57 protein-coding genes and 1 pseudogene (2 of these 58 cut by a window edge) are annotated in these 55,956 nt (G+C 65.9%); 32 read left to right on the top strand and 26 right to left on the bottom strand.

The annotated features are described in order from the left end of the window. The 3 genes from ACQPW1_RS26950 to lanKC all read right to left on the bottom strand — a co-directional run. Positions 1-1,155, bottom strand: the 5' portion of a protein-coding gene (locus tag ACQPW1_RS26950) for an MFS transporter (protein ID WP_433654351.1). The gene continues 114 nt to the left of window position 1, outside the view; the window shows 1,155 of its 1,269 coding nt (coding positions 1-1,155); its start codon is at positions 1,153-1,155; its stop codon lies off the left edge, out of view. Between the two features lie 200 nt (positions 1,156-1,355). Then, on the bottom strand, positions 1,356-1,484 hold the full coding sequence (locus ACQPW1_RS26945; protein ID WP_281427676.1) for a hypothetical protein: 129 nt from the start codon (positions 1,482-1,484) through the stop codon (positions 1,356-1,358). A 213-nt stretch (positions 1,485-1,697) separates the two neighbouring features. Then, a complete protein-coding gene (gene lanKC, locus ACQPW1_RS26940) occupies positions 1,698-4,295 on the bottom strand; it encodes a class III lanthionine synthetase LanKC (RefSeq protein WP_433654350.1) in 2,598 nt (865 codons plus the stop codon). 176 nt (positions 4,296-4,471) lie between these two features. Here lanKC and ACQPW1_RS26935 point away from each other — a divergent pair, with 176 nt between their 5' ends. The 3 genes from ACQPW1_RS26935 (at position 4,472) to ACQPW1_RS26925 (ending at position 6,934) form a co-directional block, all read left to right on the top strand. Further along, the gene (locus ACQPW1_RS26935; protein WP_433654349.1) at positions 4,472-4,933 is read left to right on the top strand and encodes a hypothetical protein; all 462 of its coding nucleotides are present in this window, start codon (positions 4,472-4,474) and stop codon (positions 4,931-4,933) included. A 94-nt stretch (positions 4,934-5,027) separates the two neighbouring features. Continuing rightward, positions 5,028-6,287 carry a sensor histidine kinase gene (locus tag ACQPW1_RS26930; protein WP_433654347.1) on the top strand — a complete coding sequence of 420 codons (1,260 nt, stop codon included), beginning with the start codon at positions 5,028-5,030 and terminating at the stop codon, positions 6,285-6,287. Next, on the top strand, positions 6,284-6,934 hold the full coding sequence (locus tag ACQPW1_RS26925; protein ID WP_433654345.1) for a response regulator: 651 nt from the start codon (positions 6,284-6,286) through the stop codon (positions 6,932-6,934). The genes ACQPW1_RS26930 and ACQPW1_RS26925 overlap by 4 nt, the downstream gene beginning before the upstream one ends. 101 nt (positions 6,935-7,035) lie before the next feature. Here ACQPW1_RS26925 and galE read toward each other — a convergent pair whose 3' ends face one another. From galE to ACQPW1_RS26900, 5 genes are read right to left on the bottom strand one after another with little or no spacing between them, the layout of a single operon-like run. Beyond that, positions 7,036-8,010: a UDP-glucose 4-epimerase GalE gene (gene galE, locus ACQPW1_RS26920; RefSeq protein ID WP_433654344.1), complete on the bottom strand. Its 975-nt coding sequence runs from the start codon at positions 8,008-8,010 to the stop codon at positions 7,036-7,038. Then, the gene (locus ACQPW1_RS26915; RefSeq protein ID WP_433654343.1) at positions 8,011-9,039 is read right to left on the bottom strand and encodes a hypothetical protein; all 1,029 of its coding nucleotides are present in this window, start codon (positions 9,037-9,039) and stop codon (positions 8,011-8,013) included. 1 nt (position 9,040) lies between these two features. Beyond that, positions 9,041-9,247 (bottom strand): hypothetical protein, encoded by a 207-nt coding sequence (locus ACQPW1_RS26910; RefSeq protein WP_433665591.1) that lies wholly within the window; start codon positions 9,245-9,247, stop codon positions 9,041-9,043. Next, a complete protein-coding gene (locus tag ACQPW1_RS26905; protein ID WP_433665344.1) occupies positions 9,181-9,396 on the bottom strand; it encodes a hypothetical protein in 216 nt (71 codons plus the stop codon). The genes ACQPW1_RS26910 and ACQPW1_RS26905 overlap by 67 nt, the downstream gene beginning before the upstream one ends. Next, complete coding sequence (locus ACQPW1_RS26900; protein ID WP_433654342.1) at positions 9,354-10,307, bottom strand: phosphomethylpyrimidine synthase ThiC; 954 nt, start codon at positions 10,305-10,307, stop codon at positions 9,354-9,356. Before ACQPW1_RS26900 ends, ACQPW1_RS26905 begins: the two co-directional genes overlap by 43 nt. A 408-nt stretch (positions 10,308-10,715) precedes the next feature. On the opposite strand from ACQPW1_RS26900, the gene ACQPW1_RS26895 reads away from it, so the two are divergent. After that, positions 10,716-12,029 (top strand): hypothetical protein, encoded by a 1,314-nt coding sequence (locus ACQPW1_RS26895; protein ID WP_433654341.1) that lies wholly within the window; start codon positions 10,716-10,718, stop codon positions 12,027-12,029. Between the two features lie 73 nt (positions 12,030-12,102). Further along, positions 12,103-12,399, top strand: a complete 297-nt coding sequence (locus ACQPW1_RS26890) for an MTH1187 family thiamine-binding protein (RefSeq protein ID WP_433654339.1) — start codon at positions 12,103-12,105, stop codon at positions 12,397-12,399. A 43-nt stretch (positions 12,400-12,442) separates the two neighbouring features. Here ACQPW1_RS26890 and ACQPW1_RS26885 read toward each other — a convergent pair whose 3' ends face one another. From ACQPW1_RS26885 to ACQPW1_RS26850, 8 genes are all read right to left on the bottom strand, one after another. Further along, on the bottom strand, positions 12,443-13,162 hold the full coding sequence (locus ACQPW1_RS26885; protein ID WP_433654337.1) for an aspartate/glutamate racemase family protein: 720 nt from the start codon (positions 13,160-13,162) through the stop codon (positions 12,443-12,445). 10 nt (positions 13,163-13,172) lie between these two features. Beyond that, complete coding sequence (locus ACQPW1_RS26880; RefSeq protein WP_433654336.1) at positions 13,173-14,480, bottom strand: NAD(P)/FAD-dependent oxidoreductase; 1,308 nt, start codon at positions 14,478-14,480, stop codon at positions 13,173-13,175. Between the two features lie 33 nt (positions 14,481-14,513). Further along, the gene (locus ACQPW1_RS26875; protein WP_433654334.1) at positions 14,514-15,389 is read right to left on the bottom strand and encodes a family 3 encapsulin nanocompartment shell protein; all 876 of its coding nucleotides are present in this window, start codon (positions 15,387-15,389) and stop codon (positions 14,514-14,516) included. A 43-nt stretch (positions 15,390-15,432) separates the two neighbouring features. Next, positions 15,433-16,266: an SDR family NAD(P)-dependent oxidoreductase gene (locus ACQPW1_RS26870; RefSeq protein ID WP_433654332.1), complete on the bottom strand. Its 834-nt coding sequence runs from the start codon at positions 16,264-16,266 to the stop codon at positions 15,433-15,435. Positions 16,267-16,270: 4 nt separating this feature from the next. Further along, positions 16,271-17,227 (bottom strand): sulfotransferase, encoded by a 957-nt coding sequence (locus ACQPW1_RS26865; protein WP_433654331.1) that lies wholly within the window; start codon positions 17,225-17,227, stop codon positions 16,271-16,273. Then, positions 17,224-18,393, bottom strand: coding sequence for an MFS transporter (locus ACQPW1_RS26860; RefSeq protein ID WP_433654330.1), 1,170 nt, complete (start codon positions 18,391-18,393; stop codon positions 17,224-17,226). Before ACQPW1_RS26860 ends, ACQPW1_RS26865 begins: the two co-directional genes overlap by 4 nt. Continuing rightward, on the bottom strand, positions 18,390-19,733 hold the full coding sequence (locus ACQPW1_RS26855) for a DegT/DnrJ/EryC1/StrS family aminotransferase (RefSeq protein ID WP_433654328.1): 1,344 nt from the start codon (positions 19,731-19,733) through the stop codon (positions 18,390-18,392). Before ACQPW1_RS26855 ends, ACQPW1_RS26860 begins: the two co-directional genes overlap by 4 nt. Positions 19,734-20,072: 339 nt before the next feature. Next, the gene (locus ACQPW1_RS26850) at positions 20,073-21,176 is read right to left on the bottom strand and encodes an IS630 family transposase (protein WP_433654327.1); all 1,104 of its coding nucleotides are present in this window, start codon (positions 21,174-21,176) and stop codon (positions 20,073-20,075) included. A gap of 224 nt (positions 21,177-21,400) precedes the next feature. Between ACQPW1_RS26850 and tnpC the strand changes: the two genes are divergently transcribed. From tnpC to ACQPW1_RS26835, 3 genes and pseudogenes are all read left to right on the top strand, one after another. Beyond that, positions 21,401-22,792 carry an IS66 family transposase gene (gene tnpC, locus ACQPW1_RS26845; protein WP_433654325.1) on the top strand — a complete coding sequence of 464 codons (1,392 nt, stop codon included), beginning with the start codon at positions 21,401-21,403 and terminating at the stop codon, positions 22,790-22,792. Between the two features lie 598 nt (positions 22,793-23,390). Next, positions 23,391-24,488: pseudogene (locus tag ACQPW1_RS26840) on the top strand (DUF6119 family protein); the annotation flags it as partial. A 49-nt stretch (positions 24,489-24,537) separates the two neighbouring features. Then, positions 24,538-24,951 carry a DUF6119 family protein gene (locus tag ACQPW1_RS26835; protein WP_433654324.1) on the top strand — a complete coding sequence of 138 codons (414 nt, stop codon included), beginning with the start codon at positions 24,538-24,540 and terminating at the stop codon, positions 24,949-24,951. Between the two features lie 43 nt (positions 24,952-24,994). On the opposite strand, the gene ACQPW1_RS26830 is transcribed toward ACQPW1_RS26835, so the two are convergent. Continuing rightward, entirely contained in the window at positions 24,995-25,477 is a 483-nt protein-coding gene (locus ACQPW1_RS26830; protein ID WP_433654323.1) for a MarR family winged helix-turn-helix transcriptional regulator, read from the bottom strand. Positions 25,478-25,578: 101 nt separating this feature from the next. Between ACQPW1_RS26830 and ACQPW1_RS26825 the strand changes: the two genes are divergently transcribed. The 4 genes from ACQPW1_RS26825 to ACQPW1_RS26810 all read left to right on the top strand — a co-directional run bounded on the left by ACQPW1_RS26825 (position 25,579) and on the right by ACQPW1_RS26810 (position 29,341). Next, entirely contained in the window at positions 25,579-26,337 is a 759-nt protein-coding gene (locus ACQPW1_RS26825; RefSeq protein ID WP_433665343.1) for a dioxygenase family protein, read from the top strand. Positions 26,338-26,371: 34 nt separating this feature from the next. Then, positions 26,372-26,932 (top strand): DoxX family protein, encoded by a 561-nt coding sequence (locus ACQPW1_RS26820; RefSeq protein WP_433654322.1) that lies wholly within the window; start codon positions 26,372-26,374, stop codon positions 26,930-26,932. A 187-nt stretch (positions 26,933-27,119) separates the two neighbouring features. Next, on the top strand, positions 27,120-28,439 hold the full coding sequence (secY, locus tag ACQPW1_RS26815) for a preprotein translocase subunit SecY (protein ID WP_433654321.1): 1,320 nt from the start codon (positions 27,120-27,122) through the stop codon (positions 28,437-28,439). Positions 28,440-28,480: 41 nt separating this feature from the next. Next, positions 28,481-29,341: a response regulator gene (locus ACQPW1_RS26810; protein WP_433654320.1), complete on the top strand. Its 861-nt coding sequence runs from the start codon at positions 28,481-28,483 to the stop codon at positions 29,339-29,341. 4 nt (positions 29,342-29,345) lie between these two features. Here the strand turns inward: ACQPW1_RS26810 and ACQPW1_RS26805 are convergent, their stop codons facing one another. Then, positions 29,346-30,785, bottom strand: coding sequence for a short-chain fatty acid transporter (locus ACQPW1_RS26805; protein ID WP_433654318.1), 1,440 nt, complete (start codon positions 30,783-30,785; stop codon positions 29,346-29,348). Between the two features lie 381 nt (positions 30,786-31,166). Here ACQPW1_RS26805 and ACQPW1_RS26800 point away from each other — a divergent pair, with 381 nt between their 5' ends. From ACQPW1_RS26800 to ACQPW1_RS26790, 3 genes are all read left to right on the top strand, one after another. Next, positions 31,167-32,345, top strand: coding sequence for a glycoside hydrolase family 76 protein (locus tag ACQPW1_RS26800; RefSeq protein ID WP_433654316.1), 1,179 nt, complete (start codon positions 31,167-31,169; stop codon positions 32,343-32,345). A gap of 31 nt (positions 32,346-32,376) precedes the next feature. Further along, positions 32,377-33,249, top strand: coding sequence for a LysR substrate-binding domain-containing protein (locus ACQPW1_RS26795; RefSeq protein WP_433654314.1), 873 nt, complete (start codon positions 32,377-32,379; stop codon positions 33,247-33,249). A gap of 103 nt (positions 33,250-33,352) precedes the next feature. After that, positions 33,353-33,535 (top strand): 2-hydroxymuconate tautomerase family protein, encoded by a 183-nt coding sequence (locus ACQPW1_RS26790; protein WP_040738949.1) that lies wholly within the window; start codon positions 33,353-33,355, stop codon positions 33,533-33,535. Between the two features lie 63 nt (positions 33,536-33,598). Here the strand turns inward: ACQPW1_RS26790 and ACQPW1_RS26785 are convergent, their stop codons facing one another. Further along, positions 33,599-34,201: a hypothetical protein gene (locus ACQPW1_RS26785; RefSeq protein WP_433654312.1), complete on the bottom strand. Its 603-nt coding sequence runs from the start codon at positions 34,199-34,201 to the stop codon at positions 33,599-33,601. Between the two features lie 165 nt (positions 34,202-34,366). Here ACQPW1_RS26785 and ACQPW1_RS26780 point away from each other — a divergent pair, with 165 nt between their 5' ends. After that, entirely contained in the window at positions 34,367-35,602 is a 1,236-nt protein-coding gene (locus tag ACQPW1_RS26780; protein ID WP_433654311.1) for a sensor histidine kinase, read from the top strand. Beyond that, on the top strand, positions 35,592-36,296 hold the full coding sequence (locus ACQPW1_RS26775; protein WP_433654310.1) for a response regulator: 705 nt from the start codon (positions 35,592-35,594) through the stop codon (positions 36,294-36,296). The genes ACQPW1_RS26780 and ACQPW1_RS26775 overlap by 11 nt, the downstream gene beginning before the upstream one ends. Here the strand turns inward: ACQPW1_RS26775 and ACQPW1_RS26770 are convergent, their stop codons facing one another. After that, the gene (locus ACQPW1_RS26770; protein ID WP_433654309.1) at positions 36,297-36,947 is read right to left on the bottom strand and encodes a hypothetical protein; all 651 of its coding nucleotides are present in this window, start codon (positions 36,945-36,947) and stop codon (positions 36,297-36,299) included. 19 nt (positions 36,948-36,966) lie between these two features. On the opposite strand from ACQPW1_RS26770, the gene ACQPW1_RS26765 reads away from it, so the two are divergent. The 8 genes from ACQPW1_RS26765 to ACQPW1_RS26730 all read left to right on the top strand — a co-directional run bounded on the left by ACQPW1_RS26765 (position 36,967) and on the right by ACQPW1_RS26730 (position 42,330). Further along, positions 36,967-37,200 (top strand): hypothetical protein, encoded by a 234-nt coding sequence (locus ACQPW1_RS26765; RefSeq protein ID WP_433654308.1) that lies wholly within the window; start codon positions 36,967-36,969, stop codon positions 37,198-37,200. A gap of 141 nt (positions 37,201-37,341) precedes the next feature. Continuing rightward, the gene (locus ACQPW1_RS26760; protein ID WP_433654307.1) at positions 37,342-38,355 is read left to right on the top strand and encodes an NAD(P)-dependent alcohol dehydrogenase; all 1,014 of its coding nucleotides are present in this window, start codon (positions 37,342-37,344) and stop codon (positions 38,353-38,355) included. 40 nt (positions 38,356-38,395) lie between these two features. Continuing rightward, positions 38,396-39,652: a GMC family oxidoreductase gene (locus ACQPW1_RS26755; protein ID WP_433654306.1), complete on the top strand. Its 1,257-nt coding sequence runs from the start codon at positions 38,396-38,398 to the stop codon at positions 39,650-39,652. 51 nt (positions 39,653-39,703) lie between these two features. Continuing rightward, positions 39,704-40,120, top strand: coding sequence for an aldehyde dehydrogenase family protein (locus tag ACQPW1_RS26750; protein ID WP_433654305.1), 417 nt, complete (start codon positions 39,704-39,706; stop codon positions 40,118-40,120). After that, entirely contained in the window at positions 40,117-40,311 is a 195-nt protein-coding gene (locus tag ACQPW1_RS26745; RefSeq protein ID WP_433654304.1) for a hypothetical protein, read from the top strand. Before ACQPW1_RS26750 ends, ACQPW1_RS26745 begins: the two co-directional genes overlap by 4 nt. A 345-nt stretch (positions 40,312-40,656) precedes the next feature. Further along, positions 40,657-40,935, top strand: a complete 279-nt coding sequence (locus tag ACQPW1_RS26740) for a hypothetical protein (RefSeq protein ID WP_433654303.1) — start codon at positions 40,657-40,659, stop codon at positions 40,933-40,935. Next, complete coding sequence (locus ACQPW1_RS26735; RefSeq protein ID WP_433654302.1) at positions 40,932-41,612, top strand: hypothetical protein; 681 nt, start codon at positions 40,932-40,934, stop codon at positions 41,610-41,612. The genes ACQPW1_RS26740 and ACQPW1_RS26735 overlap by 4 nt, the downstream gene beginning before the upstream one ends. After that, complete coding sequence (locus ACQPW1_RS26730; protein ID WP_433654301.1) at positions 41,500-42,330, top strand: NAD(P)/FAD-dependent oxidoreductase; 831 nt, start codon at positions 41,500-41,502, stop codon at positions 42,328-42,330. Before ACQPW1_RS26735 ends, ACQPW1_RS26730 begins: the two co-directional genes overlap by 113 nt. Here the strand turns inward: ACQPW1_RS26730 and ACQPW1_RS26725 are convergent. Further along, on the bottom strand, positions 42,294-42,500 hold the full coding sequence (locus tag ACQPW1_RS26725; RefSeq protein WP_433654300.1) for a DUF5988 family protein: 207 nt from the start codon (positions 42,498-42,500) through the stop codon (positions 42,294-42,296). The genes ACQPW1_RS26730 and ACQPW1_RS26725 overlap by 37 nt on opposite strands. Positions 42,501-42,917: 417 nt before the next feature. Between ACQPW1_RS26725 and ACQPW1_RS26720 the strand changes: the two genes are divergently transcribed. The 4 genes from ACQPW1_RS26720 to ACQPW1_RS26705 all read left to right on the top strand — a co-directional run bounded on the left by ACQPW1_RS26720 (position 42,918) and on the right by ACQPW1_RS26705 (position 47,044). Then, positions 42,918-43,733 carry an IclR family transcriptional regulator gene (locus tag ACQPW1_RS26720; protein WP_433654299.1) on the top strand — a complete coding sequence of 272 codons (816 nt, stop codon included), beginning with the start codon at positions 42,918-42,920 and terminating at the stop codon, positions 43,731-43,733. A 7-nt stretch (positions 43,734-43,740) separates the two neighbouring features. After that, positions 43,741-44,508, top strand: coding sequence for an SDR family NAD(P)-dependent oxidoreductase (locus tag ACQPW1_RS26715; protein WP_433654297.1), 768 nt, complete (start codon positions 43,741-43,743; stop codon positions 44,506-44,508). Between the two features lie 267 nt (positions 44,509-44,775). Then, on the top strand, positions 44,776-45,849 hold the full coding sequence (locus ACQPW1_RS26710; protein WP_433654296.1) for a fatty acid desaturase family protein: 1,074 nt from the start codon (positions 44,776-44,778) through the stop codon (positions 45,847-45,849). Positions 45,850-46,138: 289 nt separating this feature from the next. Then, a complete protein-coding gene (locus ACQPW1_RS26705) occupies positions 46,139-47,044 on the top strand; it encodes a cutinase family protein (RefSeq protein ID WP_433654294.1) in 906 nt (301 codons plus the stop codon). 42 nt (positions 47,045-47,086) lie between these two features. On the opposite strand, the gene ACQPW1_RS26700 is transcribed toward ACQPW1_RS26705, so the two are convergent. The 4 genes from ACQPW1_RS26700 to ACQPW1_RS26685 all read right to left on the bottom strand — a co-directional run bounded on the left by ACQPW1_RS26700 (position 47,087) and on the right by ACQPW1_RS26685 (position 52,033). After that, on the bottom strand, positions 47,087-47,836 hold the full coding sequence (locus tag ACQPW1_RS26700) for a copper homeostasis protein CutC (RefSeq protein WP_433654293.1): 750 nt from the start codon (positions 47,834-47,836) through the stop codon (positions 47,087-47,089). A 140-nt stretch (positions 47,837-47,976) separates the two neighbouring features. Continuing rightward, positions 47,977-49,122 carry a GGDEF domain-containing protein gene (locus tag ACQPW1_RS26695; protein ID WP_433654292.1) on the bottom strand — a complete coding sequence of 382 codons (1,146 nt, stop codon included), beginning with the start codon at positions 49,120-49,122 and terminating at the stop codon, positions 47,977-47,979. A 132-nt stretch (positions 49,123-49,254) separates the two neighbouring features. Next, positions 49,255-50,715, bottom strand: a complete 1,461-nt coding sequence (locus ACQPW1_RS26690) for an FAD-dependent oxidoreductase (protein WP_433654291.1) — start codon at positions 50,713-50,715, stop codon at positions 49,255-49,257. A 130-nt stretch (positions 50,716-50,845) separates the two neighbouring features. Continuing rightward, on the bottom strand, positions 50,846-52,033 hold the full coding sequence (locus ACQPW1_RS26685; protein WP_433654290.1) for an aminotransferase class V-fold PLP-dependent enzyme: 1,188 nt from the start codon (positions 52,031-52,033) through the stop codon (positions 50,846-50,848). Positions 52,034-52,273: 240 nt separating this feature from the next. Here ACQPW1_RS26685 and ACQPW1_RS26680 point away from each other — a divergent pair, with 240 nt between their 5' ends. Beyond that, positions 52,274-53,197: a hypothetical protein gene (locus ACQPW1_RS26680; RefSeq protein ID WP_433654288.1), complete on the top strand. Its 924-nt coding sequence runs from the start codon at positions 52,274-52,276 to the stop codon at positions 53,195-53,197. On the opposite strand, the gene ACQPW1_RS26675 is transcribed toward ACQPW1_RS26680, so the two are convergent. Next, positions 53,194-54,090, bottom strand: coding sequence for a LysR family transcriptional regulator (locus ACQPW1_RS26675; protein ID WP_433654287.1), 897 nt, complete (start codon positions 54,088-54,090; stop codon positions 53,194-53,196). The genes ACQPW1_RS26680 and ACQPW1_RS26675 overlap by 4 nt on opposite strands. A gap of 75 nt (positions 54,091-54,165) precedes the next feature. Between ACQPW1_RS26675 and ACQPW1_RS26670 the strand changes: the two genes are divergently transcribed. Beyond that, on the top strand, positions 54,166-55,695 hold the full coding sequence (locus ACQPW1_RS26670) for an MFS transporter (protein ID WP_433654286.1): 1,530 nt from the start codon (positions 54,166-54,168) through the stop codon (positions 55,693-55,695). A 111-nt stretch (positions 55,696-55,806) separates the two neighbouring features. Beyond that, on the top strand, positions 55,807-55,956 hold the 5' portion of the coding sequence (locus ACQPW1_RS26665) for a TetR/AcrR family transcriptional regulator (RefSeq protein ID WP_433654284.1). It continues 516 nt past the right edge of the window; only the first 150 of its 666 coding nucleotides appear in the window; it begins with the start codon at positions 55,807-55,809; the stop codon falls past the right edge of the window.

Genomic DNA, 55,956 nt, shown 5'->3' with positions numbered 1-55,956 from the left:
GATCCCGGTGCGCGCGCCGCATCGTTCGCCGAGCACGCCGCCCAGCACCGCACCGAGCAGATTCGCCGCGGTGGTCCCGGTGGCCAGCAGTGCGCCGACCCGCGCGAAGTAGCCGTCTCCGACACCGTCGCCCATGACCGTCACCAGCGCGATGTTCAGCACCGCACCGAAGAACATGGGCACCGCCGCACCGAGGCAGGCGGCGAACAGCACTGTCGCAGTGGGCCCGGTCGCCATCGGCAGCGCGGCGGTGCCGATGGCGCCGCCGAGCACCGTGATCGCCAGTACCCGTCGCGCGGGCACCGCCCTGGCGTGCACGCGCGGTGCGAGCAGTGCACCGGCGGCCGAGGACAGGGTGGCTACCACGGCCGGAATCCCGTATACCGCAACGGGAAGCGCGACCTCGTCGAGCAGGAATACCGCTCGCAGCGCGGCGATGCCGCCCGATGCCGCCCCGCCGACCAGTAGGTACAGCGCCAGCGCCAGGAGTAGCGAGTGACCGCGCAAAGCCCTTACGCCATCGAGGAATTCGCGGCCGAAGCCGTGCCGCGGCTCGGTCGACCGCTGGTCGGGTGCGGCGAGTCTGGTGAGGCAGTAGGCGCTGAACAGGTAGGTGACCGCATCGCAGGCGAACATCGCCGCCGCGCCTACCGATGCCACCAGCGGTCCCGCGATCGACGCCCCGACCGATCGCGACACCATCGTTGTCGACTGGAGCCCGGCCCGCGCCCGCCCGAGATCGGTGACCCCCAGCGTGGTCAGATGGCCGAAGTACAGACCTTCGAGCACCACCCGGGCCACGCCAAGGACGACGGATAGTGCGGCGAGTCCGGCGATGGTCAGCACGCCGGCGCTCATCGCCGCCGCACAGCACAGCACCGACGCCGCGGCGACCAGGTCGGCGGCGAGCAGCAGCCGCCGCGGCCTGCGCACCCGATCCAGCAAGACCCCCGCCGCCGGGCCGAGCACCAGCGACGGGATCATCGCGCTGGTCACGATGAGCGAAACCTCGTGTGGCCCAGCGCCCAATCCGACGACCGCGACCACGGAGACCGCGGTGCCGGTAAGGGTGCTGCCGAACGTCGAGGCCGCTTGGGCGACCCGGTACGTCCGCAGATCGGCCTCGGGGGAGGCCGCGGTAGCTGCTGTACTCATCGATTCACCCGAAGTATGCGTCGTCGCAGTAGGCGACCGAGAACACACTGATCGGCGCGTCGTCGATCAGATCGTCATCGGTATCCATGGCCGCCAACGCGACCATGTTCTGGATTTCCATGTTCTTTCCTTTTGATTGGATGGGTATACAAGGGATTTCGCCGGGCGCGGGTCAGACCCGCGCCCGGCGATTCATCGAGCTACAGCACCTCCTCGGAGCCGCCGCCACCACCGCCACCACCGCAGTGGTGCTCGCTGTAGGAGCTCATCGGCGCGTCGTCGCCGAGTTCCGGGTCGGACTGCAGTTGCAGTTTCAGGACCTTTGTCATGTCATTCACCTCCTCTCGTTTCGTTGATTTCGTGTTCGGTTCAGAGCGCCTCCTCCGCGTTGTTGCAGTGGTGCTCGCTGTAGGAGCTGAGCGGGGCGTCGTCGCCGAGCTCGGGGTCGGACTGCAGCTGGAGCTTCAGTACCTTGGTCATGTGGTTCACCTCCTCGGGTGATCTCGTCGTCGTTGGGTGGTCTGAGGTGGCTGTGTTGCCTGTCAGTGCTGTTCGCGCAGCGGCACGGGCCGGTCGGCGTCAAGGCACTGATCGAGGGTGAACAGCGGGTCGGTGACGCCGGTGGTGGCGTGCTGCAGGGCAAGCAGGATGCCCGCGGAACCGGAGGCCAGGTCGGCGCTCAGTCGCTGTCCGCGGCCGCCGAGCCACCGGACGCCGGTCTCGCCGCCGATCGCGTACTTGAACAGGGCGGCCGACCGGGCGGGGGCATCGGGGAGGAAGTTCTCGTCCGGGAAGAGGGCGGCCAGGTCGGCGTGCACGAGTGCGAGGCCGGCCTGCCCCTGGAACAACCCCGGGGCCGCGGTGAACCGGATGCCAACGGCGCGAACGCAACTGCGCAGCAGCTCGGTGAGTTCCGGGTCGGGTCGGCGGGCGAGGTAGCGCGCCAGCACGTGGGCGTAGCCCGCGCTGCCGCACGCCAGGTACGGCATATTGCGTCGGTCGGTGGTGGAGACTCGAAAGCCGATGGCGCCGACGGGTATCGGCTCGACGTGCACGAGTTCGTCACGCAGCAGCTGGAGTCCGCGTTCGAACGGCTCGTCGGTTCCGGTGAAGACCGAAAGGTAGTACAGCGCAAGCGCGATGCCGGGCCTGCCGTGCACGAGTCCGGACGGATGGTCCGGGCCGAGCGCGGGGATGAGCGCATCGCCGTCGGGCACGGAGTCGAGCAGCCGCTGGGCCTGGTCGAGGTGTTCGGGGTCGCCGGTGCGGTGGAAGAAGGACAGGTGCGTCATAGCGACTCCCGCCGCCCCGCCGCCCCACGCGGGCGCCTCGGTCGCGAGCCGGTGTCGGCTGGCTTCGGCAAGTAACGCAATGGCCGCGTCGCGCTCGCCGAGATCGTCCAGTACCCAGGCGATTCCGGCATTGCCGAACAGCAGACCCGGTCCGGTCGTCAGCCGGTTGTGCAGGGCGAGGGTGCGCAGTCGCTCGACGACCCGTGGGTCGATCTCGCGGTCGGCGGCGCGCAGCGCGTGCAGCACACCCGCGGTGCCGTAGGCGACGCAGCGGGTGTTGGACCGATGTCCTTCCGGCGCAGTCGGATACGTCCAGCGGGGATTGGTGAGATCGACCATGCGTTCCAGCGCGTCGGCCGTGCGATCGCGCAGCCAGCGCACCGCGTCCGCCGGTGCGGAGCGCACCTGAGCGGGCGTCGGCAGCCGCAGCACGTCCGGCGCGGACCGTGATCGCAGTACGGTGACCCACAAATCCGTTGGCGGCTGGCACAATTCGGCCAGCTCGGCATACAGATGGTCCAGGGTTTCCGGGCTGCGCCGTGCGGCCTCGTGCATCGGGAAGACGAGCAGCTGCGCGACCGCGGTCAGGCCGTACGCGTCGACATGCAGGGGATCGGTCTTCGCTCGCGCACCGAGCGCCCGCGATTCCGGAGGTTCATAACCCGGTGTGCCGAGCAGACCGAGGGGATGGTCGACGGGCTGGGTGGCCTCGAAGTCGATGAGCCGCACCGTGTCGTCGTCATCGACCAGGATATTGCCCGGTGCGACGTCGACAAAGGCGTAGCCGAGCTCGTGCAGGGCGGCCAGCTGTGCGGTGAGTTGATCGAGAATGTGCGTGCATCGCCGGTAGTAGTCGGCGAAGACGGTCGGGTGCTCGCCGGCATGGATCAGCGGATTCGTCGCGACCATCCACTTGCTCAGCGTGCGGCCGGGGACGAACTCGGTGACCAGGTAGGTGTGCTCCCACTCGGTGAACAGTTCGATCGGCGCCGGAGCCAGGCCGGGTGCGACGGCGTGCAGGGCGCGCAGCGTCAAGTACTCGCGCTCGAGCCGCCCTCGTGCGTCCTCGTCGCCGCCGTAACCGTTTTGTGCGCGAGCCTCTTTCACGAATACAGGGGTGCCATCGGCGCGACTGGCCCGATACGCGCCGCCCGCGTTGCTCGGTTGCAGCACGCTCTCGAAGGTGTAGCCGTGGAAGCTCACCTCGTCGCCGCCGTCCGCCTCGAGTACCGGGTCGAACGGGTCGGCAATGCCTGCGGGCAGCCGGAATTCGGGGCGGCGCTCGTCGGACACCTCGGTGCCGTCGAGGGCGAGCATGGTCGGCACCCGGGTGCCGTCGGGCTGCAGGCGGCGCCGCTGGCGGAAGGCACCGTAGCGGTAGGACACGCACTGCGAGGAACCGAAGCGCCGGTCGGTGAGCACGTATGGCCCTGCGACACCGGACAATTCGCGCTCGAGTCGTTCGAGTAAGGCGTACGCGAGCTGCGGTGTCGGCGGATAGAGGGCGCAGAACTTGCCGCTCTGCACTCGGCTGCCGTGCTTGCCGTGCATCCAGAGGAAGTACTGCTTGCCGGTGAGGTGCTTGAACGAGATCCCGAGCTCGACGCATGCGGCGCTCACCACATCGAGGACCTGCTGCGCGGAACCGAGGGCGCTCGAGACGTGCACCTTCCAGCCCTGCTCGGGCAGTTCGGTGTGCGGCGGCGTCCACTGGGTCCACACGTCGAACTCACGGCGGATCCACCCTTCCGGACGCCGGGTCGGGTTGTAGCGCCGGCCCGGATCGGTGCGATCGAAGGGTTCGTAGTAGTCGGGGTGGGCGAACGTGAACGCCGTATCCTGAAGCATTGTGGTCCAGCCCTTCTGGGATTCGGCCTGGTCGCCGGGGGAATCGAACGACTCAAGAATGGCCGGAGCGGGCACTCGCGCGAATCGGCCTGCTGCGGTGTTCCGCGCCTACCACCACGCGATGAGAACCCTCATCGCCCCGCGGTAGCAGCCCCATTCGTGCGACACTGCTGCGCATGACGAGGCGGACCTTGGTCGTGGTGTACGCGGTCGACGATGCGGGTGCCACCGGTGAATTGCTCGGCGCGGCAACATTGGTGGAACCGGAGTTCGCACTGGTCGACCCGCCGCTGAACCAAGCACTCGCGGACCATCCGCGGGCACTGCGGATGGGTGTGTTCGCCGCCGCGGAGGCGATCGCCGAGGTCATCGATGTCGCCCAGGTCAGGGTGGTTCCCGAGGCTCCGGAGCTGGTGCTGCTCCAGCTCGCGGCCAGTTCGACGGCGCCGGTGCAGGGCGTTCCGGTCGTCCTGCGCGAAGATCCGGACGGCTTCCAGCCGTTCCTGGAGCCGACGACCGGCGAGATAATCGCCGCCGTGCGCAGGGTGCTCGCGCAGGCTCCGCCGCCGGCCGGTCTGCCCGAGATCCCCGTGGAGGACCCGCTTCGGTTCGTCTTCCGTCTCTTCGGCGGGGGATGATCCCACCAATTCCCTAGCCGGGGGCGTTATCTCGGCAGGTGAGAGCGGTGCGAACGGCCGACTCGCCGACTCGATTCGTGGGAAACTGCTGCTCATGACGCGGCGAATCACGGTGGGCCGAGATCAACGCGGCGGCCCGCGCAGTGCAGCCGCAGTCGTCTCCGGTCCTGAGCTGTCGGCTGTGACCGAGTCGCGGCGGGCGCCTGTTCTGCTGCGTCGGATCGCCGACGTGATATTCGTATTCGTCACCGGCGCAGTGGATTTGGTTTTCTGGGGTGGGGATCGGGGCCTGGTGGGCGGCGCAACGATGCCGCTGTGGGTGGTGCCTGCCCTCGCCGTCGGTCTGTGCGGGGCGTTACTGCTGCGGCGCCGGTTTCCGCTGTCGGTGTGGGTGGTGGTGTGGCTCTGCACCGGCGTGAATCTTGTTGTCCCCGGCTATTTGCCGTTCGCTTACCTGCTTGTGGCGGCGTACGCGGTGGCGAGCCGGGTGGCCGGACCCGTCGCCCGGCTCGTGCTCGTCGCGTCCGCGCTGCCGCTCGGCCTGTTCAGTTACCGATTCGCGCAGGCCGAGCCGCCCGAGACCCAGCTGCGCGGGTTCGTCGCCGCGGCTGCGGCGTGGGCGCTGTTCCTGTCCATTGCCTGGGGGCTCGGCAGGTTGGCACATGCGCGCGAACAGCATGCGCGCGCCGAGCGTGAGCGACTAGCGGCGGAAGCCGAAAAAGCGCTCGCCGCACAGCGTTTGCGGCTCGCGCACGAACTGCACGACAGTGTCACCGGCGCGGTCGCGGGCATGATCCTGCACGCGGGCGCCGCCCGCGCGCTCGCCACCGGTGCCGATCCGCGGGTGCGGCAGGCGCTGGAGGTGATCGAGCAGGCGGGGGCGCAGGCGATGACCGAATTGCACTCGATGCTCGGGCTGCTGCGCTCGACCGAGTCGGACGGTGCCGCGCCTGCCCGGCTTGCCGATGTGGAGCGGCTGCTCGAATCCGCCCGGCGCACAGGGTTACAGGTGCGCACCGATGTCACCGGTACCGCGCGGTCGCTGGACCCCGACGCCGACCTCGCGGCCTACCGGATCGTGCAGGAGTCGCTGACCAACGTCACCAAACACGCGGGCCGAGACGCGACGGTCACGCTCGGCATCGCCTGGACCGAGCGCACTCTCGACCTCACCGTCCGCAGCTCCGGCGGGCGTGCTGCGCCTGCCGCGGCGGCGTTGTCGTCCGGCAACGGGCTGCGCGGGCTGCGGGAACGTCTCGACGCATTGGGCGGCGAACTGACCTCCGGGCCGGACGACGACGGCTGGTGTGTCCATGCCACGCTTCCCGCCCACCCATCGATCGAGGTGTCATGACGATCACCGTGCTCGTCGCCGAGGACGAGGCGCTCGTGCGCGCGGGCTGCGTCATGCTGCTCGGCGCGACCACCGACATCGAGGTGGTCGGCGAGGTCGGCGACGGCGCCGCCGTGATCGACGCCGTGAAAACCCTTGCACCCCAAGTAGTTCTGATGGATCTCCGCATGCCGATCATGGACGGCATCGAAGCCACCAGGGCAATCACCGCCACCCCCGACGCCCCAGCCGTCCTCGTCCTCACCACCTTCCACGAGGACACCGCCGTCCAAGAGGCACTCGCCGCAGGCGCCAGCGGTTTCCTCCTCAAACACGCCGCCCCCGCCGACCTCGCCGAGGCCATCCGCCGCTGCGCCGCAGGCGACGGCTGGCTCGACCCCGCCATCGTCGGCAGCGTCCTCGGTGCCCTCCGCCGCGCCGGCCCCCGAGCAACCACCGCCCCCACCACCATCTCCTCCCTCACCACTAGAGAACGAGAAGTCCTGGTACTCATGGCCCGAGGCCGCTCCAACACCGAAATCAGCACCGAACTCTTCATCAGCCCCGCCACCACCCGAACCCACGTAGCCCACGTAATCGCCAAAACCGCCTCCCGAGACCGCACCCAAGCCGTAGTCCTCGCCTACCAGAGCGGCCTGATGAGCTGACGCGCGGTTCGGCGCTGGTCAACGGGGTCGTTCGCCACGACGGCCGCCCCCGAAGGCCGGTCAGCCATGGCTGGTGGCACGTGTGCAAACCCGCCGTCGGATCAGTGCGGCTGTTGATGGAACCGCCAGGCATCGCGGACGATGTCGATGATGTCCGGCTTTTCCGGGGTCCAGCCGAGTTCCCGCTGTGCGAGTTCGGATGAGGCGTAGAGGGTTGCCGGGTCGCCAGGTCGCCGCGGTCCGGTTTCGAGCTCGAATTGCACGCCGGTGACTTCGCGAATCGCGCGGATCACTTGGAGATTCGAGAATCCGATCCCATTGCCGAGGTTGTAGATATTGTGTTCACCGGGGCGGATGGCTCCGAGGGCGAGCAGGTGTGCGCGGGCCAGGTCCGTGATGTGGATGTAGTCCCGCACACAAGTCCCGTCTGGGGTCGGATAGTCATCACCGAACAGGCTGAACTTGTCGACTCGGCCGATCGCGGCGTCGAGCGCGAGCGGGATCAAGTGGGTTTCGGGGTTTTGACGTTCGCCGATCATGGTGCCGTCCGCACAGTCGTGCGCGCCCGCAACGTTGAAGTAGCGCAGTGAGATTGCCCCGAATGGGAACGCACGGGTGTAGCTGGTGATCGCACGGTCGATCGCGAGTTTGGTATCGCCGTAGGTGTTGACCGGGCTCGTGGGTGCGGTCTCGACCAGCGGAAGCTCAGTCGGTTCGCCGTACACCGCCGCAGTCGAGGAGAACACCAGTTTGTCGACTTCGGCGGCCCGCATCGCGTCGAGCAGCGCGAGAGACGCACGAGTGTTGTTGTCCCAATGCCATTCCGGATGGTGCATCGACTCGCCTGCCGCGATCAGCCCCGCGAAGTGCAGCACGGCATCGAACCCGGACCCAAAGGTGAGAACTTCCGCGACGTCATGGACGCGCAGCTGAATGAACTTCGCCCCGTCGGGAATCTGACGATCGTCGTTTCGCGACAGGTCGTCGACCACGACAACCTCATGCCCGACATCGAGCAGCATCCTCGTGACGGTGGCGCCAATGAAACCCGCACCCCCGGTAACCAGCAGCTTCACTTATCTGACCTGCACTTTCATGGCGAGTAGGTGGTCGTGGATTTCCTGCTTGTGCACCCGGAAGTAGTCCTCGGGACTCGGTTGTGGTGCGGTGCCGGTCCAGCCTGTTATCCGTTGCCAAGCGCGACGCTTCACCGTAGCCAACGCCGCCGGGTCTGGCGTACCGACCGAGGCTTCTGCCATCGCGCGGCCCAATGCATGGACAGCTTGGTGGTGGCGAGCCACGATTCGACCGCTGCTCGTTGTCGCGTAGCGGCTGTGATTCACCGCGTCCGGACGTGGCAGTCCAAATTCCGCGTCGAACCGTTGAAAGGCGTCGTGTAGGTAGGTCCAGAACCGACCCGGATCCATGGGCGGTTGGGTAGGGTCGCGTCGCCAGTGGAGTTCGGAGCGCATCTGCTCGGCGAGATGTGGTGCCATTCGGTCGAAGTCGTGATGCGCGTAGGCGCCGTCGAGCATGGCGGTGGCACGCAGAACCTTCATGCACAGCCGGTTCACCATCAGATGGAAATGCGCCGAATCCCCCGCGGCGCACCATTGATCGTGGATGCCGAGCCAGAAGTACGCCTGCGTGTAGTACAACAGGATCTCATAGGCGTCGCGGGCGTCGAGGCGCACGGGGTCTTTGTCGGGCATGCCGTGCTCGGTGACAGCCAGGCCGAGGTCCTTGAAATCGAATCCGAGCGAGGTCTGAACAGTTCGGTAGTCGCCGAGCGGCAGTGTCATCAGATCGACTGTGGGAAAGGCGCTTTCGGCGAGGATGCGCAGCTCCGGTATGGACATCGAGGGTTCGTCACCGTCGTAGACGTACAGGAAATCGATGTCGCTGATCAACAGTGGCTCACCACGGTGGCGAATGAAGGTGGGCTCGCCACGTGCCAGAGAACCGCCGACGATCAGCCAGCCGTCGGCCGGAACGCAATGGCCGAGCGCGCGCAGATCGTCAGCAATGCCCTGGGCCGCGAGCTCGATGTCGGCCGCGCTGGGTAGCCGTGAGATTATGCGTTCGGCGAGGGTCGTGGTCTCCATCTCACGATTCCGTCCGGAAGGTGGCCGCTAGTACAGCCGCGTCAGCCTCGTATTCGGGGTCCTCGTCGTCATCCGGACCGACCTCACCGCGCGGCCCCACCTCGGGTGTAGGCAGCGGTAGCGGCCCCGCCTGCACCGCCGCTACCGGTGTCTCCTCGTGGTCCTTTTTCGCGGTGATGTGCGGGCACAGCGTCCGCAGATCGTGCACGGCGCACCTTTGCGCAGTCCGTGCTCGATGAACGCGTTGCCGGCCAGCCCCGGATACAGGGCATGCCCTTGCTGGATCTCCCAGTCGTTCGCGCGCCGGGCCACACTTATCGCGCGCTGCCTGTCGATCTCGGGTTTCCAGCCGCGCACGAGATCCAACGCACTGATCGCGACGCGGACCTGCCGTTGTCGATCACCATGGGCCCAGCCAGCCACAGCGGTGCACCGCCGAGTGCTTCTTTGTAGGCGGAGATCAGCTCTGGGATCCGGTGCAGCGGCATATGACCGCCGCTCTCACACAAGACCTGGACACCTCCACAGAGTGCATCCGTACGCAACTCGGCAAGCAGTTGGATTTCGCGCCACTTCAGTTCGTCGCCTGCGTCGGCGGTAGCGCCGGGGCGGAAAGTGTCGCCGAGGTCTAGCACGACCTCGCGCCGACGGCAGATGTCTATGATTCCGTCGAAATACTCGATCAACGGATTGTCGCAGTGATGCATACGCATGTAACGGGCGAGCAGGCCGCCACCGCGTGACGTGGTGGGCATGACCCGATCGGACTTCTCACTCATCTCGACGAGCGCGGGATTGATGCCCGCGTGGATGAGAACGAAGTCGACACCAGGGGCGAGACCCAGCTCAAACCGTTCCAGGAATTCGGTGCGGCTCAACTTCTTTCGAGGATTGGCGAACAAATCGTAAGTCAGGCAAGCGCCCAGTGGAATACCCACGATTTCCTTGAGGTCGGCCCGCAAGGCTACCCCCTGGGGGTTGGTGGTGAGATCCATGACCGCGTCCGGACCTGCGGCCAGGATCACCGCCATGCTCTCGACGATGGCCTGCCGATCGGTATCACGCGGTCCCAACCCGATCAGCGCCGACACCTTGCGGCGGGTGTCCTCCCCGACGAGCAGCGGCCGGAACGTCGTCATATGTCGACTGGCCTCCGATCGCAGGAAGACCATGGTTCCGCTCTCGACGCGACGCGCGGCAAGATCAGGGTCGAGATCTTCGGCTCGGCAGGCGGCTACGAACTGGGGATCTGTTGCGCGGTCGAGCATTTCGGCATTCCTCTCGATCGGGATTACTGCGGGCACACCGACGCCGGACCGGCCAACCGAATCCGGATATTTGCCCGGCCGGTTTCGCATGTCCGATAGGAAGTAATCGCCCGCCTCTCGGCGCAGGTGCTGATCTCAGCCTGGCGGGTGGCGGCGGAGGCAACCATGACGTAACGGTGCAGTTCCCCCGCGGGTTCCAACGCGTCGAACTCGACCGATCGAGTTACAGAGGTGGTTGAACGCGTGTAGCTTTCGTTCCATTGCGGCAGCACGAGCAGGGGCTGGAGCTGAGCGAATGATCATCTACTGCTGGACTGGGATCGAATCCAAAGCCTTGCGCGAGGCCATGTTGCTCAGTGTTGACAGGTTCGCTGAGAAACTGAAGCTGGCATCGCGCACGGTGGCCGCATGGGAGGCCAGGGAGCCGACGCGCAACTTCGACCTTCCAGCCGATTGATTCTCGAAGACGCGCTCGCGAACGCCTCTATTGAGGTGGTAGCCCGGTTCGAGCGGGCGCTGAGTGGGCTCAGTGACGTCCACAGCGGAGTTGATTCCCGTTCCCCAGTGACGGTTACGCTGGCGAATGACACCCTCGGCCACCGAACACCGACGTTGCTGGGGGTCGATGAAGCTGATCAGGTCTGGGTACCCGCCCGGACCGCCGCCGGAGAGGTCGTCCTCGTGTCGCTGCCTCGTCGCGCCTTTGTGCTGGGTGCGGGCTCGGGACTCGTAGCTGTTGCCGCTGGCATGTCGCCGGCCTTTGCCGGCGAATCGGTTGAGCCGAATCCGCCCGCTCGGGTCGGCATGGAACATGTCGACCGAGTGAATGCCTGGGCCGGGCTTTTCCGTGAAGTCGACGACGCAGGCATCAGTATCACTGAAGGGATGGCCACCCAACTCCGCGTCGCGAATGGCTACCTCCACGCGCAGATGCCTCCGCATGTCGAGAGAGAGCTCAAAGCCGCTGTGGCCACCTTCTACCGGGTTGTTGGCTGGGCCAACTACGACCGCGGCCAACACGCGAGCGCCAGAGCCCATTTCGACGAAGGTTGGGCGCTCATCGCCGAGGATGGAGACTGGTGGATACGGGCAGCGATACTGACTTGCATCGCACGCCAGTCGATCTACCGCCGTGACCTCGACGACGCACTCGACAAACTGGGAATTGCTTCGCTCCGCGCCGACAAGCTGTCTCTTCTCCGGCGCGCAGACATCGCTGCCGTCAAGGCACGAGCCTTCGGACGCCAAGGACATCACCGCGAATGTCTACGAGCAGTCATAGAAGCGGAGCAGTACTTTGCCGGGGCCGAAGAGGAGGACCATCCCGACACAGAACACGAAGGATTCAAGGCCTACTACAACGACAAGTTGCTTACTTCCGATCTTGCCCAAGGTCTATTCGAGCTGGCTTTTACCCGCGGTGTCGAGGTGTCCCACACCATCCAACGCCTTCAGGAAGCGCAGCAACTGTCTGATGGGTACGCCCGATCAAGACTCTTCAGCACAGCCAAGCTTGCTGCACTGCAACTCCGCCACGGCGATGTCGACGAAGGCGTAGTGCTTGGTATCAGCGTCGTCGACAAGGCCAAAGGGACAACTTCAGAACGGGTCGCCGAGCACATCAGGCGAATCCATCGGCTGGCCGGGACACCGCGGATCAAGGATGCACATGGCGTGCCCGAACTTCGCCGAGAGACTTACGAGTTGCTACGTACTCTGTAGTCCTGGAACAGTTTTCGTATCTACTATCCTGCGCCGTGGAATGTCGGTGCAGGTGCGATGAGGAGGAGACGGCATGCTTGCAGCATTCTCGATTACCCCGGTCGGCGTCGGAGAAGATGTCGGTGAGCAGGTTGCCGCGGCGGTTCGCGTTATCCGGGAGAGCGGGCTGCCCAATCGGACAGCAGCTAGTTTCACCGAGATCGAAGGCGACTGGGATGAGGTGATGGCTGTCATCAAGGCAGCTACCGATGCGGTGATGACGGTGTCCGGGCGGTGCAGCATCGTCATCAAGGCCGACATCCGTCCTGGCTACAGCAACACTCTGACTACCAAGGTTGAATCCGTCGAGCGCCGCCTAGCTCAGCAGTAGCGCCATCGGTTGCCCGCCGTGTTCGCGAATGGCAGGAGGACCCTCAGCGGGGGAAGGGGCGGTGGCTCAGGGTCCGGTGGACCATTTCGGTGAGCGTGACAATGTCGAAGACCGGGATGCCTAGGCGGTGTTGGATGGCGTGGCCGTAGGGGACCAGGTCGGTGCATTCGATGACGAGGGCACCCATGTCTGGGTTGGCGGCGGCTAGTTGGTCGATTTCGTAGAGGACCTCTCGGCCGAGGCGGTCGGGGTCGAGGATGGTGCGGCGGCCTTCGAGGATGACCTCGCGGAACTCGGGTTGTGCGTCCATTCCGGCGATGCAGATCGGGACCGAATCGGCGCCGATCGCCTGTAGGTGGCGGTGGGTGAGGGCGGCTTTCTTGGCGACTAGTAGGCCGACTTTGCGGTCGGCGGCGAGCATGCGGTGCACCATCGGTACCTGGATCAGGCTGGAGCTGTACAGCGGGATTTGCACGGCGTCGGCCAACTGCTGTTGGAAGATGACGAGGAAGCCGCATCCGCTGGTAATCGCCGCTACGCCGCGTGCTTCGAGCTCCTTGGCGGCGATGATGAATGGCTCGAGGAGGGTCGGATCCGCTTCGGTCACCATCCGCTGCGGGGTCGCGCCGTGCACTACTTGGTAGACGACCGGAAAGTCGAAGGTTGTTCGATTGCGGATATGGCCCGGGATTTTGGTGAATGCGGTGTCGAGGCAGAGGACACCGATTGTGGTGTCGCCCTTGACACCTGGGTTTTCGATCACTGGTGACGCCTTAGAGAATTGAGCTGCCGAAACGGTCCGGCCGCAGCGGAGCCGGGTCGGTGGTTGGTTGTTGTCCTGCCAGGATATGGCTGATGAGTTCGCCACCGGCGGGCGCGAGCCCCATGCCGATATGGCCGTAGCCGACCGCGATCAACATGTTGCGCAAACCGGTGCGGCCGATCAGCGGCACTCCGTCCGGCGTGCAGGGGCGCAGACCACTCCATGTCTCGCGGGTCTGCGTTTCTTCGAGTTCGGGCAGGTATTCGCTGACGGTCCGCAGCATTCCCCGCACGCGCCGTTCGGAGATGGCCCTGCTCATTCCGGTCAGCTCGAGTCGTCCGCCGATGCGCAGGCGGTCGCCCAGCGGCACCATCGCCATTCGGCCCTCGCTCAGCAACACCGGCCGACTGGGCCCGCTGGGCGGCATATCCATGGTGACGCTGTATCCCTTGATCGGTTGCAGCGTCAGGCCGACCCCCGCCAAGCGAGCGCACTCGGTCGACCACGCGCCCGCGGCGACGACCACGTCGCGGGGGCGGAAATCCCCGCGATTCGTATGCAGCCGTTCGACTTTCCGCGCGGAGACCTCGAAACCGGTCACGTCGGTGTGCTCGCAGATCTCGACCCCCATTTCCCGCAGCACCCGGCCGAATTCGACGACGAACTCCGGCACGTGCAGATAGGCACCTTCCGGGCTGTACAGGGCGCCATGGATATCGAAACGAGTCTTCGGCTCGAGCTCATCGAGTTCCCCCGCACCGAGGACCCGCAGCGGTACACCATTCGCAACGGTTCGCGGCACAACCCGACTGGCATCCGCGAAACCCTGCGCGGTCTTGAAGGTCAGCACAATCCCCGGCGACTCGAAAGTTGCAGCGATACTGGGTGATTCACACAGTTCGAGCAGTATCTCGAGACTGCGTTTCTTCATCCCGACCAACGCGCAGAAACCTGCCGCAGCTGCAGTCGCCGAGCAAGCGCGCCCGAAATGCCCCAACCAGCGCAGCAATTCGCGATCAGCCCGCAGCTTGACGTAGAACGGCGCATCCACACTCAGCATGCCGAGAGCACGAAGCGAACGCATACCCGGTTCAGCCAGCGGCGCGGCGCCATGCGTGCCGACGAAACCCGTATTCCCGTACGAACACGACTGCGGCCCACCGAGCGCGCCACGCTCGAGCACAGTGACCGAGGCCCCGCCCCGCCGCAGGTGATAGGCGCAGAACAGCCCGGCGACCCCGCCGCCGACGACCACCACATCCGGGTCGCTGTATTCACCCACCCCGCCGGCTTCGCCGGCTGCCGTCCCCTCGGGCACGGGAGCCGCCCCTTCACTCGTCACAGATCCGACCTACACGGTCACGACGAAGAAGTTGGTCGGTAGGTTGACCACGACGCGCTCGTAGATCTCCGCCATGACCGCCGCACCCGGCTCGGCGAACGTCCCCGGCGGCGGCTCGGCGAACCGGATCACCGAACGTCCGGCATCGAAAAGCTGTGCGCCGTGGCCGAAGTCGCCGACGATCGCACTCCCTGGTTCGACCAGACGGGTGCGGCAGATGAACACGCCGTTCTGCTCGAGGTCCTCCATCAGTCGGCTGGTACCCATGGCGCGGTAGTAGTCGACCGGGTTGATGATCAGACCGTCGGCGGTGCCGCCCATCTGCTCGACTTCGTTGCAGGCCCACAGGATCGTCGAGGCGAAGGGTCCGGGATCGGTTATCCGTGCGATGCCGGGGATGTTCAGCAGGCCACCCTCGCCGCTGATGATCGTGTAATTCTCGGCGGTGCAGAGCCGGACGATCAGGCGGTAGTTGATGAACGACTCGAAAGTCTCCGGGTCCTCCCACATTTCGGGTGGCACCTGAACCCAGGCGGTGGTGGTGAGGAGCTCCGGGATCGGCGACTTGTGGAACCGGCTGGCCAGTTCGCGGCGAACCTCGGCCCCATCGATGGGCGCGTCGTCAGCGCTGGGTGCGCTCTCGTGCCAGTAGAACTGGCGCGGATCACGGGACAGGTCAATGGCTTTGAGCGCATTTCGTGCGGGGTAGCGCGGTTTGCGCCGCGAGCTGGTGAGCGTGTCGGTGATGGTCACGTCGTACTCGACCGACGCGTCGAGCCCGTCCTTTGCGCAGGCCTCGACGAACATCCGCCCCGGCGACAGCTCCTTCTTACGATCCGAAACGACCTGGGCCAGGGTCTCTTTGATGCCATCTGTCTTCAGCATGTGGTGATTCCTTCCATGTCATCGGCAAGGGTGCCGAGACGGTTCACTCCGATTCCGCGTGCACGTCGGCTTCCCAGGGCAGATGCGCCGACGTCGGTCCGAGCACGCTCGCACCGCCGTCGACCAGCTGGACCGTGCCGGTGATATACGAGGCCCGCGTGCTCGCCAGGAAAGTGGCCACCGCGGCCATCTCCTCCGGACGGGCGATCCGTCCGACAGCCGTGTGCGTGCCCATCGCGTCGAACTGCGCTTCGATTCCGCCGTCGGTAGCTCGTTGCGCCGCAACACGTTCCAGCAGGGGAGTGCGGGTCGCGCTCGGTGCGAGCACGTTCACCGTTACACCGTCCCGGCCCACCTCGGCGGCGAGCGACTGGGCGAACCGGACGATGGCCGCGCGGGTCACCCCGGACATCGCCAGCCCGCTGATCGGGACGCTCGCCGTCTCCGATGCGACGAAAAGCACCCGGCCCCAACGAGACTCTCTGAGGTGGGGCAACGCGGTGAGCGCCACATCGACAGCGGGCATCAGCACCCCGTCGACCGCGGCCCGGTAGTCCGATATCGCGAAGGTCGCGGCATTGCCGGTCGGCGGACTGCCGCCGCTGATGACGACGATGTGCAACCCACCGAACTCGGCGGCGACCTCGTCGATCCAGTGATGGGTCGCCGCGCTGTCGGCGATATCCACGCTCGTCGCGTGCACACGCCCGCGCGCAACCTCTTTGACCGCCCGCTCCGCCGCCGCGAGCCGCCCGGGATCACGCGCGCCGATGGCGACGTGCGCACCCTCGGCGGCCAGCTCGCGGGCCACTGCCAGGCCGATGCCGCTCGATCCGCCCGCTATCAGCGCGACTTTGTTCTCGAGTCCTAGATCCACTCCGCTAGCCCCTTCCCTTCGAGTCGGCAGCGCCGAACTCGTATCCGTAGCGGCGCGTGAGGGGCCACGACAGTGCCGCGACCGTCCGCTGTGCCGACTGCGGCAGCCCGGTCCGCCAGGAGTCGTCGGACGGACGGATGACGGTGGCACCGATGTTGAACCGGTCCGGATTCCCGGTGACTGTGTGATTGGTGTGCAACTCGACCGTTCGATCGGTGACCGGGTTGCCGGCCGGATCGCTCTCTATCAACCGCAGTAGTTGGTCGATCGTGCCCGCCGGATCGGCGATGAAGTCCTCGTACCGCAGGAACATCGACCGTTCCGGATAACGCTTGGTGATCGCGTGCGCGGCGAGATTGAAGCCGGTCCAGTAGCCGGTACTCTTACCCGGACCCATGGCGTACACGTATTCCTTTGGCTTGCTCCATGATTGGGCTACCGCCCGAGGATCGCGGACCACATGGACGTAATACGGCGTGATGCCGTCGAGACGTTCGAGCAACGCCGATTCGCCCGGCATCTTCGAGGTATCGATGATCACCCGCGAATCGCTGCGCTTCGCGATGGCCTGATAGACATCGGTCATCAGGGCGGCATGCGCTCGGAGCTGCTCGCTGTGCAGGCCGCGGAGCAGCCGCCAGGTGTGCCTGGTCCGAACACTGCCGAGCTGACGCCGGATGACCGCGTCGGCGTGCTCCACCAGGGTGGTTCCCGCCGGTTGTCCGACCGGCAGGATCGCGGACCAGATCGGGCAGTCGACCAGCTTTCGCCCGCAACCGCAGTCCTCGTTCACGCCCCGCTGCGCCGCGTTCTTCCACAGGAAGTGCAGCTCACCGACGTGGAAGAAGCCCGGAATCTCGTTGAGGATGTTGCCGATGATGGTGCTGCCGTTGCGGCACCAGCCGGTGATGCACAGGACCTTCAGCGGTTCGGCGCCGGTGTCCGATGGTGAGTTCGTCATCCGTTGATCGCCTTCTCCGTGGTCACCGCTTGCCGGATCGTCATGGCCAGCACCGAGGCCGCGAGTGCGCAGGCCGCGCCGACCACGAAGACGGCGGGGTAGCCGAACCCGGTCGCGATCGCACCCGTCGCCGGGCCCCAGACGAACAGGCCGAGATCCCAGAACGAGGTGTACGCGCCGAGAGCGGCTCCCTGCTTGGAGCTTTCGGTGTTGTTCATGACCATCAGGGCCAGCGAGGGGTGCAGTAGCGAGAACCCGACCCCCATGACCACCGCGCCGAGCACCGCAATCGGCAGATTCGGCGCCCAGGCGATGATCAGCAGCCCCGCGGCTTCGCCTGCGCCACAACAGGATGCGACCCGGCGCGGTCCGAGCTTGTCCGGCAGATGCCCGATGACCAGGCGGGTGCCCGCGTACACCGCGCTGAAGGTGCTCAAAACGATGACGCCCGAGTCGATTCCGCGTTCTTGCAACCCGGTGATGACGAACGCGGCCAGGCCGACGTAGCCTGCGGCCCCGAGCGCAAGGCCGAGACCGGGCAGCACGGCGGGCCGCAGCAGCAGTCCACGGCCACCGCCGGACGGCTCGACGTGCGGTTGCGGCGGGACGATGCTGATCAGGACGAGGCCGACGAGCGGCGCGATGGCGCAGAAGGCCCACACCGCATCAATGCCGAAGTGCCGCAACACCGCTCCGAGTGCGGTGCCCAAGGAGATGCCGCCCCACATGGCGACGCCGTAGAGCCCGATCACCTGGCCGCGACGGTTGTGCGGCGCCAGCGTGACGGTCCAGACCGCGCCCGCGGTGAACAACGCGGCCTCGCCGACACCGACCAGTAGGCGCACCGCCATCAATCCGGCCAAACCGATCGGCAGGAAGTACAGCAGCCCACCCGCCGCGATGGCGAGGGCACCGAACCGCATGACGGAGCGATGCCCGTAGCGGTCCGCCAGCCCGCCGAAGATCGGCCGGGTGAGCAACGCGGTCAGCGCGGTGGCCGTAACCGCGAGGCCTACCGCGAGATCGCCCGCGCCGAACTGGTCCCGAACGTGGGCGGGCAGCACCGGGATCGCCGCGGACAGTCCGAGATATCCGCAGAACAGCCCGCCGAACACCCCGGCAAGCGCCAGGCGTGGGAACGCTCCTGTCTCGGAGGGTGCCGTCATCGGTGCCCGGCCCAGGCGGAACTGGCGCCTTCATCGGTGGTTGTGGCGAGCGCGCCGACGACCTTGCGCACCGCCGCGACGAGTTGGTCGCAGTCCGCCTCCGACAGCGTCGAGGAGAGCGGAATGTCCACTGCCCGTTGCAAATAGCGCGTGGCGTTGGGCAGCAGCTCCTTGATCGCCGCGGTCTCCATGCCGGGGAACATGAACCGCCAGTTCCAGAAGGCCCGGATGTTGGTGTCGGCGTCCGAGCCCAGGTTGCGTGCCTCGATGCCCTCGTGGCACAGTGCTCGCGCGAACCACTGCGCGGCTCCGACGGGCACCAGGAAGATGAACGCCTCGCCCAGGTAGGCGCCGGGTGCCACCGGCCGCCGGATGTGCATCCCGGCGATATCGGCCAGTGCCGTTGCGACGTAGTCGTAGTTGCGCCGGAAGGCGGCCAGCCGAATCGGCAATCTGTCGAGCTCGGCGCGCAGCAGCGCGGCCCGGATCTCGTCCATCCGGAAACTGAGCAGCGGCAGATCCAGATCGGTGGCGATCGGTGGCTCGCCGTCCGGGAAATGCCGGCGCAGCCGGCCCTCGTAGGCGCCGGAAAGCACGGTGGCGCGGGCGAACAGGGAGCTGTCGTCGGTGAGCAGGAAGCCGCCCTCGCCGCTGTTGAGCGCCTTGTCCGACTGGGTGCTGAACGCACCGGCCAGGCCGAAGGTGCCGAGTTTGCGGCCGTCCAGTTCCGCGCCGAGTGCGGGGACCGCGTCCTCGAATACCGGTACACCCATTTCATCGGCGAAATTGATCAGCGCGGCCATATCGCCGGCGAAGCCGCGCATATGCACGACCATGATGGCTTTGACTTCCGGAGTCCACCGGCTGCGTAAGTCGGCGACGTCTAAATGGAGGTTTTCGTCCACATCGACGAGAAATGGCTGACAACCTGCGAGGATTATCGCGCTCGGGGTGGCGGCGAAAGTAAATCCGGGACAGGCGATCAAGCTGCCGGGTTCGATACCCGCGGCCATAATGGCCAGCGCCAGTGCGGTGGTGCCGCTCGAGGTGGCCAGTGCGTGTTTGCATTCGAAGTATCGGCACAACTGGGCCTCGAACTGGGCGCACTCGGTCTCGTGGGCAGGCCGGTAGTCGTATCGGAAGTAGAGGTGGCTGCGGATCGCACGCAGGGCTGCAGCCTCGTCATCAGGGTGAACGCACACCGCACCGCGGTCGTAGGTCGGCCACGGTTCCTGTCGAACGGGATTCCCACCGTCCAAGGCCAATCGCGAATCGGCGACAATCTGTGCCTCGCGCAACTGCCGATTTGCTGCTGAATGGTCGACGTCGTTGTCCGCCATCGTAATTACCTACCCAACTACCCGTAAAGCTCGGCGAGTCATTGCTCGCATCGTCTGTCGAGTTCCGAGGGAAGTCAACAGAGCGTTTCGCCAAACGGTACACCGAGACTTCATTTCGGATACCCGAAATCGATTGCTCGGCAATGACATCGGATCTTGGGGCTTGCCTGAGATCAACTTGTGCGATTGGACGAAGAATGGTCGGCGTGCGTGGCGCTGATGCGCCAGAGCACAAAAGGACTGTAGCGTGAGCCTGTGACCACGTGTAATGCGGAGGATTGCCCGGGCTTCACAGTCGAGTCCGCGCTCGGGCGCTAGTGTCTCGTGATTCTGATGGCGTTACTTCCCGTTGTTGTCGACGAGCTTCTTGATGTTGGTTTGAGTGAGTCGGACCTTGGCGAGGATCTCGTCGGTGGTCGCGGTCCATTCGAAGGGCTTCGGGTCGGTGTTCCAGTGAGTGATGTAGTCACGGATCTGTGTGACAAGGACTTTCACCGAACTGAAGGTGCCACGGCGGATCGACTGGCGGGTGATAATGCCGAACCAGATTTCGATCTGGTTGATCCACGACGATCCGACCGGGGTGAAGTGGAACTCCACGCGCGGGTGGGCCTCGAGCCACTTCACCACCGCGGGTGTGGCGTGGGTGGACAGGTTGTCGAGCACGATGTGGATGTCCTTGCCACGGTGTGGCTTGACGGCCTTGTCGAGGAACGCCACGAAGTCGGCGCCGTTGCGGGTCGGTTTGCATTCGCCGTAGACGCGCCCGGTGCCGATATCGAGGGCGGCGAACAGGTTCGTGGTGCCATGGCGCACGTAGTCGTGGGTGCGTTTCTCGGTCACCCCGAAGCAGATCGGCAACACCGGCTGAGTCCGATCCAACGCCTGCACCTGCGTCTTCTCATCGATACTGAGCACCACCGCGCCACCGGGCGGATCGAGGTAGAGCCCGACGATGTCGGCGAGCTTGTCGGCGAAGGCCGGATCGCGACTGAGTGTGAACGTGCCGTGGCGGTGAGGCTTCAATCCGGTGTCGCGCCAGAGTTTGGCCACATAATGCCACGACACCGACACGCCCTCGGTACGCGCGATGAACTTCACCATCTCCCGGCTCGACCACTGCGACAACCCGGCCGGCGGACTGGTACGCGTCGCCGCGAGAATCCGGGCGCGAATCCGCGCGGGCACCTGCTCGCGCCCGGCCCCACGCTTGTGATCAAGCAGCCCGGCGATACCGTCGGCCTCGTACCGGGCCAGCCACGCATCGACCGTCGGCCGCGACACCCCGGCCAGCGCCGCGATCTCGGTCTTGCGCCGATTCTCCGCGCGCCACAACACGATCCGCGCCCGAGTACCCACTGACGCAGCCACATCCGGGCTGTTCACCAGTCCCCGCAACGCCGCTACCTGATCCGCCGTCAACTCCACTCCGACAGTAAACACGACACTGAATCATCCTGTAAGACAATGAGAATCACGAGACACTAGCTCCGCAGGAATGTCCTCCGCCGGAATGGTGAGAATCCAAGCGTGGGCGCTGTCGTCGTGGGCCAGACTCAACGGGCGATCGAGGGGTAACCATTCAGCCTGTGCGACTGATGGTTTGAGTGGTGTGGCGGCTTGACTATGGGCCCGGCTACTGGTCAGCTTGCTGGGTGTCCGATCCCGTGCCCACTGTTGAGCAACTGCTCATGGTTGTGGCCGAGCAGGCGCGGTTGATCGGGGAGTTGCAGGCCAGGATCGTTGAGCTCGAGCGGCAGTCGAAGCAGAACTCGAAGAACTCCAACCGTGCGCCCTCTGGTGATCGGTTGAACCGCAGCCTGTCTCGTGCCCAGCAGCGCAAGGCTGGTCGTAAGCCGGGCAAGCAGTCCGGCGATCAGGGTGTCACGTTGCGTCGCAAAGAGATTGCCGATGATTCCTGCGATTACGTGCCGGGTGCGTGTGGTAGTTGTGGCGGCGGTCTGGCTGGTCGAGAGTCGGTGAAAGTGGCTGCGCGGCAAGTGGTCGACATTCCCGAGGTGATCGCGGCGTCGGTGTTCGAGCACCGCCTGCACTCGGTGCGGTGCGGGTGCGGTCATGTCACCGCGGCGACGGCCCCGGACGGGGTGAGTGCACCGGTTCAGTACGGCCCGAATCTTCGGGCGTTGGCTTGCTATCTCGTGGTATATCAGCATGTTCCGGTGGCGCGGGCCGCGGAGTTGATCGCGGATGTGACCGGGGCGCGGCCGTCGACGGGGTGGATCAGTTCGGTGATCGCCGCGACCGGTGAGGCACTTGCCGACACCGACGCGTTGATCCGGGCGCAGTTGATGGCGGCGTATCTGCTGCATGTGGATGAGACCTCGATCAATGTCAACGGCTCGAAGATGTGGCTGCACGTGGCCTCGACCGCGACGTTGACCGCCTATTTCCTGCACAAGTCCCGGGGACGGGTCGCGGTGGATGAATTCGGGATCCTGCCCGGCTATACCGGTGTGTGCGTGCATGATTCGCTGTCGGTGTATGACGGCAAGGACTACGCTGGCGCCGTCCACGCCTTGTGCGAGGCGCACATCGCGCGAGAGTTGGTCGCCGCCGGTGAGGCCGATCCGTCCAACGCCTGGCCCACCGCGGCGCTGGACGCGTTGTACGGGCTCAACACCGCCGCCCACCAGGCACGAGCGCTGGGCCGGTCGGCCATCGCGGCCGAGGTCCTCGACCCACTGCTGCACCGGTGGCGCCATGCGGTGTTGTGCGGGTTGTCCGATAATCCCCGTCGCGCCGGCCTGAAACAGTCCAAGACCCGGAACCTGTTGACCAGGTTGAAGTCCCGCGAGGACGAGGTGTTGCGCTTCGCCCGCGACTTGCAGGTCGGCTTCACAAATAATCAGGCCGAGCGCGATCTTCGACCCGTCAAAACCCAGCTGAAGATCTCAGGCTGCCATCGCTCGAGCGACGGGGCACGAGCGTGGCTGCGAATCCGCAGCTACATCTCCACCATGCGCAAAAACGGCGCCCCCATCCTGGATGGTCTCCACGCCACCATCAGCGGAAACCCTTGGAACCCAGCCACAGCCTGAATGGTTACATCGAGGGAGACCATACCCATCTGTCCCGGTGCCAGCATCGCCGCGCCTTCGCCCTGGGCGAGCGCTATCCGCCCGTGCAGCGGGACCACGAGTCGCGCGCTGCGGTCGTCGTCGTTGCGGAGATGGGCCGGGGTCCGCTGATAGCGGATGCGTCGGGATTCGAACTCGACCAGTTGGTATGGGCCGCACCGTTGCACCTCGGTTCGACCAGCGAAATCTCTATGTTCTCCGAAATCGAACCGCAATTCCCCGTGGTTCATCCGAACATGACGTGTCCAATAGTCTGCTCGGTCCGCGTCGGAGACTTGGAACGTTGAGAACGTTTGTCTCTGATACTCCGGGTCGGTCACGGAATGCCCCTCCTGCGCAAATCCGGTGCGAAGTGTGCGCAGATCCGGTCGCGCCGAATCTGGTTCTCCCCCTAGCCTTTGCGTGAAGTTACGAATAGCACATCGGCTCGACCTGCCGCAAGAGGGGACACGATCGTTCGAGTGGCTCTCCGGTGTCTCGGCAATCGCGTGCCAATTCCGTCGATCGAGCGGTCGGCCGATTCTTGTCGCGTTTCATTAGGAAGGAACAGTTCTTACTCATGCGAGTGAACGTGTATCTACTGCGCGAGCATGCGGATCTCTCTTCGGAGAGTCTGCGGCAACCCAACGGATGCCAGGAGCGTCCACTGGTTCCTGCCGGGGGTGGGGTGCGGTGGAGACCGTTCGTCTGTCAAGGGTGTGACAAGCCGGTGTGCTGGCACGACTGTCTCGTGCCCTTGTTCGGTCAGGACGAAGATGACGGGCCGATTGCCGGCCGGTCGGCCGGAGCGGTGTTGCTCGTCGAGGCACACACTCGACAGTTCGCGATAACTTTCGGACACGGCCTCCAGGTGATCGATAAGTCCCTGATCGAACAGGATTTCGGGTTGAAGGTGGCGGCGAATTCGATTGACCCGGACCGGGTCGACCTGCCGACACATTACGAGGCTTTCGCGCTCGGTCTGCTTTCCGATGAGGAATGGATCAGCAGGTTCGGCGGAGAAGTCGAGATCCCCGGTTTCGTCAAAACTGTAAATGGTTCCGATGCCCTGCAATTGAATGTCGACAGCTTCGGCTTCGGGGCGTTGTCGGAAATGCTTGGAAAGGTGCTGGAGCTCTACGGATCTGACGACTACACCTCGATCTTCCCGTTCTTGGACTACTTCCGACGGGAAACCGATAAAGAGAAGATCGCCGAGCTGGATACTTGGATCGCCGAGGCGATGCGGGACCGGGACCGTGCCATCGGATTCGCGCTGCCCGACGACACCGACCTCGCCGCGGACATGTTCCGGCTGTCGCGCCGTCACGCGGGCGCGACAGTGTCGGAACTACTGGCAGATGATGTCCACTCCGCGATAGACGACGTTGATGGGTGGGCCGACCCGCTCAATACAGTCAAGGTTCAGGCGTTCGATCTCGGCGGGAAGCCGCTCAATGAGCTGGAGCCGTTACGGAACTATGTCGTTGGTTCCGCCAAAAGCATCCGCAATGGCCACATTCAGGACTACGCACTCACTGCGGGAGCTTGGATTCGGATCAACAACGACTACGTCGACCTGGTCAATCGATACATGCGCGACAACATTGTCGATATGACGAACGATCTGGAACTACCGCCCTGGGACGACCAGTTCCTGCTCGACAATGTGCCAGGGAAACACGGCGAGGAACGTTATAGCAACTGGCTGGGACAAGAGCTCACCGATGCGATCTGTCCTCGATCGACAGCTCTACCGTGGTCGGCCCGGGACGAACATCGAAGTTTGCGACGTGCTGACGCGGGACAAGAAGTTGCTGTGCGTCAAACGGATGGACGGATCGGACAAGATGAGCCATCTGTTCCAGCGAGGTTCGATGTCGGCTCGGATGTTGTTGGACGACAACGACTATCGGGAGCGGGTCATGGGCGGCCTGCATCGCCTCGACCCTTCGGCCGAGTTCGGATCGGCCGGCGAGTGGACAGTGGTCTACGCGATCGCGACCGGCAAGGAAGGCGATCTCGGGGAGATCATGTACTTCTTCTCGCGGGCCGCACTGAAGATGCACGGTGCAGCGGTCGGTGGAAGAGGCTTCAAGGTTGCGATCGCAAAGATCAGGCATACCGCAATCGCGAAGTGAGCTGTGGGAAGCCCTTGCCGACGGACCGGTCAGGGCTTTCGGCTCAGAGCGGGGTTGGCGGTAGGCGCGAGGGGGTGCGAAGCCTGTCTGCGACCTCGCCGAGGCCGTCCGCGATGGCGGTGAGCTGCTCGGGGGTCAGGACGTCGATCAGGACTTCGCGTACCAGGGTGACGTGGCCGGGTGCGGCGGCTTCGAGTTTGCGGAGGCCGGTGGGGGTGATGGTGGCGACGATGCCGCGGGGGTCGTCGGGTGATGGGCTGCGGCGGACGAAACCGGCCTTCACCAGCTGGTCAATTTGGTAGGTGAGGCCGCTCTTCGAGGTGAACAGGGCTGCGGAGAGTTCGGTCATCCGGAGTTCGTTGTCCGTGGCCCTGGCCAGTCGAACGAGCACCTCGTACTGGGTGTGCGACAGGTGGGCCTCGTCCTTGAGCTGCTGTTCGATCCGCCGGTTCAGCAGCGCCGTCGCGGCGAGGAACGCCTCCCAGGCGCGCATCTCTTCGTCGTCAAGCCATCGCGGCTCGGCCATCGACCCACCCTCTCGAGGTTGTTCAAATTCGAACAATAACCTACCATCGAGAGAGATGTTCAAATTTGAACTACCTGGAAGGATTGGCGAGAGTGATGCGGATGCCCGTGGTCTATCTGTCGCATGGCGCGCCGCCGCTGGCCGATGATCCGATCTGGCCGGGCCAGCTGGCCGCGTGGTCGGCGGAGCTGCCCAAACCCGAAGCGGTGCTGATGATTTCGGCGCACTGGGAGGACGCGCCACTGGCTATCGGTGCGACGACCACGATTCCGCTGGTCTACGACTTCTGGGGCTTCCCGCAGCACTACTACGGGGTGACCTACCCCGCGCCCGGCGCGCCGGAACTGGCCGACGACGTGCGCGGATTGCTGCGCGGACCGGGCATGTCGGTGCACGACGTGCCCGATCGCGGACTCGACCACGGTGCCTATGTGCCGCTGGTGGAGATGTATCCGAACGCCGACGTGCCGGTGCTGCAGATATCGATGCCGACGCTGGACCCGGCGGGTCTGTTTGAGGTCGGCCGCAAGCTCGCACCGCTGCGCGACCAGGGTGTGCTGATCGTCGGCAGCGGCTTCTTCACACACAACCTGCGGGCGCTGAATTCGGACGGATCGGTGCACCCGGTGATGACCGAGTTCGACGAATGGGGTCGGCACGCGCTCGACGCGGGCGACATCGATGCCCTGCTCGACTTCGAACACAAAGCTCCCGCAGCGCAATTGGCGCATCCGCGGACCGAACACTTCGCGCCGCTGTTCGTTTCACTCGGCGCCGCCGAGGCAGACCTGGCCATGCAGCGCAGCGTGATCGACGGCTTCTGGCTCGGCCTCGCCAAACGCTCCATCCAATTCGGCTGAATCCGGTCGACCGCACCACCGAAAGGAACATCAGATGAGTTACACCGCAACAACTTCGCGCTCCGAATCCACCTCTGCTCCGATCGAGACGACCGGGCATGCCGCGACCCCGCATGCCTACGACGCCGGACTGCTCCTGCTGCGCATCGCGGTCGGGCTGACCATGGCCGCGCACGGTGCGCAGAAGCTGTTCGGCTCGTTCGGTGGCGGCGGCCTGGACGGGACCGCGAAGTTCTTCACCAGCAAGGGCTATCCGGCCGGTGAGGCGATGGCCCTGGTCGCCGGTGTGACCGAAACGTTCGGCGGGCTCGCGCTGGCGATCGGACTGCTCACGCCGCTGGCGGGTGCCGCTGTGGTCGGCACGCTGCTCAACGCGCTCGCCGTCAAGGGCATGGGCGCCCTCTTCGCGCCCAAGGGGGTCGAGTACGAGCTGATCCTCACCGCGGCCGCCGCGACCATCACCCTGACCGGACCCGGCCGCTACGCCGTCGACCGCTTCGTGCCCGTATTGCGCGCGCACCGTTTGATTTACGGCCTCGCCGCGATCGTGCTCGCAGTGCTCGCCGCGGGTGCTGTACTGGTGGTGCGCACCTAGTCACCGCGGTCGCATTTACCGTGCTCAGGTGACCATTCCCCCGATCGGGGGAGGCAGATGTCCGACTCTCGGGCGACGTGGACGGCTACGGATACTCCGTACCGTCGAAGGCCCTTGACGGGTTCGAATCCCTGTATTTCCAGTGGGATTCGCCCTGTCCTACCGCGTCGTTCGTCAGGAGGAGTTTGTGTTTTCCGCCGTGGTATCGGCTGTTCGGGCCCCGGACTTACGGCGGAAGATCCTCTGCACCTTGGGTTTGCTCGCGCTGTATCGGTTCGGCGCGATCCTGCCGTCACCCGGTGTCGACTTCGGGTCGGTTCGCGCCTGCATCGCGATCGTCTCCGGTGGTGAATCCGCCGGCATCTACCAGCTGATCAACCTCTTCTCCGGCGGTGCGATGCTGCAACTCTCGGTGTTCGCGATCGGCATCACGCCCTACATCACCGCGGGCATCATCATCCAGATGCTGACCGTCGTGATCCCGCGGTTCGAGGAACTGCGCAAGGAAGGTCAGACCGGCCAGACCAAGATCACGCAGTACACCCGCTATCTGTCGCTGGCGATCGCGGTACTGCAGGCGTCGACGCTGGTCGCGCTGGCCGCACGGGGTCAGCTGCTGCGCGGGTGTCCCGAGGACATCCTGGCCGACACCTCGCTGTTCGGCATGATCACCATCGTGCTGGTGCTGGCCGCGGGTGCGGCGCTGGTCATGTGGTTCGGCGAGTTGATCACCGAGCGCGGCATCGGCAACGGCATGTCGCTGCTGATCTTCGCCGGTATCGCGGCGCAGCTGCCGAGCCAGGGCAAGTCGATTCTGGACAGCCGGGGTCCGTTGATCTTCGCCGCGGTCTGTGTTGCGGTGTTTCTACTGATCATCGGCGTGATCTTCGTGGAGCAGGGGCAGCGCCGGATTCCGGTGCAGTACGCCAAGCGTGTGGTGGGCCGGAAGATGTATGGCGGCTCGTCGACGTATCTGCCGCTGAAGGTCAATCAGGCCGGGGTGATTCCGGTGATCTTCGCGTCCTCGCTGCTGTACCTGCCGCAGCTGCTCGTGCAACTGACCCAGCGCGGTTCGGGCTCGCAGTCCAAGTGGCAGGAGCTGATCCAGCGGTACCTGGTCAATCCGAGCAGCCCGGCGTACGTCGCGATCTACTTCGCGATGATCGTGTTCTTCACCTACTTCTACGTCGCGATCACCTTCAACCCGCAGGAGCGGGCGGATGAGATGCGGAAGTTCGGCGGGTTTCTGCCGGGCTACCGCCCTGGCAAGGCGACCGCGGACTACCTGACCTTCGTGCTGAGCCGAATCACCCTGCCCGGCGCCGTCTACCTCGGCGCGGTGGCCGTGCTGCCGAACCTGCTGCTAGGCATCGGTGCCTCGGGTTCGGCGCCGAGTCTTGCGTTCGGTGGTACCTCCGCGCTTATCGTGGTCAGCGTCGGACTGGATACGATCAAACAGCTCGAAAGCCAACTGATGAACAAAAACTACGAAGGGTTCCTGCGCTGAACATCCGGCCGGAAGCCGCATCGACCCATCCACTGCGCCGGGTGGCGTCGTCGGTGGTGCTCGCCATCACCGCGGCAACGCTCTCGGTCACCGGCGTGCCCACCGCCGCGGCGTCGACGAGCAGCGCGGTCGAGACGCATCAGCCGGTGGATTGTGACCGGCACTTCGATCGATCGCAGACCGATGGCACCAGCACCTCGCGCGCAACGATTTCGGTGTTGCTGGCCGACAATCACGCGGTGTTCCGGTCCGGTCTGCGCGCGGCGATCGGCGGGCAGCCGGATATCGAGTGCGTCGCAGAGGTCGACCACGGTATCGCCGCTATCCGGGAGATCGAGCGGCTGCGTCCGGACGTCGCCCTGCTCGACCTGGACATGCCAGGTCTGGACGGACCGGCCGCCATCGACTCGGTCGCGGCGCTCGGTGGCGCCACCCGGATCCTCACGCTCACCAGTTGCGATACCGATGAAAACCTTTATCGCGCACTGTGTCTGGGCGCGAGCGGGTTCCTCGTCAAAACGCTGCCGTCCACCGGCTTGATCTCGGCCATCCGGATGGCGGCGCGCGGTGACGCGTTGATCGATCCGAACCTGACCCGCCGCCTCGTCACCCGGCTGGCCACTGGGATCGAGCCGTTTCCCACCGCACCGGAGGTCGAGAACCTCACTGTTCGTGAGCATCAGGTGCTGCTGCTGATCGCGCAGGCCTATACGAATCCCGAGATCGCCGACGCGCTCGGCGTCGGCGAGCAGACCGTGAAGACGCATGTCTCGAATGTGCTTGCCAAGCTGGGTGTTCGGGATCGCGTGCACGCGGCCGTCTACGCGCACACTCGCCGGATCGTTCCCCGCGAAGTGAACCTCGCGGGGAACATGTTCCCGCAGTACAACATTCGGACCTGACGAGTTATGGGCTCGCGGGCATGATCGGCGGGACGAAGTCGAACGTCATGCCGAGCAGCCACACCAGCAGCAGTACCACCGGCAGGTGCAGGATGAACTGCAGGAACGTGAAACCGACGATGTCGCGCGCCCGTAGTTTGAGTATCGCCAGCAGCGGCAGCATGAAGAACGGGTTGATGAGGTTGGGCAGCGCCTCGGCCACGTTGTAGATCTGGACGGTCCAGCCGAGGTTCATGTGCACGTCGGTCGCCGACTGCATCACGTAAGGCGCTTCGACCAGCCACTTTCCGCCGCCGGACGGGATGAAGATGCCGAGCACCACGGTGTAGATGGCGATGACGATGGCGAAGGTGCCGCCGCCGCCGATGCTGGTGAAGAAGTCCGCGAGATGTGCGGAGACCGTCTGTCCGCCTCGGCCTTTCGCTTTGGTGAGGATCGCGGCCATGGCGGCGTAGAGCGGGAATTGGACGAGAATGCCCGCGGTGGCGGGTACGGCAAGGGTGACGGCCTGCAGGAACTTGCGTGGCGTTCCGTGCAACACCAAACCGAGCACGAGCGAGATCAGCAGGTAGGCGTTGAGGCTGCTGAGCACCGTGAGTGCGGGTTTGCCGAGGAACTGGTAGATCAACCAGCCCAGCGTCAGCAGACCGGCCAGGATCGGCAGGATGTGGCTGTATTCGAGCCATTCGCCCGGCCGTTCGCGCGGGGCCTCTTCCTCGGGCTGGTCGTCCAGGTCGACCTCCAGCTCCTCGGCGGTTTTGACGGCCTCGCCTTTCGGCGCCGAGAGATGGGCGATGACCACGGTCAGTGCCATGACGATGACGCACATGAGCAGGGACTGCCAGGTGAAGATCGTTTTCCCGAAGTCCAGGACGCCGGTGATCTTGAGCACGGCAGGCGGCAGCGAGCTCGGGGTGGCCTGCAACTGCGCGGCCGAGGACGACAGCCCCAGCGCCCACACCGCGCCCAATCCCATGAACGCCGCCGCGCCGAGCGCGCGATAGTCCACCCGCAGATCGGTGCGCCGGGCGATCGCCCTGGCGAGCAGGCCGCCGAAGACCAGGCTGAGTCCCCAGTTCAGGAACGACACCGACATGGAAAGCAGCGCAACGAAACTCACCGCGGTGGTGGCGGAGTTCGGCACCATGGCGAGCCGATCGATCAGCCGCGCGACCGGTGGGGAAGTGGCGACGACGTAACCGGCGAGCAGCACCATGGCCATCTGGAGCGTGAACGCGGTCAGATCCCAGAAGCCGTCGCCGAACGCGGTGGCCACTGTTTTCGGCGACGAGCCGTTGGCGAACGCGGCGAGGGCCACGATGAATACACCTACTAATGCGACGACATACGCGTCGGGGAACCACTTCTCCGTCCACCTGCCGAGTGACTGCGCGACCCGCGCGAGACCCTTTTCGGAACCGGTTTCTTCAATTGTGGACGTCATCTAACTGTTCCTCTACTTTCCCAACGCTGCCCGCACACGCGCATGTGACGCACCGCACACGGGTTCGGTTGGTCAGTATTAGTGCCCACCTGTGCGCAGACAAGGGGGAAATGCGCAGGTGCCATCTGCGAAAGTGCAGAAACAGTCGGTGTTCTGGGATGTCGGCCGACATTGATGCCCGAATTGGGGTCTCTGTCCGATCGTCGAAGCGTCCGATGTGCCGGGCTTCGTCGCGCCCGCAGTCATAGCCGATCCGGCTTATTGCCTATCGCCCGGCTTATCGCGGGCGTTCCATGGACGGCGCGTGAGCCCGCATGGGCGCGTTGCGATTTGCCTTGGGGGAGTGGCGGTTAGAGTCGCTCGGCGAAGGAGGTCGGATCGATGGATCGAGGCGGGGTCAGCAGGCGGGCGGTGCTGTGGGCTGCGGCCGGAGTTGGGTTCGGTGTTGCCGTTTCGCCCGCGCTTGCATCGGCCGCTCCGGAAGCGCAGGCAGCCGAGCGGGCGGGGCTTGCGGAGCAGGCAATGCTGGCGCGGCATCTGCGTCCGGTGTGGGGGTTGCCGGGCACGCTGCTCGGTGTGACTGCTTGGCCGCCGTCTCCGTTGGAGGAGGTGTTCGAGGAGTGGAACTACTGGTTTCAGGCGCACCTTCTCGATTGCGCGATCGATGCCACGCTTCGCGCTCCAGCGGCTGAGCGTAGTGACCGAGTTGCGGCGATCGTGCGCGGTATTCGCGCGCGCAACCTGACCGGCTGGACGAACCAGTACTACGACGACATGGCTTGGCTGCTGCTGGCTCTCGAACGGGCGGACCGCCAGCTCGGCGTCAGGTTCGCGGACAGCATTCACGACCTGCGGGCGGCCATCGACGAGGGCTATGACCCGGAGGTCGGTGCGATGCGCTGGCGCGTCGGCTCCGACTACTACAACTCGTGTACGAATGCGTCGACCGGTGTCGCTTTGGCTCGGCTGGGTGACCTGTCCCGCGCTACGCAGCTCGCCGATTTCCTCGATACTCGGTTGCGCGCCAACAACTCTGGTCTGATCGTCGACGGCGTCCACGAACCGGGCGCACGCGTCGAGCCCGCAGTTTACACCTACAACCAGGGCACGACCATCGGGCTGGAGACCGAATTGGCAACACGCACAGGTTCTTCCGAACAGCGTCGGCGAGCCGCCGCGCTGATCGCCGCGACCGGCGCCGGAATGACGAAGAACGGCGTCATAGTCGGCGCTGGTGGCGGTGATGGCGGGCTCTTCATGGGCATCCTCGCCCGCTACCTCGCGCTGGCCGCAATCACGTTGCGCGACAACACGGCCGCGCGCATCGTGCACGCCTCCGCCCAGTCGGCCTGGACGCACCGAGCCGACGTGAACGGACTCCCACTGTTCGGCCCGGACTGGTCCCAGCAGGCCACGGTGCCCGACCAACCGGAAACCCCACTGCATCTGTCGAACGGCAGAACGGCCGCATCGGCGAACCCCGCCCGCGATCTCTCCGTCCAACTCAGCGGCTGGATGCTGCTCGAGGCCGACTACCAGCTCACCGCCGCCGGGCTCTAGCGCAACCCCGTCGGCCCGTAGGGTCGGGCCGGTGGAATTGCGTCAACTCCGGTACTTCGTCACCGTCGCCGAGGAGCTGCACTTCGGGCGGGCCGCCGAGCGGCTGCACATCGTGCAATCGGCCGTCAGCCAGCAGGTTCGTCAGCTGGAACGCGAGCTGGGTGTCGAACTGTTCGATCGGTCGCCGCGCCGGGTCGTGCTGACGGAGGCGGGCGCGCAATTCCTGCCCGGCGCACGGGACGCACTGGCCGCGGCCGCCCGCGCGAAGGCGTCGATCACCGGGTTCGTCGCGGGCACCACGCTGCGACTCGGCACCAGCACCGGTCTGGGCGATCATCTGGATCGCATCCTGGAACGTCTGGCGCCGCAGGTGCGGGTCGAGACCGTGTCGGCGTCCACCCGTGCTCGCGTGGAACAGGTGCTGGACGGGCGGCTCGATGCCGCGTTCGTCCGCGGCCCGGTCGACCATCCCGGCCTGCGTCGCATCCCGGTGTGGGACGACCCGCTGCTGGTCGCGATCTCCGCGCGGCATCCGCTGGCCGATGCGGCGGAACTCGCGCTGGCCGACCTTGCGCCCTATCCGCTGCGGCTCACCGAACGTCGCGCCAACGCGCCGCTGGTCGACCTCGTCGTCGATGCCTGTCACGCGGCCGGATTCGAGCCGGTACCCGGACCGGTCAGCTCCGCGCTGTCGGACACCCTGGCCATGATCGGCTCGGACACCAGCTGGACCGTCGTCTACGCCGCACACGCGCGGCAGCTCCGCAGCACCAGGGTGGTGTTCAGTTCGCTTGCCGCGCCGGGACTTTCGCTGGACACCGCGCTCGTCGTGCGCAGCGCCGCAGCACCACCCGCACTGGAGATCCTGCTGGCCGCCTGCGAATTCGACGATCACGATCGGTGATCGCTGCGTGCGCGAACCGGCTCTTGGACAGGCAGGCGATGTGCAGCAGATTGATTGGTAGTTCCGCTCGATGCCACGAGCGGACACCGAGAAGGGAAACGCAATGCCGAACGTCATTGTCCAGCAGCTGCCCAAGACCGACGAAGCCAAGCGCGAGCTGGTCCGCCGGATCACCGACGCCTTCGTCGACGCCTACAAGTCGCCTGCCGAATCGGTGCACGTCTGGATCGAGGAGTACCCGGCCGACGGATACGCGGTCGGCGGAAAGTTCATCGCCGACAAGTAGTTCGGGTCAGCGCGACGCGACCCCGCCGGACATCGGCGGGGTCGGTCGCCAACGGTCATTCGGTCACCGTCGGCGCATATCGGCTGGCTTGCCGTGCCCGGCGGGCAACAGCAACAGGTGCAGCATGCCCGCCGCCGCGGTAATCAGCAGCGCACCGTCGAAGTAGTGAAAGGCCATGGCGCCGAGATAACTCGGCCCACCCCAGGCGTTGACGGTGAAGTTCGGATCGAGGCCACCGAGCACCTGCACCCCGATCCGGAACGGGCTGTACACGAGCAGCGCCAGCGGCAGGATGCCGAGCAGCAGGCGCAGCAGCGCGGTCGGGTGGTTCAGGATCGAACGCACCGTGCGCCCGAACCGTTGTGCGGCGGTGGTGCTGAGCGGAGCCAGCAGCATGCGGCAGAACGCGTCGATGCCGCGCCGACGAATTACGACGAAGACAAGGGCGGCAGCCAGCGCGAACAGCAGAACGTGCGCCCCCAACGCCGCCGTACCGTCGACGTGCGCCTCGTGCTCAGGAGACCGATCGAGATAGCTCACGCCACCGGTCACGACACCCGCCGCAAGGGAGACACCGGCAATGACGAGCAGCGGGCGCGACAGCCTGGGCCGGATGAGACCGTCGGAGTGCGCGCTGTGTGATCTGGACCCGGTGTATGTGTTCATGCCCCAACTTTGGCCCGCTGACCAGGGTGTTGTCGTCATCCTCAGGCCACGAGATCGGTCCACACTGGAGGCGGATACCGCACCACCTGTCCGACTTGCGGATGATTCGCGCGCTCGACCTCGGGGCGATGTGTCCGCACCGCCGAGCCGATTACCGTCTGCGCTATGGCGATTACTTCCTTGCCGCCGGATCAGACCGCGCGGCCGTGGCATCAGCGGCTGCCGGCGTTCCGGCACCGGCCGGACGGTGCCGGGCCGGACGCGATCGATATCGGGATCGCCGTCGGCTGTTTCGCGATATTCACCCTGCCGCTGCTGACGGGCACGGTCAGCGGGATCGGGTCGCTGCCGGCCATCGCGGCGCTCGGCGCGGCCGTGGTTGTCCCGCTGGTCTTCCGGCGTCGCTGGCCGCTGGCGGTGCTCGTCGCGGTGACGGTTGTGCTGTGTCTTGCCGCGCTGCTCGGTGTCCGATTCACGCCATGGGTGAGCAATACCGATCCGGCCTTCGGCGTCGCCGTGCTCACGCTGGCCGACCGGCGATCGCGGCGCGAGTCACTGCTTGCCGTCGGTGCGGCGCTCGTCGCCGTGTACATCACCGGGTGGGTCGCCACTGATCTGCATCCCGATCAGGAACAAGACTTCGTGCAGCTGTTGATCGCGGTCCCCGCCTGGCTGATCGGCGACATGCTGCGGACCCGACGTGACTACCGGAACAGTCTTGCCGTGCAACAACGTCATCGGGCCGCCGAGGAGGAACGCCGGATTCGGGCCGAGGAACGCTTGCGAGTGTCGCGCGACGTGCACGACTTGATCTCGCACACTTTGAGCATGGTCGCGGTCCGTTCCGGAGTGGCTCGGCTGCTGATCGACGAGCAGCCGGGTGAGGCGCGTCAGGCGCTCGGCGCGATCGAGACGGCCAGCCGGTCCGCGCTGAACGAACTGCGGCGAGTGCTGGCGCAGACCCGCGAACCCGGGCAGCAGCCGGAGCCGGGCGAACCCGGGCTCGCCGAGATCCCCGGTCTTGTCGATGGACTTCGCCATGACGGCCTGGTCGTGGAGTATCAGGTCACCGGTCAGCCGGCCGACTACTCCGCGCTGCTACAGACCACGGTCTATCGGATCGTGCAGGAGGCGCTCACGAACGTCGTCAAGCACGCGCACACCGCCCGCGCGCGGATCGAGATTCGGCACGCCCCGCACGAGCTGGTCGTCTCCGTCACGGATGACGGACCGGCCGCCGAGGACTCCGGACTCGATGGCACCGGCTCGGGTCTCGGCCTGATCGGGATGCGTGAACGAGTGTCGTTGTTCGGCGGCCGTTTCGAGGCCGGACCACGACCCGAGGGTGGCTTTGCCGTCGCCGCCTACTTCCCGATCGATGAGGATCACGATGTCAGCTGAGAGCACTCACCCGACCAGCGGCGACCCCGATCCCATCCGGGTACTGATCGCCGACGACGAAGCTCTCGTCCGCGCCGGGTTCCGCGTCCTCGTCGACTCCGCGCCGGATCTCACCGTTCTCGCCGAGGCGGGCAATGGCGGCGAAGCGGTCCGGCTCACTCGGCAGCTGCGGCCCGATGTCGTGCTGATGGACATTCGGATGCCGATCATGGACGGGCTCGAGGCGATGCAGCACATCGCGGCGGGGGGTGTCGACGGCCCACATGTGTTGATAGTGACGACGTTTGACCAAGACGAGCACGTCTTCCAGGCGCTGCGCAGCGGTGCCAGCGGCTTCGTCCTCAAAGACTCACCGCCAGAGGAACTGCTGCGCGCGATCCGAGTGGTGGCCAGCGGTGACGCTCTGCTGACCCCGAGCATCACCCGCCGGATGATCAGTGCGTTCGCTCGTCAACCCTCGGCACCGTCGGCGTTGCCCGGCGCGTTGGCCACGCTCACCGACCGTGAGCGTGAAGTCTTCGAACACATCGCCGCAGGGCGGTCCAACGCCGAAATCGCCGACACCCTCTACGTGAGCGTTGCGACCGTCAAGACCCACGTCGGACGTCTGCTCACCAAGCTGGATGTCCGCGACCGCGCCCAATTGGTCGTTCTCGCATACGAAACCGGCATCGTGGTGCCGGGTAGCAACTGATCAGTCCGGCTTTGCCGGTGTGTCGACGGTGATTTCGTCGCCCAGTTCGTAGCCGTCGGACAGCCGCAACCGGTCGCCGCTCCAAAAGCGGCCCGGGTCATACCAATTGGGGCTGCGGTCCGACGGCAGCAGTCCCATCGACTGGTAGGTCGCGGCCACGATCTCCGCGCAGTACGCCTTCTCCAGCTCCCGGGCGGACGTTTGGCGTGACTTGCGCGGCACGCTCACTCGGCCGCGCAGCCAGCGTCCGGCGAGACTGGCGGTGGACGGGAACGGCGTCCCGTCGAGCCGGGCGATGGTGCGCAGCAGGCTGTCTTCCATCTCGCGGGTGGTCGGCCGGTTCAACTGACGCAACCAAGCCTGCTGACCGTAGCGATGCGCCCACACCAGCACCGCATCGCGCAGATTGTGCAACTGGACGCCGCGATGCGCGGAACCCGACCACATGTCCGGCAGCGAACGCCCGAGCTCCGCATGCCAGATCAACGCGGGCATATCGTCGATCACCACCGACATCCCGACATGGTTCACCGGACTGTTCGTCGTCATCCTGATCGCCCGGTCAGCCGCCGAATGGCCACGGAACAGCCAGATGTCACCCGTTCTCGTGAGCTCGAGCGCTCGGTCGAGATTGATGCTCGTACCCTGCATAGCCCGTAGCCTATGCGGTATGAGGTGGTGGAAGGCAGTGGGATTGGCGGGTGCGGCCGGTGTGGTGGCCACCGGTGTGGTGGTCGTGCGGGCCGAGCGTCGGCGGCGGGCGTACACGCCGGATCAGGTTCGCGAACAACTGCATGTGCGATTCGCGCAGGCTACGTCGGCGGAGGCCGGCGTCGAGAAAGCCGCTCCGGCACCGCAAAAGGTCGGACTACTCGCGCGCGTTCGCCGTTTGTTTCGGCGCTGACTCACACATAGTTCGTCGTGCGCCGGGGAGGAACCCGGCGCATTCCGCTGCGCGCGGACGATATTCGGTGATCTGATCGATAGGCCTGTGCTGTCGGGTCGACGGTGTGGTCAGGTGTCGAGCTCCAAAGGCAGTGACGATATGCGCGCAGCGGTTCTGGAGATGGTCGGCAAGGTCGCGATCGTGGAACGCGCTATGCCCGATCCTGGTCCGGCCGAGGTGCTGATCAAGGTGAGTGCGGTCGGTGTGTGCGGCTCGGACGTGCACTATTACGAGCACGGGCGGATCGGCGGGCACGTGGTCGAGCAGCCGTTGGTGCTCGGCCATGAAGCGTCTGGTGTGGTGATCGGACTTGGTTCGAATGCTCGACGTCATGTTGTCGGGCAACGGGTGTCGCTCGAGCCGGGAGTGCCGGACTTCACCTGCGTGCAATGCCGGGCGGGCCGTTACAACCTGTGTCCGGATATGCGATTCTTCGGTACACCGCCGATCGATGGCGCGTTCTGCGAATACGTGGTGCTGCATGAGGAATTCGCGCACCCGGTGCCGGATTCGCTGACCGACGAGGCGGCCGCGCTGCTCGAGCCGCTGTCGGTCGGTGTCTGGGCGTGCCGGAAAGCGCGTGTGAGCGCGGGGGATCGGGTGCTGGTGAACGGTGCGGGACCGATCGGGCTCGTTGCCGCGCAGACGGCGCTGGCATTCGGTGCGGCGGAGGTGGTGATCACCGACGTGAACCCGCGGCGGCTGGCGCTGGCCACCGAATTGGGTTGCACGCGAGCGGTGGACGTCGGCATCACCGAGCTCGGCGCGATCGGATTCGAGCCGAGTGTCCTCCTGGAATGCTCCGGGCATCCCGCGGCGATCGGCGCCGCGGTGCGCGTTGTGGCCAGGGCGGGGCGGGTCGTGCTCGTCGGCATGGGCGGCGACGATGTGCCGTTGCCGCTGCCCTACATACAGGAACATGAGCTGGAGCTGACCGGTACTTTCCGCTACGCCAACACCTGGCCGACCGCGATCGAGCTCGCAGCCAGCGGCGGGGTCGACCTCGACCGCCTGGTGACCGGCCGGTTCGGTCTGGATCAGGTGACGGCGGCATTGACGAGCGCCCGCATGGACCCCGGCTCGATCAAGCCGATCGTGCAGCCCGGCAGCTGACCGTCGCCCCGAAACATCATGGGCCGCAACATTTCACCGCATGCCAGATTTCAGGGCACGCCAATCAGCCGTGTGCTTCGGCGAGCACCCTCCGTCCGACTTCGACCGCTGGGCCAAGCGGGGGTTGCAGGGCTGGTCATTCGAGGACCTGCTGCCCGCCTTCCGGGCGCTGGAGTCCACCGACGTGGGTGACCCGGCATGGCACGGCTGCACCGGGCCGCTGGCCATCACCCAGCTCGTCCACAACGACCTCAGCACCATGCAGCGCGCGTTCGTGGATGCGGCTCTCGCGCAAGGCATTCCCGAGGTCGACGACTTCAACGGCGCGAATCCCGATGGCGTCGGCCCGTATCCGATGAATGTGCGCGACGGTGTCCGCATCAATACCGGCATGGCCTACCTGACCGAGGCGGTACGGGCCCGCGCCAACCTCACCATCCGCGCCGATATCCTCGTCGACCGGGTGCTCGTCGAGGATGGGCGGGCAGCGGGCGTAATCCTCGCCGACGGTACCGAGATCCGCGCACGGGAGGTCATCCTCAGCGCGGGAACCTACGGCAGCGCCGCCATCCTGCTGCGCTCGGGTATCGGCCCCGCCGGAGACCTTGCCGCCCTTGATATTCCGGTGGTCGCAGATCTGCCCGTCGGGCTGCGGCTACAGGACCATCCTTTCTACTACAACGCCTATGCCGCCGATCCCGCCAGCATCGGTGAGCAGACTCCGGTGATCGGCGCCAAGGTGTGGACCGCGAGTTCGCGGGCCGCCGAAGGTGAGCTGGATCTGCACATCACCGCCACCCACCTTTTCGACCACACCACCAGTCCCACCGGCGTCGGATTCGTCCTCGCGGTGGCACTGGTGCGTCCGCACTCGCAAGGCACCCTGACCCTCGTCAGTCGGGACCCGGCGGCTGCGCCCCGCATCGACATCAACTTCCTTGCGGAGCCCGATGATCGGCGCCCCCTGATCGAGGGCATCGAACTCGCCCGCCGACTCGGCGGCACGCATCCGCTGGCCGACCTCATTGATCGCGAACTGAACCCGGGTCCGCAGGCGGTACACACCGCCGAGATCGAAGCCTCGATGCTGGCGACCCTGGACACCTACCACCATCCGACGTCCACCGCCCCGATGGGCGCGGACGACGACCCGACGGCCGTGACCGACCGGCTCGGCGCGGTGCGCGGCGTACCCGGGCTCCGCGTCGTCGACGCCTCGATCTTCCCGGACGTCCCATCCGCGGCGACCAACCTCACGGTCATCGCGGCCGCCGAACACATCGCCCGCCAGATCTGAACTACCGCAACACCGTTCAACCCTCCGCTCGGCCAAAGGAACCTCATCACTGTGACCATTTCCGGTCTCCCGCACGCCCGCAACTACATCGACGGCCAGTGGGTCGATTCCGCAACGCACATCGAGTCTTCGAACCCGGCCACCGGCAAGGTGCTCGGTACTTTCGCCGAGGCCGGTGCAGACGAGGCGCGGGCCGCGATCGCCGCCGCCGACGCGCTTTCGAGACCACGGACTGGGCCCGCGACCGCAATCTGCGGGACAGGGCGCTCTTCGAAATGGCCGGCCACCGACCTCACCATCCCCAAGCTGCGCTACTACGCAGCGCTGGCATTGAGCGACCACGGCGGCGCGGCCGAAGTCCGACCTGGCCTGTACTCCATGACGCTTCGGGAAGCGGCGGGTGTCGCAGGCGTCATCGCCCCGTGGAATTCGCCGATCGTATTGGCTGCGACCGCCACATTCCGTTGAACAACCTGCGGCTGTCGTCGCGGATCGTGATCAGCCCGTACGGCACCGCCCGTCCGATCATGTGCAGCGGCGGCGACGGCCACTACTCGCTGTTCCCGTACGACTGCACCCAGGACGACGACAACGGCGTTACCCACCAGCTGGACCGGGTCATCGCCCTCGGCGGCGGCGGAGTCTGGCTCTACCGCTGACATAGGTTGAAAGAAGGTTCCGCCTGCACGCAGGCGGAACCTTCTTTGCTGTGCGGTGTTCCGTGCCGTGGAACGACATGTTGTCCACGTCGCAGACCAATCAGATGCTGTATGCGATTTGGATGTCCGCGGCTGTCGCGGATCGTTCCCGGGTGCCCTGCCTCGATGATGTAGCGGGCACTCGGTGGATGTCGGCCGCCAGTACGGGGGAGTCTCCGTGTCAGTGATCAGCACGCATTGTTCTTCGGAACTCGTCGCACTCGATACCGCCTGCGGCGCATCAACTCTCGGCGCCGACGACACCGCACCGCCGGACCGCCCGCTACTCACGTTGTCGGGGCGCCCATGAACAGTGCGGCGGAATTCATGCAAGGCACCTCGCTGCAGAACTTCGGCAGTGGACTGGTCCTGGTGTTCTTCGCGCTCGCCATCGTGGCGCTGGTGGTCTGGGCGGTGCTGGAGTGGCGGCGAAATCATCGGCCGCAGTTGGCGATACTGGTCGTCAGCTCGCTGATCTCCTGCCTCGGTGACACCGGCGCGAGCATGCTGGTCATGCTTCGCGCCGCACCCGAGGTGAGCGGGCCGGTCCTCTACCGCGCATCGACGTCGATGCGTCGTTGGTGACGTCGGCACCGTTTCCGGTCTACCTCGCCACCGTCGGTTATCTGGCCTATCAGGCATTCGAGCAGCACTGGTCCCGCCGGAGGTTCTGGCTCGTATTCTCGTCATTCGTGCTCGCCGACATGGCATTCGAGTATCTGCTGTTGCACGTCTTCGATCTGTATTCCTATGCCGGGCCGCAGTCGCTGCAGCTATTCGGGCTCCCGGTGATGTGGCCGATGACCTACGTGGCCACCGGTGTTCTCCTCGGCGCGGTCCTCTACATTCTCGGCCGGTATCTGCGTGGTCCGCGAATTCTGCTGGCAATTCCGATGCTTGCCAGCGGTTACCTGGGATTTCCGCTGCTGCTGTGCTGGCCCGCACTGGTCGGCTTGCACGCGGATATCGGGCCGGTTCCCAGGTCGATAGCCGGAATCGTGGGGATCGGTTGTCTCGTGACGACCGTGTATGCGCTCACGTCGTTGCTCGATCGAACCGACGTCGGATTGCGGCTGGTCAGCGCGGAAGAACCGAAGCGGCCGCCGCGCAGGACAGCCCTGGCCCAGGCGGTCTATCAAGGAGGAACCCGTGCCACGGACGAACAGTCATGCGGTTGTCCTCGGTGCCGGTATTGCGGGCCTACTCGCCGCCCGAGTACTGGCCCCGCGGTTCGACGGTGTCACCGTCGTCGAACGCGATGAGCTGACGGACGCGGCGACGCGGCGACGCGGTGTGCCGCAGGGCTCCCATGTGCACGGACTCGTGTTGCGTGGCAAGCGAACCATCGAGGCCTTGATTCCCGGTTTCACCCACGACTTGATCGGGCTGGGCGCGCCGACCTTCGATTTCGCCGCCGATTTCGCCATTCGCAATCCGTTCGGCTGGGCCCAGCAGTTCCCCTCCGACCTGTATGCCGTGAGCGCCAGCCGCCCGCTGACCGAGCTGGTGATCCGTCGTCGGGTAATGAGCCTGCCCAACGTCACCGCCCTCACCCAGACCACCGCGACCGGGCTGATCGGCGGTCACGGACGGATCGACGCGGTACTACTGCGCACTCCGGGCAGCGCGGAACCTGTTCCGCTGCCTGCGGATCTGGTGGTGGACGCGACCGGGCGTGGATCGCGGGCGAGCCGCTGGCTGGCCGAGCTCGGCTATGGCGGGTTCGCCGAAACGGCCTCGACCCGCATGTCGGTTATGCCACGCGCCGCTACCCGATTCCCGCGCGGCGGTCGACCGACTGGAAGGTTTGCTACCTCCAACTTTTCTGCTGACACCGGCAACCATCCGCAGGACACTCATATCGCGACGGCTGACGGCCATTTCGGCGAGACCCCAAGGCGCACATACCCATTCCGCAGGCTGCTGATCGCGCTACCGACGGCTCACTCGGCGGTTCTGGTGCGGAACGACCAGAGGTAGACGGGAAAGCTGCGGCCGTTGAGTTCGACGTCGAAGCCGGTCGGATCGAAGTGCTCGTATCCACTCATGCGGGGTACCTTGACCGGCTCGGACAGGTCGGCCGTGTCGATTTGCCAGAGCTGGGGTTCGGTGGATGGTCCGCCGACGAGGACGATTTCGATCTGCGACACCGTGATCACCTGTCTTGCTGTTGTCGAGAAGGTCGGGGGATCCCAACTACTCAGGACCTTAGGTAGCGGGCCGAATGCATCGAAGCGAGTGTTCCGTGCCATGGAACATCGGTTGAGCGAACAGACTTCGGAATTGCTGCGCAATCTTCTGCGCCCGAATGATAAACATCGGCGTCCGGAAAAGTGGCCGTTAGCTGCGGTAACGCTCTTTGCACGGTGTACGTGCAAAGCCCTATGTGGAAGTGCCGCGTCGCGTCGCCGGTGACGTAAAGTGCGGATTCGCGGGCTCGGAAAATAGAGTTCATAAGGAGTTGCAAATGTTGATTGAACTGCGGTGGGAATGCCCGCTCAACTACACGTGCAATGGTCATGATCGGTCGTCGAGTACGACGGCCCGCCGGTTCGAGTTGCGGTGCGATGTCTGAGGCGTCGGACGCCGACGATCTGGTGAGCCGAGCGGCGCGAGTGCTGGATCTGTTGGGGGATCAGGCGACTCCGGTCGCGCTCTCCAACATCGCGCGGTGGTCGGAGATACCGAAGACGACGGTGTGGCGGCTGCTCAAGATCCTCCGGGCGAACGGTCTGGTCGAGCGGGAGGATGTCGGCTACGTCGTCGGACCGCGGCTGGTGCACATCGCGGCGCTGCCGGAGGACCAAGAACTGCTGCGCGCCTCGGCCGTGCCGTTCCTGGTCGATCTGCACGTGCGCACCGGGGCGATGGTGTCCCTCGGCGTGCTGGCCGGCTCGGAAGTGCGCTACCTGGAACGGATCTACGGGCACATGGCGGCGCGGACGCCGTCGTACGGCCGCACGTTCGCACCGGCGCACTGCACGGCGATCGGCAAGATCCTGCTGGCTTACGCGCATGACCGGCCGCTCCAGCTGACCAGGCCGGGTGCGCTCGTCCCGGTGACCTCGCGATCGATCACCGATCTCGACGAACTGAGTGCGCAGCTCGCCGAGGCACGCAACATCGGAATCGCGGTCAACGACGGGGAGTTCGTGCGCGGTGTGCGATGTGTCGCCAGCCCCGTGCTGGACGGACATCGGCGCAGGCCGATCGCGGCGGTGGCGATCGGCGACGCCGCGTCGAGCCTCGACGTGAACCGGGCGAGCGTGCTGATCCGGCAGACCGCCTTCGCGGTGTCGGTCGCGGTCCGGGCCGCGGCGCATGCCAGGCGGGGGCAGATCCATCGGGCGGACCTGAGCCGTGGTTATCGCTTGATGGGATGATCGGCGGATGGATGCGGGTGTACGGCGAGTGGCGTTGGTGACCGGGAGTTCGCGCGGGCTGGGGCGGGCGATCGCGCTGCGGCTGGCGCGGGACGGAATGGCGGTGGCTGTCAACGGGTTACGCGAGAGCTCGGCGGCGCGCGATGTCGTCGAGGCCATTCGAGCCGAGGGCGGCGTCGGGGATCTGTTCGCCGCGGATGTCACCGACGAGCAGCAGGTTGCGGAGTTGGTCGAGTCCGTCGCCACACGACTGGGGCCGATCGATGTGCTGGTGTTGAACGCGACCGGTCCGCAACCGTCCGCCGCGGTCACCGACACCACTTGGGACGATCACCTGGCGCAGTTGAAGTTCTTCGTGAAGAGCCCAGTTCTGTTCGGAAGCAAGGTGATACCGGGCATGCAGGAACGGCGGTTCGGTCGGGTCGTCACCATCGATTCCGAGGTGGCGCACCGGCCGCCGCCGGGAAACTCCGCTTACGCCGTCGCGAAGAATGCCCAGATCGGGGTGGCCGAGAGTTGGGCGCGAGAACTGGCTCCGTTCGGCATCACGGTCAATACCGTTGCGCCGGGCTATATTCCGTTCGAGCGACATGACGAGCGGCAGCTCGAAGTCGCGGCCATGGACACCAACGGGTACCTTGCGTCGGTGCCGGTCGGTCGATTCGGCGCCGTCGACGATGTGGCGCACGCCGTCAGCTTCTTCGCCTCCGACGGTGCCGGGTTCGTGACCGGACAGCGCGTGCTGGTCGACGGCGGCCGCAGCCTCGTCGCCTGACCAGGCGGAGTTGTCACGCAGATGTGTCGCCGATCCGGACATGTGTTCACCTGATGGTGGTCTGGTCGCTCGATTCTGTATGGAGGAAGGCAAGCCGCCCGGTGCCGAATTCGGATACCCGATGCAGTCGGCCGTGGCCGGGCAGGCGACAGTTAGAGCCAAGAGAACACCACTGCTAACAGGATGCGTAGGCGCCCCGTGGTAACAGGAAGATCTACCGGCTCGGCGGCACCGAGATCCGCCGCCGCGACGGGTACGGTCGCGGACGTGTTGGACTACATGGATCCAGGCGGCGAGAACGCCGCGTCGACGGCGTCGACGGTGCAGACCCGCCCGCCGAAGCGGGGCAGCGAGTACGCGGTGCTGTTGCGTCGGGTGCGCGACGCGGGGCTGCTGGACCGGCAATTGCGGTACTACATCTGGAAGACCGCGGTCGTCGGCGGGGCGTTCGTGGCCGGCTGGGCGGCTTTCTTCTTGCTCGGTGACTCGTGGTGGCAGCTGGCCACCGCCGTGTTCCTGGCCGCGGTGTTCGCCCAGTTCGCCTTCCTCGGGCACGACGCCGGGCACCGGCAGATCTTCGGCACCCGGCGGGCCAACTACCTGTACGGCGTGATCGCGGGCAATCTCGGGATCGGGCTGAGCATCGGCTGGTGGACCAGCAATCACAACCGGCATCACGCGCATCCGAACACCGAGGGCGCGGATCCCGACATCATGGGGATCCTCGCGCACTCGGGTGACCGGGCGCGAACCGGTAAAGGCTTCCGGCGCTTCATCTTCCGTCACCAAGGCTGGCTGTTCTTCCCGATGCTGCTGCTCGAGGCGGGCAGTCTGCACTTCTCCAGTGTCCGGGCGGTGCTGCGCTGGTCGATCCCCAATCGGGTCTGGGAGGGCGTGCTGCTCGCGGCACACGCCGCCGGGTATCTCGCCGCGGTGTTCCTGGTTCTCTCGCCCGGCAAAGCGGTGGCGTTCATCGTTGTGCAGCAAGGGCTTTTCGGGTTCTACATGGGCTGCACGTTCGCACCCAACCACAAGGGCATGGCGGTGCTGGCCGAAGACGACGCCACCGACTACCTGCGTCGTCAGGTGCTCACCTCACGCAACGTCCGCGGCAGCTTCCTCGTCGATACGGCGCTGGGCGGCCTGAACTATCAGATCGAACACCACCTCTTCCCGTCCATGCCGCGGTCGAATCTGCGCAAGGCACAGCCGATGGTGGCGCAGTTCTGTGGCGAGATCGGCGTGCCCTACTGCGAGACCGGCCTCTTCGACTCGTACGCACAGGCGCTGCAGCACCTACACACCGTCGGCCAAGCTACCCGGACGCCGACCGAGGCGTAGGTAGCTGAAGACCGATGTCACGGCCCGTGCGTTTCGGCGCGCGGGCCGCTGTTGCGTACTGTCCCGTCGCCAACTCGAAATCCGCGCGTTAGCGCGAATACTCCTCACGTACTGTCGAACAGGCTGGCGCCGGACGGACTTTCTGGGGACACTGTTCCCATCTGCGGGGACGTTCCCGACGACAACTTGAAGTATCCACCTGAAGAAAAGACAGTCATCGGCGCTCAATAGGACACCGAGCGCCTTCGCCGACCGGGCTACGTCCCGGCAGTGAAACACGGAGTACACGATGTTATCGCGATGGAAGAACACCGCCGCCTGTGCGGCTGCGATGGTTACGGCCGCCCTACCGGTGGGCGTCGCGTCGACCGCACAGGCCGCCCCGCAGGACTGCCCCGATATGTATGTCGTTGCGGTTCCCGGTACCTGGGAGACCTCGAATACCGATCCGGGCAAGGGGATGCTCGCCTCGGTCGCCGACAACCTGCCGGGCAACGTCCGGACCGACTACGTCGTATACCCCGCGACCGCGTTCCCCTGGGAAGGCGACGTATACGGTCGTTCCAAGGGGGAGGCGGTAGACCACGCGCGTGGCCTGGTCTCCACGATGGCCCAGCACTGTGACAACACCCGATTCGCGCTGCTCGGCTACAGCCAGGGCGCGGACGCGGCGGGCGACCTCGCCGCCGAGATCGGCACTGGACTCGGTGTGGTGTCGCCCAACCGTGTCGCGCTGGTCGGACTCATCTCCGATCCGCGCCGCTCGCCCACCGACACCTTGATCGGCCCGCCCGTCGCGGGTGCGGGTGCGGGTGGTCCGCGGATCGGCGGCTTCGGCTGGCTCAGCCCGCAGACCTATACCTTCTGCGCCGCGGGCGATCTGTACTGCGCGACCCCCGACGGCGACTTCGCCGCACGGTTCGCCGGTCTCTTCGCGCAGATCTCGAACCCGAACCCGGCGTTGTACGGCAGCTACCAGCAGCAGGCGAACTCGCTGATCGCCGACGCCCTCGCGGCCGGTGGTCTCGGCCTGCTGGCCGACCAGCTCAACAACTCGGCCTACGAAGAGCGCAAGCGGCAGGTCGACGAGTTCCTGAAGTCCGGGATCCACCAGAGCTACCCCGGCTACGCCGTCGGCGGCGGTGTGACTCCGTTGACCTGGCTGCGGCAGCGTCTGATCGAAGCGTCCCGCTAAAAGCGGTCAGCGGTCCGGCGGCAATCGCCGCCGGACCTGGCTTCACTGCGGCGACACCTGGATTCGACTGCGGACAAGTTCGCAGAGCGTGGCAACCTCGTCGGGGTCGGTGTCGAAACGGTCGAAACCTTGGGGGACACCGACTCCGGCGAACAGCTCCGCGCTGTTCGCCGCGCCGGACACCGGCGTGCGGACGGCGGCGTGCAGAGCCGAGACGCCGGTCGCCTCGATCGCCTGGATAGCGTTCGATGGCCGGACGCCGCCGCACGCCATTACCTCGATCGCGTCGGCAGCCTGCCGCACCATCTCTTTGATCACCGGTGCCCCGTCCAAGACGGAGCGTTGCCTGCCCGAGGTCAGTACCCGGGTGAAGCCGAACGAGATCGCCTGATCCAAGGCCTGTCGCGAAGACGCACTGACATCGATCGCCCGATGAAACGTGATGTCCAGGTGTTCGGCCGCGTCCACGAACGCCGCGCACACCGGGTCGAGTGCACCGGACCGATCGATCGCACCGATCACGATGCCGTCGGCACCCGCCGCGCGGGCCGCACGAATGTCGCCGACCATCACCGAAATCTCGTCCGGCGAATACTGAAAGTCACCTGGCCGCGGCCGAATCAGCACGTGCACTCCGGTATTCACCGTCTGCGCGACCGCGTGCTCGATCAACGCCGTACTCGGCGTCAACCCGCCGTCGGACAAACCGGTGCACAGCTCGACCCGATCCGCTCCCGCCTCTTCGGCAACCCGTACCCCACTGACCGACTCGACACAGATCTCTACACGCACATCAGCGAGTATCCACGTGTCGGAACTGGGGCGCTGTGGGTCGGTGTACCCAGACTGCCGCATACGTTGTCGGCTCCTAGTCTTTGAGGAGTTCCGGGTGGCGGGTGAATCGGACGATGTCGTGCCAGCGGTGCGGGTAGTCAGGCCCGCCGGGAGTCGTGCAAGGGCGGGATCGCGTCCTGCGGATCGGCGATCACGACGGTGTTGCCGCCCAATTGCTTCGCGCGGTACATGGCCGAATCCGAGCTGCGGAACAAGTGTCGCGGCGTGATGGCGGGGTGCTGCTCGCAATCCGGATCGGGCGCGAATTCCGCCGCCCCGACGCTCGCGGTGATCGTGCACGGCAGGTCCGGGATCGTTGCGACCGCGTGCCGCAGCCGGTCCGCGACGACACCGATGTCCGCACCGTGCAGGTGGCCGACGACCATGAACTCCTCGCCGCCCGTGCGCACGACGATGGCGTCGGGTAGCGCCGCGGCCCGCAGTCGCTCGGCCGTCTGAATCAGCACCACGTCGCCGAACGAGTGGCCGAAGGTGTCGTTGACGGTTTTGAACCGATCCAGGTCCAGCGTCACGACGTAGACGCCTTCGTGGCAGCGGCGTCCGAAGAAGCGTGGCAAGTGTGAATCGAGGCCGCGGCGGTTCAGCAACTTGGTCAGCGGATCGGACAGCGCGTCTACTCGAAGCAGCCAGCTGCAGAACTGCGCGACGGGCAACACCACGCCGGTCACCGCGACCACCACCAGCACGACCACGACACCGAGTGCGAGGTCGCCCTTCCCGTGCGCGGTGCTGTTCGGCATGCCGACGACCATCATCGTGGACAGCGCCAGAATCGACAGCAGCGACCAGCCGATGTGCAGGGCCAGGACCGGCGGACCGTGGAAGATCGTGATGTAGCCGCCGGTCACCGCCAGCAGCACGCACCCCATCGCGCCGAGCAGGCGATCCTGGATCAGCACATTGTTGGCGGTGATGGCGAGATCGACCCCGGCGACCCAGAGCAGCGACTCGCATTCGTTCGGCCACGGCACCAGCCACCAGCGCAGCGTCCACACCCCGGCCATCACGATCACGAGGATGGCCTGCGCCCGCCCGGCGGGCGTGTTCTGGCCTGAGTTCGAGCTCAGCGCCAGCACGGTGATCAACCCCATGACGATGCCGCCCGCCCCGACCATGAACTTCAGCGGTCCGAGCGCGGAGTGGGATTCGAGCGTTTCGATCAGCCATCGGTAATCGACCCGGTACCGCCACCAGGCGCGAACCATCGATCGACTGTCGGTCACCGATCACCGCCTTACGCTGGCAATCTCCGGTCGGGGGTGTGCTGCTCTGGCAGAAACTCGCTCTCGAACGATGTCTAACTGTAACCAACGGTAACTGAGAGTTTGCGACCCAAGGTAGCAAAGAGTCAGCCGTCACGCGGTATCGGTCGGTCCGAACCACAGCGGAATCACGTCACGGACGAATGAGCTGATGCACTCGGCGGTCGGCCCAGAGAGAATCTCGCCGACGAAGTAGATGCCGTGCCGTCCCTGGATGTCCGTTACCCGGTCGAACCAACCGTCGCGGACCGCGGCCGCGCTCGGATACGCGGGCCATTCGGCGATCGTCTCGGCGACCAGTTCCGGGTCGTGGAACAGGAACAGGCTGTCCTTGGCGAGCGACCAGGCCTGCGCGTCGGATATCGAGGTATCGGAGTTGCTGAAGCAGATCCAATACGGCCCCGGATGTTGCTTGTTGGCCGCGGTGATGCGGTGCATGGCCTGCTCGGGATCGGAGTCGGTGTAGCTGCCGTAGGGATCGATCACCCAGAAGCCCAGGGGATCAACGGAATCCGATCGCCGAGGGAAATCGATGAGTTCTTCGCCTGCGCGGATGAGGTAGCTGCGTGTCCACGCTCGCGGGCAGTTCCGCTCGGCGAACAGTTCATGAATAGCGCCCTCGGGGAAGATGTTTCGAATCTGTGCGGGTCGCGCGGTCACCACCACGCGTGAGTAGATCGCACTGCGCTGTTCACCGTCCACGATGCTGGTGACCCGAACTCCCTCCGGCCGAACGGGTTCGATTCCGGTCACCTGACTGTTGACGGTCACCGTGAGCCGGTGATCATCGGCTATCCGGCGCAAGAAGCTGATGAATCCCGCTTGGAAGCTCAGGCTGACCGGTCGGTGGGAACTCAGCTGCGCGACCAGCGACGGCGGCATCTGGGCGAGCAGCGCCTCTTTCTGCGCCGGATACAGCGACAGAACCAGCTTCGCCAGCTGCGAGACGTGCCCGGAGATGTGCGCGTTGATATTGATGATGGTTTCGGCGGGCTGGCGTGGTCGGCGCATGTTGGCGTAGATCACCAGCCCCTGCAGCACCTCACCGACCAGCGGCGCGTGGCGTGCCCGATATGTCTCCCAGGTCTCGCCCGGGATGCGGTCGAAGGCCAATCCGCTCATTCCGGGCGCGTGCCGGTTCCGGACCGCCCGCTCGATGATGTGCCACGCCTCGACCAGCTGAGCGATCGTCTGCTCCGGTGTCAGAGTCTGGAACAGCGGCACGAAATGCGGCGGTATGGCGAGCTGTGGTTTGCCGGAATCGGACCGGCCGACGAAGTACAGCGCCTCGGTCTTCGTCGGCACCGGATGCTCGCGGAGCAACTCGTCGATGGCGGTGCCCGCCATGTCCGCGCCGAAGGCCTGCTGAATGACGAGATGGGCCTGGAAATCGTAGATGTCCCCGTCGACTTCGACGGTCTGGCAGTAGCCGCCGAGCTGCGCGCCGGCCTCGAGAATGTCGATGTTCTCGAAGCCGAGCTCACGCATCCGCGCGGCGGCCAGGATGCCGCTCTGGCCGGCGCCGACGACGCAGATGGGTGCCGCGAGATCCATGGGGACTCCTACGGGTTGGGCGAATGCCAGGCTCGTAGGCAGCGGAATGCGGAGTGTCGCACGCAAACTCGCTCACGACGGGTCCTCGGCAGGGGATAGTCATGAGTATGCGGCACCGGCGGCGCTCGGATCAGCGGTTTCCGGTTCGGGTAAGCATCGCTACGGTGTCGACCAGCCGATCGATATCCTGTTCGTTGTTGTAACCATGCGGCGAGACGCGCAGTCCGCCGGCGCGTGCGGATACCGCGATACCCTCGGCCTGTAATTGCCTGGCCAGCAATGGGATCGGCGGACCATCGATGTGCACCGCAATGATCCCGGAGCGCCCTTCGGGCGAGCGGTCCGACAAGACGGTCGCGCCGATCGAGGTGAGGCCCGCACACGCCCGGTCGCACAGGCGATCGACGTGTGACCAGATCGCCGGGACGCCCGCCTCGTGCAGCAGATCGATCGACGCACCGAGCGCGGCGATGCCGGTCACGTTCGGCATGCCACCCTCCAAACGCCGTGCGGTGTCATCGAATACCAGCGCCAGGTTGTCCCATTCCTCCCGGTGCGCCACCGAGTTCCAGCCGGGTTCGAGCGGCCGCAGCAACTCCAGCCGCGAACCCCGCACGTACAGCGCTCCGCTGCCTTCCGGACCGAGCAGCCACTTGTGCCCGTCGGCCATCGCGAAATCGACACCCCAGCCGGCCAATTCGGCCGGGATCACGCCGAGCCCCTGAATCACGTCCGCACACAGCAGCGCACCGACCTCCTGGCACACCCGCCCCAACTCCGCCAGACCGACTCGCCAGCCGCGCCCGAACTGCACCCAGCTGGTGACGACCAGCTTCGGCGGCGGCCCCGCCTGAATCCGATCAATGAACGCCTCGACGGTGAGTTTCCCACCAGGCCCTTCGGGCTGAACCCGATCCACCACCACGCCCCGGTCCGCCAATGCCAACCACGGATAGAGCGTGGACGGGAATTCCAGATCCGGCACGACCACCCGGTCGCCGGGCGACCATGCGAGACCGTTGGCGATCATCCCGAGCCCGGTCGTGGTGTTCTTGACGAACGCGATATCGGTCGACGGCACCCCCATCAGGCGCGCGGCCGACGACCGCACCCGCTCGATCTCCGCGCTGTGCGCCGCATAGGTGAACTCACCATCCAGCGAAACCTCGGTCGCGCGTCGATGCATCGCATCGACCGACGGTTGCGGCAGCGGGCAGATCCCGGCGTGATTGAGATAGGCCCATCGGCGCGCGGCCGGAAAGTGTTCGCGGACAAGGGGAGTAGTACCGACCTCCACCGCACCGAGCGTCGCGGTCATCTGATTACCTCCAAATCAAGCGGACATAGTGTCCACTTCTACTCTCTGAAGGCTACGTCCTAACCGGTCACTCCGTCCACTTATTGGCGATCGGCGTGATCCGGTCTCGATGGCGGGCTCGGGTGATCTTCGCCTCGGTTGGGCCGGTCGGGGTGGTGCCGGTCGCGGGGACTCGGGTCGGCGGGCGTTATCGTCGGTCGTGGCTAAAACGGTGACCGTGGTGTCGATGGAGCTGGTCGCGTGCTGATCGGATTGATTGCCGCGCTTCTCGCGTGCCTGGGGTATGGGGTGGCGTCGGTCCTGCAGGCCTATGCCGCGCGGCGGTCGGCCGCGGTGGCCGAGGCGCGCGGCGACGGCGGGCAGTTGACCGAAACCGGTGCTCCCACTGTTGCTTCCACGGTGGCGGCGGTGTTGACGGTGTGGTTCATCGTCGGCAGCGCGCTCGATGTGCTGGGGTTCGTCGGTAATGCGGTGTCCGCGCGGCTGATTCCGCTGTTCCTGTCGCAGACGATCATGAGCGCGAACTTGATCATCACCGCGGTGCTCGGCATTTTCGTGCTCGGCATCCGGTTGCATCTGCGCGACTGGGTGGCGATCTGCGCGGTGATCCTCGCCCTGGCCGCGCTCGGTGCCGCCGCGGGGAATGAGGGTGGCGGCAGCGATGATCCGGTGCTGCACTGGGGCGTGCTGATCGCGTCGGTGTTGTTGTTCGCGGTCAGTCAGCTCGTGGTGCGGCGGCTCGGCTCCAGGGGCGCGGTGGCCGCGGGTCTGGCCGCCGGAATGTTGTTCGGGGCCTTGGCGATCGCGGTTCGCATTGTGCAAGGGATCGATCCGTTGCAGGTTTCGACGCTGCTCGCCGACCCGGCCGCGTGGACCATCGCGATTGCCGGTATCGGCGGTTTCTACCTGCATACCGTTGCGCTGCAACTCGGTTCGGTGAACGGGGCCACCGCGGCACTCGTGGTCGGTGAGACGGTCATTCCAGGAATCGTCGGCGTGCTCTTGCTCGGCGACACCTCGCGGCCCGGACTCGCCTGGCTGGCCGTGTTGGGCTTCGTTCTCGCGATCGGCGGGGCGGTAGCGGTCGCGGTGTTCGGCAATCTCTCGCAACTGGAATACGCGGAAGCGCCGGACCAGCGCAAGCCAGATGAAGCAGCGGTCTAACTGAGCGCGTCGCGAATCGTGTCACGCAGCCAGCGCTGCGCCGGGTCGGCATCGAGCCGTGCGTGCCAGAGCAGCCGGATCTCCATTTCCGGCAGCTCGGCGGCGATCGGAAACCAGCGAATGCCGAGCGCTTCGCCGTACTGCTCGGCGAGGCGTTGCGGGACCATTCCGACGTAGTTGCTGGTGGAGACCAGAAGTGCGGCGATCGCTGAGATAGGCACGACGGCGGCAACACGGCGCTGTAGACCTGCGGCGTCGAGCGCGTCGTCGAGCGGTCCGCGGGCACGGCCCCGGCGTGAGGCCGAGACGTGCGGAAACTGACACAGCTGTGCCAGTGTCGGGCGGCGGTTCCGGCCCAGCGGGCTGTCGGCGCGGACGATGCCGACCAATCGTTCCCGGTACAGCAGAGCGCTCTGGATGTCGGGAGCCGTGACGTCGCCCGCGCCGATGTCAAGATCGACCGATCCGTCGCGCAGCGCCTCGATGCTCTCGGTGCCCTCCGTGACGAAGCGCAGCGTCACCCCTGGGGCAACCGCGGCCGTGGCTTCGACCGCTGCTGTCGCCAGTGTCGCGGCCACGCCGTCGTTGATGCGAATCGTGAACGTGCGCTTCAGCTCTGCGACGGTGACCTCGCGGTCGGCGGTGATCAACGCCGACGCCTCGTCGAGCAGTGATCGCACCCGCGGTGCGGTGCGCAGCGCGAATGGTGTCGGCGCCATCCCACGGCCGGCCCGCACCAGGATCGGATCGTGCATCGCGCGCCGCAGTCGGCCCAACGCCCGGCTGGTCGCCGGGATGGACAGGTGCAGCCGCTCGGCCGCCGCCGTGACGCTGCCGTCCTGGAGCAGCGCGTCGAATACGCGCAGGAGATTCAAGTCGAGCTGTTCGGGCATAGTTGCATCGTACGCAAGTGTCTATTGTGAAAGTTGCGTGGCGCGGAAACCACTGCGATCCATAACGTCGTTCCCATGCCATTCAACGTCCTGATCCGCGATCGCCCACCGGCGTCGCAAGAACCTCGACCCCATCCTGTCGCGCCGCGCGGCCTGCTCGCGACCATGTGTGCCTGCGTCGTGCTCGTCGTCGGCATGGTCGCGGCGATCAACCTCGCCGTCCCGATGCTCGCTGCGAGCGCACTGCATCCCTCCGCGTCGACGCTGGTCTGGATCGTCGACACCTACGTCATCTTCTTCGCCTGCCTGGTGATCCCGGGCGGAGCGGCAGGCGACCGGTTCGGGCGCAAGGGTGTCCTGCTGATCGGCCTGGGACTGTTCGCCGTGGGCGCGCTGCTGTCGGCGATCGCGCCGAACGTCGCCGTTCTGCTCGTCAGCCGTGCGATCACCGGTGTCGGTGCCGCCGCGGTGCTGCCCAACACGCTTGCTGTCCTGCTGCACGCCGTCCCCGTCGAACGCAAAGGCGCGACGATCGCGGTCTGGGCGTCGATGACGGGCATCGGTGGTGTTGTCGGCAATGTCGGTGGCGGAGTGGTCCTTTCGGGTGGATCGTGGCGCTGGTTGTTCATTGCCGCCGTGCCGATCTCGCTGGTTCTCGCCGCGCTCGTCGGACGGATCGCGCCGGTCTCGCCGCGTCATGGCCGTCGCCTCGATCTGCCTGGTGCGGTGTTGTTCGTCGCCGCGTCGGTGGCGTTGCTGCTCGGCATCGTTCAAGGTCCGGAATCGGGTTGGGGGAGTCCAGTCGTCGTCGGCGGGTTCGTCGGTGCCGCAGTGTTGTTCGCGGTGTGGACGGTCGTCGAGCTGAAAGTCGAACACCCGCTGCTCGATCCGCGGTTGTTCCGCGTTCCAGGCCTGCGCAGCGCCTGCCTCGGCATGACGGCGGTCTTCTTCGGCATGTTCGCGCTGTTCTACGTGAACGCATCGTTCCTGCAGTACGGACTGGGATTCAGCGTGTTCCGTACCGGTCTCGGCATCATCCCGTTGACGATTCCGATCATCCTCGGCGCGCGGCATGTCCATCGCCTGTCCCAGCGCATCGGTCTCGACGCCACCATCGCGCTTGCCTTCGTGTTCGTCGGCGGCGGACTGCTCGGACTGTCCACCAGTGACGCACAGACGTCGTACGTCGAATACGCCGCCTGGCTGGTCGTGACGGGAATCGGTGTGGCGCTGGCACTTCCGACGCTGTCCGGTGCCATCGCGGGCTCGCTACCGCACGCGCAGGCCGGAGTGGGCGCCGGATTGCAGGCCACCACCCGCGAATTCGGCAGCGCACTCGGCGTGGCCGTCATCAGCACGGTGCTCACCGCACGGTTCATCGCGGCGTTGCCCGAGGACGTCCGTGCCGATCATGACCCACACACCGTCGCCCAAGCGCTCGCCACGACCGATCCCGGCCGCGCCAATGATGTTGTCACCGCGTTCATCTCGGGCGCAGACCTCGGATTTCGAATGGTCGGCGTGACCGTGCTCGTCCTCGGCGCGCTTGTGGTGCTCCAGTCGCTGCTGTCCCGACGCGGACAAGCACACTCAGTGCAGCAGTGAGGAGCTACGGGACGGCGGGCTGCGTAGCCCGCCGGTCACCGGTCAGTACATGCAGTGGAGGTGCCGGGATGGCCTGACCGGCCGTATCGCCGGATAAGGGAAGATGGCCGGATGCCCAGGCAAACGGAGCGCCCAGGAAAGGTCGGTCGACCACCGCGTCTCTCGCGGGAGGCCATCGTGGCGGCCGCCGACCAGATGCTGCGGACCGAAGGCGCGGACAGTCTGTCGATGCGGCGATTGGCGAAGGAGCTGGGCAGCACG

The organism is Nocardia sp. CA-128927 (assembly GCF_050955855.1).
In the GTDB taxonomy this organism is placed as follows: domain Bacteria; phylum Actinomycetota; class Actinomycetes; order Mycobacteriales; family Mycobacteriaceae; genus Nocardia.
Note: the sequence above shows the minus strand (reverse complement) of the source record. Positions and strands in the feature narration are given on the sequence as shown.

Excerpts from the sequence above, each read along its gene's own strand:
- ACQPW1_RS26945 (WP_281427676.1), bottom strand. The coding sequence starts at position 1,484 with ATGACAAAGGTCCTGAAACTGCAACTGCAGTCCGACCCGGAACTCGGC.
- lanKC (WP_433654350.1), bottom strand. The coding sequence starts at position 4,295 with ATGCTTCAGGATACGGCGTTCACGTTCGCCCACCCCGACTACTACGAA.
- ACQPW1_RS26935 (WP_433654349.1), top strand. The coding sequence starts at position 4,472 with ATGACGAGGCGGACCTTGGTCGTGGTGTACGCGGTCGACGATGCGGGT.
- ACQPW1_RS26930 (WP_433654347.1), top strand. The coding sequence starts at position 5,028 with ATGACGCGGCGAATCACGGTGGGCCGAGATCAACGCGGCGGCCCGCGC.
- ACQPW1_RS26925 (WP_433654345.1), top strand. The coding sequence starts at position 6,284 with ATGACGATCACCGTGCTCGTCGCCGAGGACGAGGCGCTCGTGCGCGCG.
- ACQPW1_RS26915 (WP_433654343.1), bottom strand. The coding sequence starts at position 9,039 with ATGGAGACCACGACCCTCGCCGAACGCATAATCTCACGGCTACCCAGC.
- ACQPW1_RS26900 (WP_433654342.1), bottom strand. The coding sequence starts at position 10,307 with ATGCTCGACCGCGCAACAGATCCCCAGTTCGTAGCCGCCTGCCGAGCC.
- ACQPW1_RS26895 (WP_433654341.1), top strand. The coding sequence starts at position 10,716 with ATGGGAGGCCAGGGAGCCGACGCGCAACTTCGACCTTCCAGCCGATTG.
- ACQPW1_RS26890 (WP_433654339.1), top strand. The coding sequence starts at position 12,103 with ATGCTTGCAGCATTCTCGATTACCCCGGTCGGCGTCGGAGAAGATGTC.
- ACQPW1_RS26875 (WP_433654334.1), bottom strand. The coding sequence starts at position 15,389 with ATGCTGAAGACAGATGGCATCAAAGAGACCCTGGCCCAGGTCGTTTCG.
- ACQPW1_RS26865 (WP_433654331.1), bottom strand. The coding sequence starts at position 17,227 with ATGACGAACTCACCATCGGACACCGGCGCCGAACCGCTGAAGGTCCTG.
- ACQPW1_RS26860 (WP_433654330.1), bottom strand. The coding sequence starts at position 18,393 with ATGACGGCACCCTCCGAGACAGGAGCGTTCCCACGCCTGGCGCTTGCC.
- ACQPW1_RS26855 (WP_433654328.1), bottom strand. The coding sequence starts at position 19,733 with ATGGCGGACAACGACGTCGACCATTCAGCAGCAAATCGGCAGTTGCGC.
- ACQPW1_RS26835 (WP_433654324.1), top strand. The coding sequence starts at position 24,538 with ATGCGATCTGTCCTCGATCGACAGCTCTACCGTGGTCGGCCCGGGACG.
- ACQPW1_RS26830 (WP_433654323.1), bottom strand. The coding sequence starts at position 25,477 with ATGGCCGAGCCGCGATGGCTTGACGACGAAGAGATGCGCGCCTGGGAG.
- ACQPW1_RS26825 (WP_433665343.1), top strand. The coding sequence starts at position 25,579 with ATGCCCGTGGTCTATCTGTCGCATGGCGCGCCGCCGCTGGCCGATGAT.
- ACQPW1_RS26820 (WP_433654322.1), top strand. The coding sequence starts at position 26,372 with ATGAGTTACACCGCAACAACTTCGCGCTCCGAATCCACCTCTGCTCCG.
- ACQPW1_RS26805 (WP_433654318.1), bottom strand. The coding sequence starts at position 30,785 with ATGACGTCCACAATTGAAGAAACCGGTTCCGAAAAGGGTCTCGCGCGG.
- ACQPW1_RS26800 (WP_433654316.1), top strand. The coding sequence starts at position 31,167 with ATGGATCGAGGCGGGGTCAGCAGGCGGGCGGTGCTGTGGGCTGCGGCC.
- ACQPW1_RS26790 (WP_040738949.1), top strand. The coding sequence starts at position 33,353 with ATGCCGAACGTCATTGTCCAGCAGCTGCCCAAGACCGACGAAGCCAAG.
- ACQPW1_RS26785 (WP_433654312.1), bottom strand. The coding sequence starts at position 34,201 with ATGAACACATACACCGGGTCCAGATCACACAGCGCGCACTCCGACGGT.
- ACQPW1_RS26780 (WP_433654311.1), top strand. The coding sequence starts at position 34,367 with ATGGCGATTACTTCCTTGCCGCCGGATCAGACCGCGCGGCCGTGGCAT.
- ACQPW1_RS26775 (WP_433654310.1), top strand. The coding sequence starts at position 35,592 with ATGTCAGCTGAGAGCACTCACCCGACCAGCGGCGACCCCGATCCCATC.
- ACQPW1_RS26770 (WP_433654309.1), bottom strand. The coding sequence starts at position 36,947 with ATGCAGGGTACGAGCATCAATCTCGACCGAGCGCTCGAGCTCACGAGA.
- ACQPW1_RS26765 (WP_433654308.1), top strand. The coding sequence starts at position 36,967 with ATGAGGTGGTGGAAGGCAGTGGGATTGGCGGGTGCGGCCGGTGTGGTG.
- ACQPW1_RS26760 (WP_433654307.1), top strand. The coding sequence starts at position 37,342 with ATGCGCGCAGCGGTTCTGGAGATGGTCGGCAAGGTCGCGATCGTGGAA.
- ACQPW1_RS26755 (WP_433654306.1), top strand. The coding sequence starts at position 38,396 with ATGCCAGATTTCAGGGCACGCCAATCAGCCGTGTGCTTCGGCGAGCAC.
- ACQPW1_RS26740 (WP_433654303.1), top strand. The coding sequence starts at position 40,657 with ATGAACAGTGCGGCGGAATTCATGCAAGGCACCTCGCTGCAGAACTTC.
- ACQPW1_RS26720 (WP_433654299.1), top strand. The coding sequence starts at position 42,918 with ATGTCTGAGGCGTCGGACGCCGACGATCTGGTGAGCCGAGCGGCGCGA.
- ACQPW1_RS26715 (WP_433654297.1), top strand. The coding sequence starts at position 43,741 with ATGGATGCGGGTGTACGGCGAGTGGCGTTGGTGACCGGGAGTTCGCGC.
- ACQPW1_RS26705 (WP_433654294.1), top strand. The coding sequence starts at position 46,139 with ATGTTATCGCGATGGAAGAACACCGCCGCCTGTGCGGCTGCGATGGTT.
- ACQPW1_RS26690 (WP_433654291.1), bottom strand. The coding sequence starts at position 50,715 with ATGGATCTCGCGGCACCCATCTGCGTCGTCGGCGCCGGCCAGAGCGGC.
- ACQPW1_RS26685 (WP_433654290.1), bottom strand. The coding sequence starts at position 52,033 with ATGACCGCGACGCTCGGTGCGGTGGAGGTCGGTACTACTCCCCTTGTC.
- ACQPW1_RS26675 (WP_433654287.1), bottom strand. The coding sequence starts at position 54,090 with ATGCCCGAACAGCTCGACTTGAATCTCCTGCGCGTATTCGACGCGCTG.
- ACQPW1_RS26670 (WP_433654286.1), top strand. The coding sequence starts at position 54,166 with ATGCCATTCAACGTCCTGATCCGCGATCGCCCACCGGCGTCGCAAGAA.